This is a genomic window from Mycoplasmopsis arginini, assembly GCF_900660725.1.
Classification (GTDB): domain Bacteria; phylum Bacillota_I; class Bacilli_A; order Mycoplasmatales; family Metamycoplasmataceae; genus Metamycoplasma; species Metamycoplasma arginini.
The window spans coordinates 115,343-173,013 of record NZ_LR215044.1 but is presented as its reverse complement, the minus strand read 5'-3'; the positions used below and the strand labels follow the sequence as shown (position 1 = coordinate 173,013).

The window sequence follows — 57,671 nt, the reverse complement described above, 5'->3', positions numbered from 1 at the left end:
CGCTGTAAATTACATTTTTACTTAATTCTTGAGAAAATGCTTCTGCTTCTTTCTTTAAGTCTAAATATTTATTAATCAAAAGTAAATAATGTTCTCAAATTGCTTCTTCTTTAATTACTTCACTTCTCAGGGAATCGATTTTTTGTTTTCTTTCTTTTGATGTTAGTAAAGAAAATGATTTTTTATTTTGTGGTTGAAAATTATTATTAATTATTCTTTTAACTAGACCTTTAAAATATGAATAGTATTTTGTATCGCCAATAGCATTATCCAATTTATTTGCTCTTAAAGCTAATTCGTCAAATTCAGATAAACTTATATCTTTTTCTTGTTTTTTTGCTTGATCAATTGCTTTATTTAATTTTTCAGTTGCCAGTTCGTAATCTTCTTTTGAACTATTTTCGTTGATATTTTTTGTTGCATCAACAATAGCTTTGTCTAATTTATCTTTAACAGTCTTATATTTATCGTCTGTTAATTTAGATGCTAAATCTTCTGCGGATTTTTTAGCTTCTTCATATTCTTTTTTTGATTTATCTAAAGAACCATCATTAATGTCAATTTGTTGTTTATCTTTTTTAACTTCTTCAATAGCTTTGCTTAAATTTTCTATTTGTTTATCATAATCTTCTGCATTGCTATCTTTAGTTATATTTTTATTTGTTTCATCTAGTGCATCTTGTAAGTTTTTTCTAATATCTTTATATTTAGGATCTAATAGTTTATCTAATAGTTCCTTAGACTCATTTACTTTTTCCCCGAATTTCTTTTTTGAAAGTTCTAACTTATTTTCTGGGGGTAAATTTTGGTTTTTCAAAATTCCAACAACTGTAGTAGCTAACGCTGCTGTAGCTGCTGCTGTTAAGAATGTTAAACCAATTACTAATTTTCTTGATTTTTTCAATTTTACCTCTCAAATTATGTGTTTGTTTGTTGTATTTTGCAAAATATATTTTTTTCAAAAATATTGCCAAATAATTTTAACTAATAAAATTAAAAAAAAAAAAAAAAGAACTTTTATTGAGGAGTTTTGGCAAAAGTGCAAAAAATGTCTTTTTTTTAACTTAAAATAGGACGTTTTTTGGATAAAAAATGAAAATTGAAACTTTTTTTAATAAAAAAAACCACAAAGCGTGGTGATAGTATATGAACCCAAAAAGTTGGACCAAATAATTTGGAAAAACTTTGAGGTTCATTATAAAAAAGTTAACATCTTTTTTTGATGTTAACCTTAAATAATTATTATTTTTCAAATTCTTTTTCAACATATGAAGAATTAAATAAATACAATAAACTTCCTCAATCTAAATCAAACTTAACAATATCACCAGCCTTATAATCGATTTTACTATTCTGAGAATTAATTATTAAATGATCTGATGAACCACCCAAAATTTTAAGATCTTTATCATAAGGAATCATTGCATCAAACATAGTATCCAATTTTCCAACACCTAAAATTAATCTTTTAATATCTCCAATATCTTCAAAATATGGAACATGACCAAAGGCATCGATACCGCATGCTCCTATCGGTAATGAAGATTTGTAATCAACTTCAATAACTTCAGCTTCACATCTAAATGCATCACGATACATTCCTTTAATAGTTTCACGGTACATATCTTCGGTTCCAAATATCATTGCAAAACCCATTCTTAAGAAATTAATTTCACTTGGCATACGGTTTTCTCAAACCATATGTAAACTTAAAGAATTACCACCTGACATATGTGTTAATTTGATGTTTAGAGCATCTTCGATTTCGTGTTGTAATTTTACAAATTGTGCCATTGATTGATCAGATGGGATTCTAGCCCCATAGCAACCAAAATTACATCCTAAACCAATTAACTTAACACCTTTTAGTTCATTAATTTGTTTAGCAATTTCTAATGTATCTTCTGGTAAATATCCTTCTCTTCTATCACCTAAATCAACCATTAAAACAATTTCATGTGGTTTTAAATTATTTTCAACTACATATTCACTAATTTTTTTAATAACATTAATATCACCATTTAAAGATGAATCACATAATTCTAACATTCTTGGTATTTCAGAAATCATTGGAATTCTTAATAGTTGTTTGTGACCCGGAATATCTTTGTATACTTCAAAGTTATCAAGTCTTGAATCACCAAAATTAGTAATTCCTGCTTCATGATATATCTCCGCCATTCTTCTATTACCACAAAAACCTTTTGTAACAGCTAAAACTTCAATATTTTTCTCTTTACAAATTTCAATTGCTATTCTTACGTTATTTTTAAATTTTGTTTCGTTAATAACAATTTTAGGAAAACTCACTTTTTTACTCCTTTATACTATCTTTGTTTACTAAAATGTAAAAATCTTTTTTACCCTTTTTAAGGATTGCATACTTATTATTATATTTTTTAAATTCAATATTTTTACTTTCTTCTTCAATTACTTCATTATCAACTAAAAATGATTTTTTAGATAAAAATTCTCTTGTTTCTCGATTTGAAGCAGTTATATTATTATTTTTAACAACATCAATAAACTTTTCATTATTTGAAACTAAAAAAGTTGGCAATGAATCTTTAACCATTTCAATATCTCTAATTGTTAGATTTAATTTGCCTTTTGAAAATAATATATCACTAATTTTTCTTGCTTGATTTGCATATCTTAATCCATGAATATTTTTTACAACTTCGAAAGCTAAAGTTTTTTGCGCTAAACGCTTAAACTTTTCATTGTTATGAATGTTCATAATTTCATTAATTTCTTCTAAATTTAAGAAGGTTAGAGTTTTAAGATACTCATCTACTTTACTATCTGCTTGATTTAATAAAAACTGGTATAAAGCATAAGGTGAAGTCATTTTCTTATCTAATCATAATGATCCGCCACCTGTTGATTTACCAAATTTATTACCATTTTCATCGGTTATTAAATTAATCGTTAAGGCTACCGCATTGGCATTTTCGCCATGTATTTTTCTAATAAATTCTAGGCCGGTTGTAATATTACCTCATTGGTCTGATCCACCTGCTTGAATTTTTACATTATATTTCTCATATAAATTTTTAAAATCTCAGCCTTGAATCAATTGGTAACTAAATTCAGTAAATGTTAATCCATTATTTAATCTTGTAGCAATGCTTTCTTTTTCAAGTAAATAATTAACATTTATTAATTTTCCAACTTGTGAAAGAAAATCTACTAACGTCATATTTTTATAAAATTCAATATTATCAATAACCTCCAATCCAAATTTTTGAAGTTGTTTTTTAATTGATAATTTATTTTGTTTTAATGTTTTATTATCTAAAAATTTTCTTTCACTATTTCTAAAACTTGGATCTCCGATCATTCCAGTGATTCCGCCTAAAATAGCATAAACTTTATAACCTTGCTTTTTAAATCTTAGTAATGTCGCAATTTGTAAATAATTACCTAAATGCAAACTTTTAGCTGTAGGATCAAAACCAATATAAACACCTGAATCTTTTGGAATTTGTAAAAACTTTTCCTCATTAGATAAGTTATTTAAAATTTTTCTTGCTCTAAGCTCATCGATAAAATTTTGTGACATAAATTTCCTTTCTTTTCAATGTATAAAGACAACTTATTATTAAATTTTAACTAAAAATAAATATTTTTATTGTTGAAATATATTAAATTTGACTTTGCTTATAATTTTATTTGTTTACTATTTTTTTAATAATGTTTGTTAAATAATTAAATTAAGTAAAATGTGATTTTTAAAATAATATCTATATAATTTTTGTATTCAATTATTGAAAACAATATTTAGGAGAAAATATGAAAATTAAAATTATTGTTGACTCTTCATCGGGTTTAACTGAAAAACAAGCCAATGACCTAGGATGAGGTTTCATTCCATTACAATGTGACATTGAAGGAAAAACTTACCAAATTGGTAAAGATATTTTTATTGAAGATTTTGCTAAAATGTGAAGAGAAAATAAAAAAATTAACGCGACAACATCCGCTTCATCGCCAGCAATAAACGAAATTGAAATTAATAAATATATTAATGATTATGATTTAATTCTTATTTATTCAATTTCACAATTTTTATCTTCACAAAAATCTTTTTTAAAGACTCAATTTCAAGACAATAAAAAAGTATTTATCGTGGATTCAAAAAGAATTTCTTACTTAATTTTAAAAGATTTATTTGTTTTTGAAGAAAAAATAAAAGCTGGAATTTCTTTTGAAGAAGCAATAAAACACTTTGAGATAAATAATGAAAAATTAATTTTAATTCCTCAATTTAATGATGCTTTAGTTAAAGGTGGCAGATTATCAAAAGCCGCTGCAGCCGTAGCAAAATTATTAAAAATCGTTCCTCTAATTGCATTCGACAACGGGGTATTAGAGAAAGAATCAATCGGACGTATTTTTACTAAATCATTAGAAAAAACTGTAGCAGATATGTGAAACAATAATAAAGATAATTTTGAAAACAAGATTTTAGTTGTAGCACATGCTGATAGTGATTTGCTAGATAGTTTAATTTCAAGTTTTAAACAAATTACAGAAAACAAAATTCCTGTTTATGCATTTAAATTACCTGTTGATGTTTCAATTCATACTGGAATTGGCGCAGTAGCAATTTCTATACTATCTTGTGACGAAAATACAAAACAAAAAATATTAGCTTTTAGTAAAGAGTATTAAAAATTAAATAAAAAATCAAATAAGTTCAAGACTAAATTTGTTTTAGTTTGAACTTTTTATTATTTTGACTTAAAATAAAAACAAAACAGTTATTTTAGGCTTAAAAATTTAATAATTAATTAAAAATTATAAAAATTAAAAATATGGCGCCAGATTATTTACGTATACTGGAACGCCAATGTTTTAAATTTTAACAAAAATAATTTTTAAAAACTTACATTTTTTTTCAACAAATCCTGATAAAATATATGTTCGATCCTTTTTAAATTAGTACACCATCTAATTTTGAACATCGCCAAAAATTTATTAGAATTATATAAAAAAGCGCACATTCAAAAAAAATAGTAAGCTCTCACTAAATTTAAAAAACATCAAATTAAAAATATAAGCGTTAGGAATTAAATGAAATTATCAATTTATAAAAAATTAAAATTAGGAAGTATTTTAATAATAGGAGCAGCTCCCCTATTAGCTTCTTTTCTTACTTCTTGCAAGATTGAATCTAGCAATCAAAATAAAGATAATAATTCTACAGATCAAAATACTGATCATATGAAGGATGATAATAAAGATCCAAAACCAAATAATACACCAGATCAAAATACTGATCATATGAAGGACGATAATAAAGATCCAAAACCAAATAATACACCTCCAGAGAAACCAAAAAAAGAATTGCAAAATAAGCATTTTATTTCCCTTGACCCACTTTTAAAAATGACTGTTAGAGATATTCATCAAAAAACAAAAAAATATATTGAAAAAAATAAGGAATTCAAAGAGTTCTTGAGAAATGAAAATATCAATTTTGCACTTGAGGACTCGATCCACTATAATAGAGAATTAGATAAAAAGTATTGATCATATGCTAAGGAATTAGGTGAATATGGGAATTATGGTAATAATTCATTTGAAAAAATTCAATACTATAATCCAATAATTCCACTAGGTCATTATCTGAAACCTCAATATCTTGAATCATTTAACGTTGATGAAGTTCAAGGCTTAGAAACACAAGAAATTAATCTTAATCATCTAATTAAAAACAATCCATTTGGATTTCTTCCTTCTAATTTAAGTCAACTATTATCTTATGCAACCTTAGATTCAATTACATCATTTTTAAAACTTAATAAGATTGATAAGATTAAAGCAAATGTAGATGACATCAATGGAATTTTTTATCTTCTAGTCTATTCAAATAATGGAAAACATTACTATAAGATAAGTAAAGAAGACAAATTTAATAATGCGCTAAAATCCAATGTCGATTTCTATTCTTACATAAATGATCGTACTATTGAGTTAAATGTCAATGTTAAGCAATGAGTTAATGATCAATTAAATGAAAAAAATCCCTATGAAGTAACAAAAAGATTGAATTTCGCAAGGTTTTTAGGGACTGCTTGAGTAATTGATCGAATTAAAAATGATGATAAAGAAAATTATGAGCTTCTTTTGGCTACGAATATGCACGTATTCAATCTAAGATCGACATTTGATAAAACATTTGCGTATGATAAATTTAATACGTTTACAAATCATGATTACTCTTGATATGCATTTCCTCCTGGTTTTTATGATGGAAAAGATACAAAAGAAACAGAAGATAATAGAAATAAGCAACCAAGACCATACTTTAAAATTAATCGAATTAAAGAAAATAAATTAGATCTTAATTTTGGAATATTTGAGCATATCAAAGACAAGTATGAACTAGATTTTTCAAGCTCAATTGAAACATTTGATGCATATGCATCATATCTAGATGCTCCATATTATGTGCCAAAATATAAAAATACACATACATATATTAAAGCTGAAAACAAAACTCCAAGTTTTTTAAAAAATAACTATAGTTACTTTGAAACAAATAACTCAGGCGCAGATTTTTTAACCTTGCGTTTCAAGGTTAAAAAAACAATGCTAAAAAATATTCTTCCTTCATTAGATAAAGTAATAAATACACCACAAGAAAAAGATTGATATGTCAACTTTGCAACTGAAAAATTCAGCCCACTTAAAACACAGTTCTATGCAGGATATTCAAGACATTGAAATCCATTTAGTAAGAAACATTCGCAATTTCGTGGAGTAAAATCTGAAGGTGGCATTATATCAACTAAGAGACGTATAATTGATGAATACTATATACGTGATTCATGGTTAAGATATAACAAAGATCTTAATAAAGAATATAATGCTGCGAATGATGAATGAAAAAAATATGAAACTTCATTTATTAAGAAAAATAACGAACCTGATGAAAACGAACATGGGATGCCACTAACAACAATCGATCAGTTTTCAATGTTATATACAAATATTCCTTTTGGAGACCTGAATCTAAAAGAAGGAGCTTCAGGATCGATGGTAATTGATTCATCCTTCAACGTGATTGGAATTCTTAATACAAGAATCGAATCTCCCGGTGGAGAATATAAAGTTATTCCATTTGGAAAAATAATTAATAATACAGATGGAATTATCGTTAGAGAGCAAACTAATGGAGTAATTCTTTTTAAGAGTTTGAGCGATGATTATTTAGAAAAAAATAACTCTCCTCATTTGATAGAGGGATTGAGAGAAAAACTTAAAAAAGATAAACTTGAGACAATTAAATTGAATTAATGTAATTAAAATTAAACAAAGAAAAATGCAGTGTTCGACTGCATTTTTTAATGCTATGTGAAAAATGAATTAAAGTCTTAGATTGTAAGTTTTTCTTTATTTCAAGATTTTGAGATATTTTCTAAATGCTTATTCATTTGCTTAGCACCCTTGAATATATTTTTAACATTTGCATTATCTTTTAATTTTCATTTACTCAAATCTTGATCAAAATTCTTTGCATATTCAAAAGCAGACTCAAAAGTAATAATATTTTTAGTATCTCAAAACTCCAGATTATCAATCTTTTTAGATTCTAAATTATAAAATGAGGCTAATAATGAAGTAATCTTAAGTGGTAAGTGCTTTGGTACCTTAGTTGTGTAATAAGGAATTAATGTAAGCGCAATGTTAGGTCCTGATTTATAGTATCCCAACTGAGTAACTATTATTTTTCTGGAATCTTTAAGTATATTTCTTCAGTTTCTTTCAACAACTTTTTTATCATTTAAATAATTATTAAATATTTTATCTTGCTCACCTTCGAAATAATATTTTGTCATAACTTCATTATCTAGCACTTTGCCTAACTTAACATCAAAGATTTGTGAACCCATTTGTAGACGAATAGTATTTTGTTTTCCGCCCTCTTTGTCTAATCGTAGATTTTTATTCTTTTCATTATGAGATGCTAGTGACAGATTATTAATACCTTTATCTTTTGCATAAACAGAAATTTGCTCTATAAAATCACCTTGTGTGTGGAATGAACCAAAAGCGTCCTCGTGTTCTTTAACTATTTGCTTAACAGTTTCAACGTCTTGCATATCTTTCTTTTCTTTTTCTTCTTTTTGCTTTCTATCAGCCTCTTCCTCTTGTGTTTTTCTTTCATCATTTTCAGATCTAATTTTTTCATGTGGCATGTCACTATTTTCACCGCCGTTTTTGCCACCATTTTCGCTTCCTGAATTAGAATCATTTGAACATCTAGCAGATAAAATTGAAACTGGAATTAATGTACTTGCCAACCCGCTTAAAACAACTAAAAGTTTTTTATTTTTTTTCATAATAAGTCCCCTTTTTCCTAATGGTTATTTAATTATAGATATATAATTATACACATAAAAAATATTTTAAAAAATAAAAGTTTTTTCTTTAAAAATGGCGTTCCAGTATACGTAAGTAATCTGGCGCCATATTTTTAATTTTTAAATTTACGTCTGCCATCCTTATTGCTCTTTTGAAAAAGGTTCTATTGAAAATTGTCATAAATTTATTAGACAATTTATACCAAAAGGGGGTTAATAGAAAATATGCTTTAATTGATGAATTTGTTTTAAAAATGCAAATCGAAATTAATTTTTTAAATCATAATTATAAAGACTTAAAAATTCAAACTTTCGCCTCAAAAATGTTTGAAGATCAAAATATATAATCTAAAAACCCTTAAAATTAGGGACTATTGATTAAAAGTTATTTATTTAATGGCCAAAATTTATTATAATACTATGCTATATATTAAAAAACATATATACATATATACACAAAAAAGGAAATATTTATGACACGTTTAAACAAAATTTTATTTATTTTAGGTGGATTAAGTGCGGCTGCATTACCAGTTACAGCAATTGCATGTAATGACACACAAAAACCAACCCCAACACCGCCTACTCCACCGACTCCTCAACCTCAATCACAACCTGAAAACCCAGGAGCTGGAACTGAAACTCCAGCACAACCTGAAACCCCAGCACAACCTGGAACTCCAGAAACACAACCTGAAACACAACCTGGAACTCCAGAAACACAACCTGAAACACAACCTGAAACACAACCTGGAACTCCAGAAACACAACCTGAAACACAACCTGGAACTCCAGAAACACAACCTGAAAACCCAGCACAACCTGAAAACCCAGGATCAGGAACTGAAACACCTGATACTCCAGCACCACAACCTGAAAAACCAGGAGCTGGAACTAAAGAGGGGGGCAATATAGCCTCATGGATAAGCGATTATAATGCAAAAGTTAAAGAAGCAGAAGAATTATTAACACAATTAAAAAAAGATTCTAGCAAATATTCCACTATCATTTCACATCTTGAAGAAGAACTTGCTGCTGCAAAAGCTGCTGTTTCATTACAAAATTCAGGAAAAGAAGAATATCAAATAGCAACTAAAGGACTAACCGAAGAAATTGCTAAAGCAACAGAAGTTAAAAAAGATATAGATTCAGGTCAGTAGATAGCTTAACAACTTTTGATTGACAAAGTTAATAAAAAAATTTTAACTAATCCAAAGGTTTATAGTGAACCCCAAAAGTTTTTCCAAATTACTTGGTCCAACTTTTGGGGTTCATTATAGTTCCAATATGTCAACATTGCAAAAAGAAAATAAATTCCGCTTCTGTTTTATCTATTGAATATTGAGCTTATAAAATAAAAGAAATTAGAGAAAAGCCACAAAAAACAATCAAAGAAATTACAAAAAATATATATAAACCTATGTTTGATTTTTTCAAAATTATAAAATTAAAAATATGGCGTTCCAGTATACGTAAGTAATCTGCCGCCATATTTTTTGTCCTTTGTATAATATATATAACAAAAAAATGATTACGAAAGGACACATTAATTATAATATGAACAGCAAAAAATAATTAATAATTCTAAAAAAGTTTTTTGTATAAATATATCAAAATTGCCTCAAAATAAGTATAAATTTTTACAAAAACGTTCAGTAGCAAATCTTATTAATGACTTTAGAAAATATGCTAAAGAAAATAATATTGAAATTGCAATACCGTCTTTACAAGCTATTTATTATTTAATAAATAGTCATAAACTTATTGACTTTAAAATTCTTCCAATTGAGAAAACAATTACAGGTTTAAAAAGAAAGAAAAGAATGACAAGACCTCAAGAATTACCTTTGCTAAAATTATTGAAGAAAGGCCGAAATATGTTAATAATAGAAGTGAATTTGGCCATTATGAAATTGATACTGTAATTCTTAATAAAAGATCAAAATATTGTTACTTAACCTTATTAGAAAGAAAAAGTCGAAAACTATTTATTAAAGTCATTCAAAGAAACTCCGATTCAATGGCAAATGGATTTAAAACCATTATTAAAGAAAACAAATTAAAAATTAAGAGTATAACAATGGACAATTGATCTGAAAACGTTAAATTAAATACTATTGATAACAAAATTGATATTTACGCCTGGCCATCCTTATTGCTCTTTTGAAAAAGGTTCTATTGAAAATTGTCATAAATTTATTAGACAATTTATACCAAAAGGGGTTAATAGAAAATATGCTTTAATTGATGAATTTGTTTTAAAAATGCAAATCGAAATTAATTTTTTAAATCATAATTATAAAGACTTAAAAATTCAAACTTTCGCCTCAAAAATGTTTGAAGATCAAAATATATAATTTAGAAACACTTAAGCTTTTACAAAGCTGTTTTCTACCATGTAATTTTTTATATAAAAACAGTTGATTAATTATTGAAATATATATTTTTACAAAAGCGGGAATAACTGGAACACCAATGTTTTAAATTTTATTAATTAAAAATTATTTTTTTATAACTCAACAAAAAACTCATATGTGTTAAAATTATTTTTAATTAATTAAGAATTAATTAATGAAATATAGAAAAAGGGGTGATAAAAATGGCTATTTTAAAAAGCAAAAAAAGAAAAATTGTTTCTTTAATTTTAGGTTCGACAATTGCTGGTGCCACTTTGTTTGGCGCTGTTTTATTTTCAACGAACCAAAAAAATGCAAACGGTGTCGATTATAATAATCAAAATGGGGCTAATCCGGAAATTTTTCATAAAGGAACACCAGATACAACAAATGCTAATGTGTCAATTACTGATCATAAATTAAAAGAAGTGCCAAAACCACCAGTTGTAGTTCCACCTAAACCAGAACCAACTCCGATTCCGCCTAAGCCAACACCAACTCCAGTTCCACCTAAACCAACGCCAGTGCCACCTAAACCAACTCCAATTCCGCCTAAGCCAACACCAACTCCACCTAAAAAGAATACCGAAAGAATTGTTATTGAAATTAATGGAGTTAAAGTTGTAGCTGAAGTAACCCCAGCTCCTTCTCGTCCTTTAGACCCAAGAGATATTGCAGCGGGAATTACAAATCCTAATCCATATATGAATGTTATTGTTGGAAACATAAAGAGTGTTGAAGTAACTCAAGAGTTAAGAGATGCAACCTTAAAAAATTTAATTCATCATGAAACAGCCGGATTAAAAAATTATTTCCCTGGTTATATTGATGATTTATTATTAGAACCAAACGATAAATATGATCCAGAACTTAATATTATTAATAACCGAGCAATCTGATTAAGATTAATGGATAAATTTAAACGCCTTTTAGATAGTCCTAATGTTGTTAAGTTCTTGTTACCTAATGCTGTAAATGAATATAACAAGCCAAAACAATTTAGAAGTCAAAATATTAAATATGCTTGATTAATCAAACATCTAGATTATTCTAAATTCACAAAATTAGGTAAGGGAGCTGAAAAATATCTAAAAGAAGGTTATACCGCATCTCCTGATAATGCTTATATCAATGAAAATGGTGAAATTGATTCATATGGTTATGATCCAGCGCCTGGTTATAATACCGTTACAACAAGAATGGAAAGAGATAACAAAGAAAGACGTGCTTTTGGTATTGAAGGTTACTATGGTAGAACTCCAGATGAAATAGCAAATGGAAACTATCGTGGTTGAACTAAGCAAGATGTAACTAGATCAGAAAAGTTTAAAGAATTTAACGTTGGAAATAATGATGGAATAGTTATTACTGAATTAACAAGAGAAAAACCTGAAGAAGGAAAACTAAATAAAGGTTATATTGTTGAAATTGATGCAGCTAATTTTGAAGGTTATGAAAAAACTAAGAATCTAATTGAACAATTAAAAGCTAAAGGAATTGAAATTACATCTTATCGTATTAAAAACATGGGTAAAAAAGATGTTAACCAAAAATTCAGAGAAATTCTTAGAGCATTACCAGATAGGTTACCTCAATTAGAATTATTTTTTGACCATCGCGCAACAAATACTTCTTCTTTAATTGAACTAGAAAATAAAAAAATCAAAGAATTATCCTTATTTACCTTAGGAAATTCTTTATTAGATGATTGATCATTAAATCCATGAGCATTACGTAATGTAGAATGAGTTAATACTATTGATTATAATGTTAGTTGAGAAAATAAACAAGGAGCAGATATTGCTTCAAGAATTACATTTAACACCATTGCATTTGAAGAAAGTGATATTCTAAAAAATACAGATAAACCTTTCGAAAGAATTAACAATGGTTTAAGAATGGTTTATTATGTAAGAAATAATGAAGGAATTTTCCAAGGAAGTTTTGGTCCTGGACTTAACCCAGATACAAATGAAGGCGGTAATAGTTATCCAACAAGACTTGATTTTTCAAGAGCTCCTTCGATCAAATCATTAAAAGGTTTAAAATTCTATGATTACATTAAAGCAAGTAATGCAAAACGTAAATTAAAGAATTTAAAACTATTTAATGATAAAGAATATTTTGAAATTGATGGTGATGAATTAGATAAATCACAATTTGATTCAGTAATGGCAATTAATGAACCCCCTTTTGCAATGCCAAAAACTAAAATTGAATTTAGTAACGGAAGTATAACAAGCGCAATTAGAATATTAGGTACTCAAACATTAAGTGGTAAAGCTTTATCAAATCTAAGTGTATTGCTAAATCTATCAAAAATTCATGCTCCATTACAAGTTTCTCAAGGTGCAGATGCACTTAAAAAACAATTAGAAGAAAATGGATATCGTGTTGAATATGCAAGTGACAACACATTTAATTAATAATTAGGATTATTTGAGGTATTAAGATGAATAAACAGAAAAAAAGAATTTTAATAACAAGTTTATTAGGCGGAACAATTACTTTATTGCCCACTTTTGGATTAATTTCTTGTGAAAATGAAATTTCAAAAGAAAAACGTTTAATTGAAGAAAGTATTGATAAATTAAATAAAGTAATTAACAAAATCAAAATTGAAAATAAAACTTCTTATAAAAGTAAAGCGTTTTTGGAATCAACAAAAATCATTAATGATTACAAAGAAAATATTGAAAGTAAAGAAACAGACTTAATTACTTTAAGAAAAACAAAAAATAACATTAAAGATTTAATCAATGAGTTGACAATAGAATTAAATAACTATAAAAAAATTAACGAAGAAAATAGTAATAATCCTAAAGTTGACCCAAAACTAGACTACCCTGATGCTAGATTTGAAAATGATTTTCGTGAATTAACTAACTCACAAAATATTGAAACTAATTTTGATCTAGATTTTAACAGTTTCTTTCCTCAACACGAAAAAGCACATATTTATCCAAGTGAACTTCAAAATCAAGCATCTTCATTAAAGGTAAAATCAAAAAATGAAGAGTTAAATAAGAAAATAGAATTTATTGTTAATAATATTATTTTAGAAAGCAATGCTAATATAACTGGACAAGCTCAAATAAATCTTGTGTTCAGAAATAAAGCCACAAATACTCAAAAGAACTTTATTTTTAAATTAGATGGATTAGGACATAATCCTCTTAATACTGATAACCAAGGAAATAAACCAAACGGAAGTGGATCAGAAAATAATGCTAATTTAAGCGAATTTGATAAATACGAAAAATTAGATCAGTTTGGAAGATTTAAAAAAGATAACGAAGAGTATTTAAAAGCTTTAAAACAAAGTTTAAGTTTCTCAAAGAATGTAAAAAGTTTATCTGATTTAAGACCTAACTTAATCATTGATGAAACTAAGAAAAGAGAATTTGATGCTAAGGCTGAAGAATTAAAATTAGATTCATATGATAATTCTGCTTATAAAGGTTTTAGTGTTCCTACATATCATAAAGACGGTTCATATGATGGTCTAGAAGTATATGCAGATGAAGTTGGAAAAGGCCCTAGTGCCATTGATTCATTAGGCAAAAAGAATATTTATCAAACAATTGGTCTTGCTCGAACTATTGTTAATGAACAATTTTTAAAAATAGCACACCAAACTTTTTCTTTAACATTAAATAATTACAACACTTTTGAGAAAGAAATTACCAATGCAGAAAATTCAATTAAATTTTGAGAAGATGCTAAAAATGAAACAACTTTTAAAAATCAAATTAATCAAAAATTAGAAGAATTGCGCACTAACAGAGTTCAAATTGAAAAAGAGTGAGATGAAAAAATTAAAAATAATAAAGACGTTCATTTAACTGATTCTTTAAATGAACAAAAAAGAAAAATTCTTGAAGATTATGATAAAACAATTAAACATTTTGAGACTCATACAAGAGAAAAAGAAATTGAAATTTTAAGAAAGCAAATTACTGAGTATAAAGAAAGAGCTAATACTAAAAGAGAATTACTTTCTGAATCAGGAACAATATGAGTTCTTGATTATCAACCAGTATCTAATGGAAAGTATCCAACAAAATGATATTTCGGAACAAATGCTCACGTTGCAAAAGCAATTACTAAAAATCTAAGTGGCTTTACAATAACTAAAATTAATAATGATATTAAAGTTGGAGCAAAATTAAGAATTTCAAGTATGGATGATAATATTACTTCGTTTTCAAATCAAGATCCAAGTGCAATTCAAACAGTTTTTACAGCAACAGATTATTTAAGTAAAAGTCCAAAAGAATTCTTATCAGATCGTCAAAAAGAAATTTATAAAGATGTTGAAGAATTTGCTGATTTTGCTGTTATAGAAATTGATTTTGAGAAAATGGCACAATCGTTTGTTGCTATTTCAAACGATAAAAATGTTACTCAAAATTTCACAAGTCAAAATAACTTTAATTTAGCTAAAGAAATTACTAATAATTATGCTAATAATCCTGATGTACATATTAAATTTAGAAACAAATCATATTTACATGATTATCAAGCAATAAATTATCCTTTAAGAGGGAAAATAAGCAAATCATTAGATAACTTATATGCTGTAGGTTGACCTGGTTCAAGAACAGACTTTTATTTAAAACCATATCAAGATGATGATCAAAAGGAAAGAGCTAAATGAGGAACCTCATATAGTTTATGAACTAATACTGAATCAGAATATTATGATGCAAAAATTACTAGTGGTGAAAATGGTCCTTCTTCATTTTCAGAAGAAACTCTAAATCGTGGAGATTTTTTATCATACCAAATTGGTTATCGTTCATTTGCTGACAAACCTGGTATTTTGGATTCATTTTTAACATCACCTTTAATAAGTGGGCAATTATATGAACACGAAGGTAAGAAGTATATGAGTATGGCATTAAAATATATGCCAAGAAGATGAGCACCAACTGGCGGATCTTCAGGATCTTCAGTAAGAAACCAAAACAATGAATTAGTAGCAGTACACCATGCAACTAATAACATTGCTAGAATGGGTCTTTCAGTTGCATTTAGATCAGAAGGCTTTAACTATAATGGCTTATTTGGAAATTACAATTTACCACAATATGACTTAATCTATGGTGGTGGTGAATTCCAAACTAAATCATATAGACAGGCTTTAAAACTGCTTTACCCACAATTAGAAAAAACAAACTTATTTTCAGAAGGTCTTAATGATGAAAATATTCCAGATAAATTTAAATTTACAAGAGGAGGTGAGAGATAATGGTTAATTCCCAGGTGAAAGAGAAGAAAATTTATGATGATTTTGAGTCGATGCTAAATAATAAAAAGAAAAACTCATTAGTAACAACTTTAAAATTAATTTTAATTAGCTTTTTTGTTGTGTTGTCAGGTTTGATTTTATTCTTTGCACCAACAACAATTTTTTCAAACAAACTGTTTTTTAAAAGTAATATTGAATACTTTTTAGAATTTTCTAGTTTAACAAATGAACGGATCAATTATTTAGCATTATTTAGATTGTTTTTATTAATCAGTATCTTTATATACACAATTACAAAAAACTTTTCGAATATATTTACTCACAAGGAATCAACTAAAAAATATATTCCATGATTCGTAATTTATCTATTGTTTTCAATTGTTTCAGTGATATTATTATTTACTTTTTTTAAACAAGGAACAATGCATTATTATGCTTTATCTTTTATATCAATCCCTTTATTATTAATTGACATTTCATATTCAATTTATACATATAAACTAAAAAGAAAAACAAATCCTTTAGTTTACAAAAATAAAAAAGCAATAGTAATTTCAATTTCTTCAAGAATTGCTTTAGTATTAACTTTTATCATCATCTTATCAATTTGAGTATTTTCAATTAAAGGTGATAAAGATGACTTTTTAAATAATAATATTGTTCATCAATTTTTTGTAAATATGTTTTCAAAGAAAGATACAAAGAATTTATTCTATATTATTATGTTTTTCCTAATAATAAGTTTACTTGTACTTGGAATAAATTTTGAGCGTATTATGTTAATTGCATCAAAACAAAATAAAAATACTGATACAAGAGAAAAATTATTATTATATATTGCTTTAACATTTACAAGCTTAATATGATTTATTAGAGCTTTATTTTATAAAAAAAGCTCAGATGTTATCATAGCTGATTCACCTTCAAAAAATTATTTATACTTAATTGGTTTATTTTTTATTGGTTTAATATTTTTATCTTATGTTTTAGTAAATTTTGTTAGAAAATTAATAATTAAAGGTGTATTATTAAACACTATTTTTACAGGTTTTATTCTTACATTAATTTGAATAGTAACTGCAATAGTAAGTTTAAAAAATCAAGAAATTATTGTAACTAACATCACTATTTTATTTGCTTCATTATTTAGTGTTATTAGTTTATTAATTTACAAATTTAAAACTACAAATGAGCCTATATATGTTTCTATTTTCTTGAAATTAATTGTTAGTTTAATTGTATCTACATTAATAATTAATGGTTTAAATGCCTTATTGTTAGCTAACAATAATCAAAGTTTCTATAATATTTCTTCATTATTATCATTAGATCAAATTTTTGTTATTTCAACATTAGTTTTACTATTTACCTTTAACATCGCAACAATTATTAATTTAATTTTAACTTTAAATGTTATTACAAGAAAAAATAAAGCTATGAAGGAGGCAATTAATGAAAATAAATAAAAAGGAATTAAATCTATTTAAAGAAACTACAAAAAAAATAGATTTATTAAATGCCTCTTTTGATGAAATAAAAAAACAGGATAAATTTATTTCTTTTGACAAACTTATTTCAACAGTTTTACTAAAAAGCACAACAAGTTTTAAAAATAAAGAAATAAACAAATTGCTAGATTTACTAAAAACTGCTTTTTTAAATAAACAAGAAATTATTTTTGATAAATTTATAATTTCTTTTAAATTAGATAAAGAGTTGAATAACTTTTATTTAGTTCCATATATAACTGATAAGCCTGCAACAAATTTTGAAGCTATCAATTTAAAAACAAATTCAAGCCTAATTAAAGAAAACATAACATTATATCTAAATGATGAAATTAATAACTTATTAGCAAATAATTTTTATATCGAAATATTTGAAAACATTATTATCAAAAGTGATAATCAAAACAATTTATTAAACATATTTTACAATGAGAAAAATATTTTAGGGTGATAGTATGCATTTAAAAAAATGAGAAGAAAAACTTCAAAATTTAGAAGGTATTTTAACAAAAGTAAATAACTCAAAAAATATTCTTCTAATTGATATTATGAAGCTAACTAGAAAGTTAAAATTTAATATTTCTAATGCTTTATTAAACATTAACTTAATTAAAGCTATAAAAGAAAAATATGCTATTAAAAATAAATTGATTAATGACTCACAAAAAGAAGGCAAACTTTCGCAAAAAATCAAGAATGTTTTCAAAAGAAAATCAGTTTTATGAATTTATTTAACTGAAAATCAAAAATATTCAACAGACTCATATAGTAGATATGAAAAGAAATTATTAGAAAATGTTAACCCTAAGAAGGATGATTTTATCGCTATTGGTCAAAGAGCAAATTAGTTTTGCAAGCAAAATAATTTCAACGTTATTAAATCATTTGGTGAAGAAGATAAGCAAACCAATAATATAGCTTGAATAATAAGTCAATTTGTTAAAATCTTACACATTGACAATAATTACAATAAAGTTAATTTTGTCCTTAATACAAACAAAAACTATAACAGTTATTTTACCATTCTTCCTATCGATCAGTTTGACGTAAATAAATTAGTTAGCGAAATGGATGAAGAAAAAACGTTATTTGATATTAGCGATTATAAGATTTATCCTGGTATTGAAGATTTTATTGAAAATGAGATTAATATATTTTTAGAAAATGCTATTTATTCATTATTAATTGAATCTTCGTTCTATAATGCTAAAAACGACTTAGTTACAACAAATAAAATTATTAACCAAATTGAAGAAGAAATTACCAAAATCAAAAAGAAAATAATTCGTACTAAACGTGAAAAAGAAATTGAAGAAATTGTTTTATTAACAAGATCTAACGAAGGTTTTGGAGGTAAAAAATAATGGCAACAAATAACACATTTAAAATTAATATTAATTTTATCGGCAATAAAAACCTTTTAATTAGAAATGGACAATTATTTATTAATGTAGATGACGAAGATGATTGAGCATTAGCTGATTTAAATTCAATAATGGCTTATGAAAATACAATTGTTAAAATTAGAGATTTAGATGATAACAAAGAATTCTTTTTATTCCTAATAAATACTAATATTATTGTTACTGATAATGAAATCAAAATTAATACTTTTAATAAAATGGAAATTTATAAACAAAATAAGAAAGCTAAATTTAATAAGGTTTTAATCAAAGAAGTGATGGATAAAATAAATTATTATGAATCATTACAAAAAATTGGTTTAAGTCTAGACCAATTTATGGAAGAAAAATTATTGAAGCAAAAACTATATATTTTAAAAATGGAACAAAACTTAAAAATAGTAAAAGAGATTAAATATGAAAATAAAAAATAAATTATTATCATTAGGATTAGTTAGTGCAATACCTTTTGCACCTTTTGCTTTACTATCAGCTTCATATAATAAAGTCTCTGAAGGTGAAGGTGGAAACACCACTCCTTCGAATCCATCAAATCCTTCAGCGCCTTCAACACCTGAAAAACCAAAATTAGATCCTAACTTTGACACTTTTGCAAACTTAGCAAAAGAAAAAGTAGAAAAAGATGTTGAAAGAGTTATAGACTTAACAATACAATTCCTTGATAATGAAAAAGGAAAATTATTAAAAGATTTAGATAAAGATTTTAAAAACAATATTGAAAAATTAATTTATATTCAAGTTTTAAAACAACATCTAGAAAAAAATAAGGAAAGTTTAAAAACCCAACATACTAATAACTTTGGTTTTGCCGTTGTTTTTCCTTATGTGATGTCAACTAACAAAAATTATCATATTTCAAAAGTTGATTACGATGGTGAAAAATTTGATGACATAAAAATTGGTAAAGATACAAAAACCGATTACTCAGAACAAATTAAACCGGATGGAAAAATTACCAAAGGAAAAGAAGAATTAAATGCTATAACTAAAGATAAACTTGAAAAATTAATTAAAGATTACTTTGGTGCTTTAACTAAAGAATTACCTCAAATGATGTATGATGCTGAAGATATTCCTAAAATTAATGAACACATAAACATTAAATTCGGAAGTTGAGCAGATAAAGAAAATACAATCAACGGTTTTAGCTTTACTCATCCAAAAGACTTTGCTTCATGAGAAGAATATATTCTCTCGAAACTTCATAAAAAGTTTGTTAAATTCGACTTAAATCAAAATAAAAACTTTACTTTAGAAGAAGAATCCGAAAAGAAAGAAGATGAACCGATTAATAAGCCTGATCTTGTTCCTGGCGATAAACCAAATAAAAAAGTAGACACCGAGGAACAAATTCAAGCTCTGCCAAGTTTAGTACCAAATGTTAACTTTGTTCATACTACCAAAACTGCTACTAATTTAAAAAGTTATTTTGACAGTGCTAGTGCTGAAATTAAAGCAAAAATGTTCTTCTTTAATAATGCAATTAACACAAGATACGAATACTCAGTTACTGCATTAGATAATAAAAACAATACAACTTTAGTGGCAACAGTTAAAATTACAGACCGTGTTGATACTAAAAAATCTCGTTCTTATAAAATAGAATTATCAATTGATAACTCAAAAGAACAAGAAGCCCTAAATTATGTATATGAAAAAATTATTAATTCAAATAAAAACTTATTTGGAAAAATATTTACTGCATTAGGTATTGACGATAAAATTAACTATAATGAATTAAGAAATGATATTTTAAGGGATGCGCTTTATAATTTAGTTGGAACTGGTGTTTTATTGACAAATAAATTATCTTATGTAGAAGAAGCAAATAAGATAATTACAAATGCAGCATTTTCATACTTAAAAAATCCAAATGATAATACAACTTTAAAATCAAATATTAGAAATTCGGATTATTTATTATTAACAAGTTTATTTTCATCAACAATTAATGGCGCAGATTATTTCTATAGTTTATCTAACTCATTAAAATTTGTTTTATTGAGATTTAAAGAAATTATTAAATTAAATGCCGAAATTGTTAAAAGAAATTTTGATGAGAACGGTTTTGATTTAAATATTGTAAATCATTATTATGACTTATTAAATAAACAAATTTCAAGATTAATAGCCTCGACTGGATCAAGAACTTTAAATATTTTTAATTGATATGATTACTACACAAAATCAGTTAAAGAAATTATGGACAATTTTGCAACACTGGCTTTATTAGTTGATAATAAAAAATTAACAGATAAGAAAGACCAAGATAATTTTAGCAAGGCATATTTCCAAGCTGATATTCAAATTAACAATAATAAAAATAATGGAAAAAGAGCATTGAACCAAGTTGGTTACGGATTACTAAGTATTTCTTTAATAGTAGCCTTAGCATCAATTATTTTTATAGCAGTAAAGAGCAAACAATTAAAATCATTAAAATTAAGTAAACTATCAATTTTAACAATTACTATTGTCTTAGTTGTGTTACTTCTATCAATAATTATGATCGCTTTATAATAATCAAAGAAAAGTCAGAAATTTATCTGGCTTTTTATTTTGTAAAAATTTAATTTAAAAAAATATGGCGACATTATACAAAAGTACAATTGGCCATATTTTAAATTTATAATAATTTAATTATTTTTCTTCAGATTTTTCTTGTGATTTAGCTTTTGCTACTGCAACAATAGCTTCTTCCGCTTTTTTGTTGTATGCTAAAACTTTTTCATTTTCTTTCTTGTATTCAGCAAAACTTTTTGCATCATTTAATTCTGCTAATTTTTCAAAAATTTTATTTGGTAATTCACCTTGTTCAAATTGTTTAAATGGCATAAATGTTTTAATTTGTTCTGGTTTTAATCCATATAAATTAGCTAACTGATTAATTTTTGCTTCATAATCTTCGGCTGAAACATGTAATTTTTCATCATCAACAATTTTTCCAAATACAAATGATTTAGTTAAATTTTTCTTAGCTTCTTCTTTGTATAGTTTTAAGATATCTTCTTTAGTAGTTTTTGCAAATTCAATATAATCTCTTTCACTAATACCTTTTTGTTTTAATTGTTGCATAAAACTTTTGTAGTATCTTTCTGCTTCTTCGTTAATTAAAATTTCTGATAATGTTACACTTGATTTTGAAATAATTTCATTAATTGCAGATTCAACAAACTCTGAACTATTTTTGTGTAACTTTTCTTTTAAGGCTGAAATTAAAACAAATTCATTAAAACTTTCTAAATTAGTTACAAGCGGATTAACCTTAACTTCACTTAAAAATTGATCATTAACTTCTGGATAATTTGCTGTTTTAATTGAGTTAATTGTAACTCTAAATACAACGTCTTTTCCTGCTAAATCTTTAGCGTGATATGTTTCAGGGAATTTTAAGTTAAGGTCTTTTGTTTCACCTTTTTTAAGACCTATCATTTGTGATTCAAATCCAGGAATAAATTGGTTTGATCCAATAACTAAATCAAATTTTTCAGCTTCTCCACCATCAAATTTTTCACCATCGATAAACCCAACAAAATCAAAGTTTACGCGGTCATTTAATTTAATAGGTTCTTCTGAATCAATCATAACAACATAATTTTCTAAAATTTTATTTTTTGCTGTTATTAGTTCTTCTTCTGTTACTTCAGAATCTGCTAATTTAGTTTCAATTTTCTTATAGTCACCTAATTTAATTTCAGGATATAGTGGGAAAATAAATTCATAAACTGCTTTTTTTAAATCAATTTCTTTAATGTTAAAAGCTGGTCTATAATTGTCAACTATTTTATCGTTATCTTCGATTTGGGTAATAATATGTTCTTTATAAACGTGTTCTAAATTGTCATTAATAGCTTTATCAAAAATTCTAACTGGATCAATCTTTTTTAAAGCTTCAAATAATGGAGCTTTTCCTTTTCTAAAACCAGGAACTGTTACAGTTTTTGCTAATTCTTTTTTAGCCTTATCATAAGCTTTTTCTCATGCTTCGCCTTCTAAAGAATAGTCAATAATTAGTTCAGTATTTTCTTTATTAAATTTTCTTGACATTTTTTTCTTTTCTCCTTGAATAAAAAATATTGTTAATATTATAACATTATTTATTTAAATAATGCATATAAGGTTTTTTCGTTTTCGCTTAAAGATTCTTCATCTTTTTCATTGAATAAAACTTTAGTTACATTTATAATTGCGTCATACTCATTTGAAGTTTTGTTTTTCAAGATATTAACTCAGTTTTTAAATAGATAAGCACTAAAAACTTGTCTTGCAATTTTACTTTTAGCAACATCTTCTTTAAAAAGTAATAAAATTTCTTTTTCTAATTTAGCAATTGATTCATTTTTTAAGAAAGAACCATCTTTCTTTGGATTAATTAATTCTTTTTGAACATTGTATTCATAATCAATTTCTTTTGTTTGTAAAAGGTCGTAAATTAACGTTTGAAATCCTGAATTATCAAATCCTTCTCCGTTAAAAAAGTATTGAAACTCTGAAGCAAACTCGTTTAAATCACGATTCTTTAATTCATTATATGTAATCATAAAAATATAGTCCATTTTCTTGTTTTTTAATGAATTAATTAAAGATAATGTATCCAAATTAGTTTTAACTTTTAAATTGTTTTTCTTAATTTGAAACAAAATAGTATTTCTGAAAGCATCAATCTCGTTTTGCATTGCACTAATTGGAAATTGTTTCTTTCCCTCATCTAAAAGATAAACTGCTTTTAAAGGGTCTTCGTATCTAATTTTGCTAATTTCGTCTATAAATGTATTAAATTCTTTTTCTAATAAATTACTCATAAATAGAATTTTACATTATTAAAAATATTAATCTTAATAATTCTTTATTTAATCTTTATTTAAATTTATAAATAATTTATAATTTATATTAGATTATTTTTTTATAAACAACATTAAACACAATTAAGGAGAGAATAATGTCTAAAATTAAAAAAATCTATGCTTATGAAGTTTTAGATAGTAGAGGTAATCCAACTGTTAAAGTTGAATTAACAACTAAGAAAGCATTTGCGGAGGCCTTAGTTCCTTCTGGAGCCTCAACAGGTTCAAAAGAAGCACTTGAATTAAGAGATAAAAACACTAAATACGAAAATAATTGATTTGGTGGCAAAGGAGTTCAAACTGCTTGTGATCATATTAATAATGAAATATCAAAACTATTAGTTGGTATTGATGTAAAAAAACAAGAAATCATTGATAACTTAATGATTCAGGCAGACGGAACTGAAACTAAATCAAAATTTGGTGCAAATGCGATTTTAGCAGTTTCTTTAGCATGCGCAAAAGCAGCTGCAATCGAAAACAAAAAACCATTATACGAATATTTAGCTTCTCTAAAAAATATTGACAATAATGTTTTTAGTTTACCTGTTCCGATGTTAAATGTAATTAATGGTGGAGAACACGCTTCAAATACTATTGATTTCCAAGAATTTATGATTATGCCAATTGGTGCTAAAACATTTAAAGAATCACTACAAATGGCAAACAAAGTTTTTCACACATTAGCTAAATTATTAAAGAAAGCAGGGCACGGAACTCAAGTCGGAGATGAAGGTGGTTTTGCTCCAAATCTACATACTCACGAGGAAGCTTTAGATTTTCTAGTAAATGCTATAAAAGAGGCTGGATTTAATCCTGCAACAAGCGGAGAGAAAGCTATTGGTATTTGTTTAGATGCTGCTTGTTCAGAGTTATATAACAATGAAACAAAAACTTACATTTTTAAAAAGTTTAAGAAAGCTTTATTAGAAAAAAGATCAGGTTTTGAAGCTTATGCTAAAAATAAATATGAATTTAGTTCTGAAGAATTAGTAGAATACTTTGGTCATTTAATTGAAAATTATCCTATTATTTCAATCGAAGACTCACACCATGAAGATGATTGAGATGGGTTTGTTTTAATGAGAAAGAAATTTGGCAAAAAGGTTCAATTAGTTGGTGATGATTTAATTGTAACAAACCCTAAATATATTCAAATGGCTATTGATAAAAAAGCAATTAATGCTTCATTAATTAAAATTAACCAAATTGGTTCATTAACAGAAACAATTAAAGCTATTCAAATGTCGCAACAAGCCAATTTAGTTCCAGTTATATCACATCGTTCAGGAGAAACTGAAGATACATTTATTGCTGATTTAGCAGTTGCCTTTAGTACTAATGAAATTAAAACTGGTTCAATGTCAAGAACAGATAGAATTGCTAAATATAATAGATTATTAAAAATCGAAGATGAACTAAAAGAAAAAGGTATATATTTAGGTTCAAAAGCTTTTTCAAACTTAAAATAATAATATAAAAACTCGGATTTTCCCGAGTTCCTAAATTGAAAATTCAAGTGCAACACATTTAAAGTAAAATTTAGATGTGGAACTTGAATTTTTTATATTAATTAAAAAAAAGAAAAAAGTTCCATTGGAACGGAGGGAACTCATATGAATTATACAATAAAAAAATATAACCATTTAACAGATTCTGAAAGAATAATTATTGAAAATTACTTAAAGTTAAATTATTCTCTTCGTATGATTTCAAGATTAATTAAACGAAGTGTATCAACCTTAAGTAGGGAAATAAAAAGGAATACAAATGAATTTGGAGTTTATGAATTTAAATATGCTAGTTTAAAAACAAAAGAAAGATTTAGACATAAGTATTATTTTAAATTTGTCGATAACAAAAAATTCAAAAATTTTTCTAAGGCTTTTTTACAAAAATATGACAAAAAGTTTTTTGGCATAAAGTCAACATATAATTATATAAAAACTAAAACAAAGCACTGTTGCCCTTCTTTGAGAACAGTGTTTAATTGAATAAATACTAATAATTGAGTTATAAAAAAGTATCAAAAATTAAGACTATATTATAAAAAAGGTGGTAAAAGAACTGCATCTGTAATAAATCGGCTTGTAAAATCAGCTGATTATGTTTTTCCAATATGAACCCGACCTAAATCTATAGATTTAAGACTTGAGTTTGGACACTGAGAAGCAGATTTGGTTTTAGGAAAAAGAGCAAATGGATATAATAATGTTTTAACTTTAACCGAAAGAAAAACAAGAATTGGGTTTGCAAGAATAATACAAAGCAAATCACCACATACAATTAATTCAGAACTAAAAAAGATTATAAAAGATAATAAATTACAAGTAAAAACAATAACAATAGACAACGGTATTGAATTTGAAAAAATAGGTATTTTAGCTAGATGAATGAATATAAAAATTTATAGAGCTGAGCCTTATGCATCTTTTCAAAGAGGATCAAATGAACATTGAAATGGAATTTTAAGAAGGGAATTTAAAAAAGGATTTAACTTTAATACTATAACGCAAGAAAAATTAGATTCGGTTGTTAACCAAATAAATAATATGACACGCGAAATACTAAATTGGAAAACACCGCTACAAATGTATTTAGAAAATACTAAATAATGATCATTATCAACAAATATCAGTAAAACAAAAATTTTTTATTTTCATTTGCAAAAATGAACTTTTTTTATTTATTTTTTTTGATTAAATAATTTAAAAAAATAAAAAATGTATAATAAAAAAAGCCCAAGGCATTTGTGTTGCACTTGAACTTTCTCTTTGGGAACTCGGATTTTCCCGAGTTTTTAATTAGTCGATTTTAACTTTAACAGATGCACCCATTGATGTTGAAACTACAATGTTTAAAACATATGTACCTTTAACTGTTTGAGGTTTTAATCTCTTAACTGTTTGGATTAAAGTTTCAGCATTTTGAACTAATAATTCAGTAGCCATTGATTTTTTACCAACTGAAGCATGGATAATTCCACCTTTATCAGCACGGTAATTAGCCTTACCTTTTTTAAGTTCTTCAACTGCTTTCGCAGGGTTTGTTGTAACTGTTCCAGTTTTTGGGTTAGGCATTAAACCTTTAGGTCCAAGTTTTTTACCATATTTACCTAAAACTAACATCATTTTAGGATCCGCAACGATAACATCAAAGTTATATTTATCTTGATTTAATACTTCAGGTAATTCAGAAGATGCATAAACAAAGTCTGCACCAGCATCTAAAGCAGCCTTTTGTGCTGAAACTTCATCGGTAGCAACTAAAACTCTAACGCTTTTACCTGTACCGTTTGGTAACACAACAGCTCCACGTAATTGTTGGTCTGATTTTCTAGTATCTAGGTTTAATTTGATAGCAATATCTAAAGATTCATCAAATTTTGCAAATGACGCTTTTTTTGCTAATTCAATAGCATCCGCTAATGAATAAACATCTTTTTTGTTAACTAATGTTTTTAAAACTTTAGCATTTTTTGTAACTCTTTTAGCCATTAGTTAGCACTTCCTTTTATTCATTCTTCGTAGCCATCAATTGTAATACCCATATTTTTTGCTGTACCAGCAACTTGACGCATTGCAGCTTCAACTATGTTAGCGTTCATATCTGGCATTTTGTATTCAGCAATTTCTTTTAATTGTTCTAATGAAATTGAACCAACTTTTTCTTTATTTGGAACTCCACTACCTTTTTTAGCTTTTGAAGCTTGAACTAATTTGAATGAAGTAGGTGAAGTAAATAATTTAAAATCAAATGATTTATCTTTGTATACGGTAATTAATACAGGAACTGGTTCAGCTCCTCTTTCTCTTGTTTGGTCATTAAATGCTTTTGTAAATTCAGGCATGTTAATACCAACACCAGCTAATGCAGGACCTGGTTTTGCTTGGCCGGCCATAAACTGTAATTTGGCTTTCTTTTGTATTTCTTTTGCCATTTTATAAAATCCTTTCGATAATTGTGGTTCTAACGAATTTATTGAAAATTCTTCCACTTTTTAGGCAATTTAACATTGCAATTGGAATTATACCAGAATAAGTTATTTTTTATAAAAATAAACAAATAAAAAAGATAAAAATAACAAAGTAGTTAAGTTTATCTTTTATCCTCTTTTTTTCTTCTTATTTTAAGCCTTAAAAACTAGTAGCTGCTGATTTTATTTCATCAATTTTAGCATCAACAATTTGCTCTGGTGTATATGTATTAAATGGTGCCACTTTTGTTCCATCTATTAATATTGTTTTTGTAACCTTAGCACCTAAAAAATTTCATACTCCTTCTAAATAAGACACATGACTTGCTCATAAATATCACCCATAAGGCGCACCTTGCGACGCAATAATTTGCACTTTTAAATGATCTAAAAGGCCAATTGAACTACCCTTTTTAGCATATTTATAAGAAAATGTTTTGTTAGCAACAGCAATACGGTCTATAAATGTTTTTAATACAGTTGGAACATTAAAATTGATCATTGGTGATGCAATAATTAATTTATCTGTATTTTTTAATATTTCAATATACTTATCGGATAATTCTTCATTAAAAAAAGAACTAAAATTATTAGAATTCATTCCTGATAATGACATTTCTAATTGATTTAAATCAAATTCTGTAATTTCATCTTCATTATTATTTTTTTTATATTCTTCAACAAATTTTTTTGTAACAGCATATGTAGCTGATTTTTCTTTTGTTATCGGAGAAGAATATAATACTAAAACCTTAGACATAATAAATCCTCCTAGATTATTAATATGTATTATCAATAATATATTATATATTATTAGATTGCTTTATTATTAATAATAAAAATTAAAATTTAAAATAAAAAAACTTGGAATTTACCAAGTCTTTTTAATATGGTGCGGATGAAGGGAATCGGACCCTCGTATTCAGATTGGCAACCTGATGTTCTACCATTGAACTACATCCGCAATAATGGTGCAAGTGATGGGAATCGAACCCACGTAGTTAGCTTGGAAGGCTAAAGTTCTACCATTAAACTACACTCGCAAATAGCGATATATATTATAAACCAAAAAAATACAATTTTTTAAAAATTAAAAAATATTTTATTTAAAATTTAAAACATTAGCGTTCCAGTTATTCCTGCTTTTGTAAAAATATATATTTCAATAATTAATCAACTGTTTTTATATAGAAAATTATATGCTAAAAAAACAGCTTTGTAAAAGCTTAAGTGTTTCTAAATTATATATTTTGATCTTCAAACATTTTCGAGGCGAAAGTTTGAATTTTTAAGTCTTTATAATTACTATTTAAAGAATTAATTTCGCTTTGCATTTTTAAAACAAATTCATCAATTAAAGCATATTTTCTATTAATAAAAATTAATAAAAAATAAAGCACTTTAAATTGTGCTTTAGATTTTAAATTATAAAGTTTAAATTATTATAAAAAGATTTTATTGTAAAAAAAGAATAAAAAAAATGGCGATCGTGGCAGGATTCGAACCTGCGACCACATGCTTAGAAGGCACGTACTCTATCCCCTGAGCTACACGACCGTTGCATATAATATTTTAGCACAAAATTTTTTTCGCGATCAATTTTATAAATATTTTTATTTAGAATTTTTTTATTTTTTATAATAATAAAAAATGTAAAATTTTTAAAGATAATAATCTAAAACGAAAGAAAAAAATATGAGAAAAAAATTTTTATTTTTAGCAAGTTCTTTATTAACTATTACACCATTAACAACAATTTCTTGTTTTAATTTTTTAAATAATGGAACTGATTTAGAAAAGCCAAATGTGGATCAACTTATTAAAAGTAATTTTAAAGTTAAAAAAACGGGATTTAAAAATCTAGCTAACTTAGACTATTTTATAAAATCAGATAATATTAATCTATATTTTAAAGATGGTGAAAATGCTCAACCATATGTAGATGTAGAAGAAATAATTAAAGACCTTGATGGCTTTTTTAATAATAGTTTAATAAAAAAGAGTAATGATAATAATAAATTAGTGCTATTTAATAAAAATCACAAAATGGAAATTGATGCCGAGAGTGATAACATTTTTGTTTCCAGTGGAAATTTCTTTAATCTTGTTAAATCAACAAGTTCTACTAATTATTCACGACATTTACTATTTTCCGGCTTTAAGATAGAAAATAAATATGAAATAAATCCATCTATTAGTTTTAATTTAAAAAAATATAATATTGATATTATCAGAAAAAATGAAAGAACTTATATTCCATTTAGTATTTTTAATACTTTATTCTGCAGTCAAAACTATTACAACTTATATTACAATGGAAGTAAGGTTTTTGGGCAATATTTTTCATTTAGCGAAGGTGATGACAATGCTAATCAATATCGTCAAGGAAAATTCAATAACTATAATGAAACCGAAAAAGATCGTAAATATAATTTGGATAATTTACTATTTAATTTAGATTATTTTTATGGATTAAAAAACTATAAGAATATTAACTCTTTTGAAAATTATGTCGATTCTTTAAAACATGAATTATTAAGCACTAATTCAGAAATATATAACAAAGCCTATGCGAAATTATTTTTTAGTAAAATAAATGAATTGCATACTAATTTTAATTTCTTAAATGCATTTAGCAACGCTTCTAAAAATGTTAGAGATTATGCTGTTGGCAATTATGGGTCTGAACGATTACAACATTACCAAATAAGTCAAAAATTAAAGAATCAAAGAATAGATTTAGAACAAAAAATTTATCAAGATAAATATATAGTTAAAGATAATTTTGCTTACATAATATTAAATAGTTTTCGAACTGCTTCAGATCAAGATGTGAATAATGGCCATTATTTAAATGATTCTTTTGAGTTTATGAAGAATACACTTGAAAAAATTAGTAAAAATAAGAAAATTAAGAATGTTGTTATTGATATTTCTCAAAATGGTGGAGGAAATATTGGCGCTATGTATCGTGTTTTAGGACTTTTAACTAACAATGATATAGTATCCCATAGCCACGAAATGCAAAGCAATGCAAAAACAACTGAAAATTATAAAATTGATGCCAATAAAGATGGAAATTATAATGATAATGATGCATTTGATAATTTTAACTATTATATATTAACAAGTAAAAACACATTTAGTGCCGCCAACTCTTTTTCAGCGATAGTAAAAGAAATGAATATTGGTAAAATAATTGGACAAAAAAGTGGAGGCGGAACATCATCAGTTTTACCTTTGGTGTTAAATGATGGTACTTCAATTTTAATCAGTTCCCCTTCAACAACATGATATAAGTTTGATGAAAAAGAAATTAATTCAGAATATGGTGTTAAACCTGATATTTTAATTAATTATGATGATTTTTATAATTTAGATTATTTAGCTAAAAACGTTATTGGAAAATAAAAATCCCAAAATTAAAACCTTAAAGGTACTAATTTGGGGTTTTTATAATTTAATTTTTTTAATTTCTTTTGCTATTTCTATTGACACATATTTACTTAATTCTTCAATATTGGCACTAATAATATTTTGGTAGGTGGCAAATTTTTCTAATAATTTTTCTTCGGTTTTTGGCCCTAATCCTTTTATATTTGTTAATAAACTCTCAAAAAGTTTTTTATTATGTCTTTTGTTATATGCTCTCTTTGCTTCCTTATCAATTTCAAATTGGATATTAGTTAAATAATTAATTGTATTTGAATTATTAATAATAATTTCAATATTTTTTTCATTAATTAATTTATCAAACAAGTGCTTATCATTTTTAATTAATCCAAATATAGGTAAATTAACATTTAATTTCTTTAAAGCTTGGTGCGCTGCAGAAATTTGAATAAAACTGCCATCAACAAAAATTAAATTAACTTCATTAGCTAGATTTGGATCGCTAAAGAACTTAGAAACATTTTGCAACATATAATTAAAGTCAGAATTATTGCTTTTATTTTTATTTAAAATAAAATTTCGGTTATATTTTTTTACTTTGATTCCATTATGGAAAACCATTGCCCGGCCAACAATTTCTTTTGTTTTAGCCTGAAATGAATTATCAAAAATAACAAACTTATTTGGATCAACTTCTAAAATATTTTTAAGGTCGTTAATTGCTAATTCAATATTAATATTATTATTAATTTTCTTAATCTTATTTGTAATATCATTTTTGGCATTTTGGGTAGCTAAACTTAATAACTTTTGAAAATTTAAACTATTATTCTTATTTATTTTATTTTTAATTTCATTTGTAAATATCAAATCCTTATATTGATCTTCAATAACAATAATTTCAGGGATTTCAGCTTTTTTGTAATAGTCTTCTATAAAATTTAAAATAAATTCATCTTTATAATTTGATAGTTCAAATTGAAAATCTTTTTTATTAATAAGACTTGAAAAGCGATAGTAAAGAATTGAAATAAATATCTTATCTTCTTGAATAAAAATTCCGAAAACATCAATCGATTTTTTTGTTTTTAGTTCGATATTCTGTGTCAAATTCTTGTTTTCAATTAATTCTAAGATTTCTTTTAATTCAGAGGCACGTTCAAAATCATAATTATTTGCTGCAAAATGAATTTTTTCAATAAGCTGAGATTTAAAATCTTTATTAAAGTTTAATATTTCCTTAGCTTTTTCAAAAGCTAAGTCTATTTCCAAAGGACTCATTTTTTTAAGAATAAAACCATCTTTTGTTTTTAATAAATGGGTTAAATACTTACTTAAAAGTTTATACTTTTTACTTTGTATTATTGGGCCATAATATAAACAGTTTTTCTCTTTCTTATATTTATTTCTTAATTCAATTTTTAAATCATTAGGTTTTTTATAAATGCAAATATAAGGAAAATTTGCCTGTGTAGGCAAAATTACATTATATTTGGGATTATATTTTTTTATACATTTTCTTTCAAAAATGCAAGCTTCATCTTCTGTATTAAAAACTGTAGTTTCAAAAGAAAAAATTTTTTCCAACATTGCAGGTGTCTTAAAGGAGTTTTGCATTTTAGGATCAAAATATTGTGACATACGTGATCTTAAATTTTTGGCTTTTCCTACGTAAATAATATTTCCGTCTTTATCTTTTCAAAAATAAACACCCGGGTTTGTTGAAATATTTTTTATAAGTTTTTTATCGATCATAAATTATTTAATGTTATCTTCAAGCGCTTTTAATATAATATCTAATCTTCTAAAAGGATCAATATCAAAGTCTTTCATAGTAATTTCATATGCTTTGTCTTCAAAAATACCAAATTTAGGTTCATCTATTTGAAAATCTCTTTTTAAATTGATATATTTGACTGGTTTTTTATTGTTTAAAAATTCAATATCAAAATTGTAAAGCGGTTTAAATTCACGGTTTATTTTAGCATTTTCCATTTTGTCTTCCATAGCGTGATAGTAAAAAATACTGTTTAAAGTGCTTTTTCTTCCAAATGAAATTAAAAGTGCATATTTTTTTTCATTTAGTTTAACTGCTAAAATAGCATAAGGTTCTACTAAATAATTTTTATTAACCTTATCATCTAAAACTAAAGCTAAATATGGGTGTGTTAAATGAATTATTTTTTCAAATTCATCATCATTTACTTCGTATAAAATAGCATTATCCACTAATGGAAATAGTTCTGTTTGTTTTTCAATTTCAATAAATGATTGTAGGTTTAATTCATTTTCATTAGGTGATTTTGAAAATCCCATTTCTTCTGTTGCTAAATAATATTTACCATATTCTAGTTTTGTGTAAACATAAACATTTTCAACAATTTCATTTGTATCAGTAGCAATAACATTGGCTTGAAATCTTTGATATTGTGGAAACATTTCTCATCTATCAATCATAAATAACTCTTCTTTAGTGATTTCAAAAAGTGTTCCTTTAACTTGATGTGCAATATCTTTCTTTAATAAAAAGTATTTTGTTTCATCAACACATTTAGCATAGCCATTTAAAATTGCGGGTCTTCTAACGCAATTTGGTGATAATAAATTTTTGTAAAATAACTCATCTTGAATAGTTCCATATGAAAATAAATATACTTTTTCTTCTTTTTCCATTATTTTCTCCTTAAAATAAAATAGTAATAATTAATATTGTTATATAAAATTATATTTAATATTTTCTTTTTTTAAATCTTAAAACTAAAAATAATAAAATTTATAAACAATAATTTATTTATTTTATTTAAAGTTATATAATAAATAGGATTTAAAATAAACTAAATAAAGTTTTAAAAAATAAGTGCGCCATTTTTGGTGCACTTTTTAATTTAAATCAAGGTCATATATTGCTTTTTCTAGATTAATAACTATTATTGTATGAATAAAATAATAAATATCAGAGTCTTTATGTAAAAAAGTTTCATTTGCTAATTTTAGTTTTGAAATAAAATTGTCATATAAGGCTATATTTGCGTTGACATCATCCTTAATATTTTGCTGTTCTAACAAGTATTTTAATTCTTCTTCAGTAACATAAGGGTCTGAAAAAACATAAAATGGTAAATATAAATTATCTCTATAATCAAAAACAATTAAAGTACCTTTTTCACCTTGTTTATGAATAATTTCCAATAAATTTTTCAATTGTTTTAATTTGAAATCATTTAAATTAGGTAAAGAGTTTATTTGTTTATTTAAGATACTTTCCTTGTTAAATTCTTTATAAAAAAGTTTGTAAGAACAAATAAAGTATGTGTTTTCCTCAAAGTAAAAATTATTCTCTTGATTATCGTTTTTCAAATACGTTTTTAAATCAATTGCATTATAAAAAAAATTATTTGAAACTTTTTTATAAATAACAAAATCACCTAAATCCAAAATAGGAAAAATATCATATTGATCTTGGTTTTTAATAGGACTTAACAGTTTTGTACAAATCATTATAAAACTTCCTTAAATAAAAACCACAAGACACTGCACTTCTCGATATGGCTGCTATATTTCTATCCTGACCAGTTTACAAGGTTGCTGTTCTCATGGCTTAATAATTATACTATATTTTACTAATAAAAATATATAAAAAAGTTTAAGCAATTATATTTGACCTAAACTTATTTAATATTTATAATATTATTTTTTAAAAATCTCCACCATCAGCAAAGTCACTAAACTGTTACTAGATCAATTGTTGCTTTGTCATCTTCAACTTTTTTATCTTGTTTAGCTTTCTTCTAAAGCTTGTTCAATTTCAGATTTTTTACTTTCATAAAATTCTTTTGTTATAGTTTCTTTGCTTGCAGAATCAACTTGGGCTTTTACTTCATTAATTTTAGTTTCTAAAGTTTGTTTTATTGTTTGATATTTGTTATCACTTGAAAGACCATTTGTTGCATATGTTCTTGCTTCGCTAACTTTTTCATCCTACTTAGTTTTTGCTGCTTGTCTTTCTGCTTCTTTTGCTACTGCAATTTCTTGGTCTTTTCTTTCTTTTTGTTGTTTTGTTCTATTAATTAATGAACTTATTTGTGATGATCTTGAACCATAATTTTCTTTTGTTGGTTGAAGTTATTCTTCAACTGATGCTTTAATAAGAGCTAATTCTCTTTCTAATTCGGCATGAGTTTCTTCGTATTGTGATTAACCACTTAAATCAATGTCAAGTTGTGCTGCTACAGCTACTTTAGCATTATAGTTTTGTTTGGCTTGTGCTAATTCTTCTTCTTTTCTCATTTAATTTTGCGAATTCTTGAGATTTTTTAGTTTCTAATTCATTTTTTAATTCTTGATATTTAGATTCACTAGCAATTTCTGAAATAAAAGAATTAAGTTCACCTATTTTTTTCTCATAATTTTTTTGCATATTTATTTTATTAATCTAATTTTTATATATTAATAATTTTTTAACACTCAATTTTTTAAGAGTATATAAAAAGTTCAATAAATTAACTTAAATTAAGGTATAAAAAAAATGTGCGCGAGGCACATTTTGTTTATTACCGTCTGTTGTAGTACTCAACGATTAATGATTCATCAATTTCTTTAGCAAATTCATTTCTTTCTGGTAATCTTGTATATGTTACTTTATTGTTTTCGCGTGTTAATCAAGCAGCTGTTGTCATAACTTCTAATGCGTCTTTAACGTTTGCATTATTTTCTAAAGAAGCTTTAATTTCAATAACTGAACCTGGTTTAATAATCATTGAAGGTATATTTGCTTTATGACCATCAACGATTACGTGGTTATGGTTAACAAATTGTCTTGCTTGTGCTCTTGTGCGTGCAAAACCTGCTCTAAATACTAAGTTATCTAATCTTGATTCAACTAATTGTAATAAGTTTGTACCAGTAACGCCATCTTTTTTAGCAGCAACATTAAATAAGTTTTTGAATTGTCTTTCATTTAGACCATACATAAATCTTACTTTTTGTTTTTCATACATATGTAATTGATAATCTGATGGTTTTGATCTTTTAGCACCATGTTGTCCTGGAGTTGTTGTTCTTTTCTTACCTTTTGTAAATTCTTTATTATTTTCTAAAAGTGATGTACCATATCTTCTTGATTTTTTAAAAATTGATCCTAAGAATCTTGACATATTTTTTCCTTTCAATATGCAAAGACAATTAATAATTCTTAATTTATATTTTTTTCTCTAATGATTTCGGCTTACAGCTTACTTACTTTCAAATTTAAAGCAAAGAAAAAACATTTAAATAATATTATTATGCTGTGTCAATGCTTAACAATTATAACTTATTTTAAAAAATAAGTATAATTATTTTTCTGAATTTATTTTTTTAAATTCGATTAATGGATTGTTATATTTCAAGGTGAATTTTGTCATAAAACGGTTTATTTTTTTAGCAACATTACCTTTTGTTTTTCTATTTTCTTGAATCACAAAAATCAATTGTTTATATTTAAAATTATATTTAATAGCCATTCATTCTCTTGGTTCAAAATTAAATTTAGCTACATACTTTTCATCAATGTTTTTAAAGTTTTCTTTAACATTTTCGATCGAACTTATTTTAATTTGAGCAATTGAAGTTTGCATATAAAGTTTTGTTTCAAAATTAATTAAATTCTCTTCAGCACAATCGAATGAAAAATAATTAATCAAAAGTTCATGACTTTTATCCAAATTTCTTTTACAAATATCTTCATATTTCATTTCTTGTGTTTCATAATAATTTAACATATCAATTAAAATATTTAAAAACATAAAACCATCATATTTAATATTCTTATTATTGTCTAAATAAATTTGATAATCCTCATCAAAAAATAAAAGATTAGATTTTGGGTATTTTTTTGAATCAAAATTCCAACTAAAATTTAAGTTTATTTTGTACCTTGAAGCAATATTAATAATATTTTCTTTTTTTGTAAGATGAGAACAAACGACGTTTTTTATTTCACTAAATTGATTATTAGTACTTTCGTAATTATTTATAAATGATAAATAGTTTGATACTAAATCTGTCATATCCACTAATTCATAGTAAAAGAAATATTTTTTATTTTTATTTCTTTTGTATAAATAAACTTTTTGATAATCGTAAGAAAATTTAAATATATATTCGATATTTTTTAAAAGTGAATAATTTAAAAGTGAATATTTAAGAAACTGTGGCTTATCCGTTTTAAAACTATTTTTTAAAATTGTGTAAGCAATATCATTTTTACCTAAAATCTTTTTTACAAAACTATTTTGTAGAGGAGAATTAATCACTCCTATTTTCAATAAATGATTCGCGTTGTTAGTAAAGTTTTTATTTAATAAAAAGTCAGTATATTTTTTTAAAATTTTTTGAAAATCAAGATTAGGATTTAAATTATTTTTATCTTTTATAATATCAATTGGTATGTTTTGATACTCTTTTAAAAATAACTTTACTAATTCAAAATTTAAAGGTTCAACATTTTTATTAAAGAAAGAAATTGCAAAATTATTTTTTTCATCGTACTTATGAACATAAATAATTATCGTAAAAGCTTCGGTTATACTGTTTGTAAATGCTAAAAAAGCTTTGCTAACTGGTTCATTTTTTTCATATGAATAAGTTAATATTTGTTCTTGATTTATTAAATTCAATAATTCTTTTTCAAAATATGAAAGATATTTATGACTTCCATCATTAGCAATTAAAATTTTAATAGGGCTTTTTGAATTATTAAGCAATACTTTATTAATTGAAAATGCTAATAATTTAATTGTAACTTCATTAAAGTTATTAAAACCTTCTTTTATTTGTCCGATAACGCTATTATTTCTTAAGTTAAACAAAGAGTTATTTTTGTTACTTATGTTATCTAGAAAATTTGCAAATAATTTAACTTTCATTTTATTGCCTTTACTTTATTAATTCTTCTAGTTTAACTAGAAAATCATTTACCGTTTGATCTAATGAAGCATTTTCTTTTGCTTTTGTTAATAAATAATTAGACACTAATATTTTAATATTTTCTCTTAATTTTGCACTTCTATCATCGACTAAATCGGTAAGGGGGACTAAATTATCATCGAATATGTTTTCCAAAAGTAATTGATTAGCTATGTTAGCTTCAAAAATTTTATTATTTTCTTTAACAAAATTTTCTGTTGGAAATACATAACTTAAAGCAAAGCTAAGATATTCAATTGGAGTTAAAATTGTTTTTTTATTATTAACAACTCATTCTAATTTATTTTCTGAATTATATAATCAATTTAAAAACAATTGAATTACTTCGTTTTTTTCTTTGATATCTGATTTAATTGCTGAAACAAATAAACCTTGCATAAAAAATGAGCCTTTTTCTTGTGTCTTATTTCTTCTAAGTGGGACATTTTTTATTAATAAATCATTTTTATTTTCAAGAAAATATTTGTAATTAAATTCATAAGCTCTTGAGGTTATGAAAGTAAATAATTGATTTTTGCTATTTTTAATATTAAGATTTTTATTTGCTTCAATATACAAGATATTATTTTTAAGTTTATTATAAAAAGAAGAAATCTCATTTTTAAATTCAATGTTTTCTTTTGAATCTTTCTTAAAAATATTGTCATAATTTATTTTTTGATTTTCATCATATTTTAAGAAAAAATTAGAAAAATTAGAATCAGATTTTTTAAAAAGATTTTCAAATAAATAATTTTCAATATGCTTAATGAATAAAATATCTAACTGTTTTTTATCAATCATTGATTTATTTAAAAGTTCGATAAAATAATTAAAATTATCGTCATAATTTAAAATATCTTCATCTAATTTTAAATTTCAAGCCTTTAATTGTTCTTTGTTAAATAAAATAATTTCGTTATTTTTATTTAAATTTGCATATTTTAAAATTAAATTAGCAAAAAATGGAGAATTTTTTAAATTGGAAATATATTTGTTATTAATATTTTCTTTCTTATTAAATTCATAAAGAGAATACAATACATAGGATAGTAACTTTTTATTTACAATGAAAATCTCTGAACTAATTCCAATTGGTAAACTATAAATTTTATTTTTATTATTAAAACCTAAACGGTTATTAAAATCTAAAATTTTTTCTTTAATTTTTGATTTCTTAGCAATCTCTGTTAAATCAAATAAACGATTATTATTATGAATCAAAGGAACAATTGAAGGATAAGAAATAACAAGCGAAGGTGTTCTACTATCTTTAATATTCATTTCTAAATTAACTTTATAGTTTATTTTCTTCTTATCAAAAACATTACGGATATTAATTTTATTATTTAAATATTTATTATCTAAGCTTCTATTAAATTTATCTACAAGAGTAGAAATAGCGTTAAAAGCTTTTTTTTCATGCGATTGAACAAATGGAATTATTAAGTTTACTTTTTCTATTTCTCTAGTTTCACAAGAAATACAAAAAGCCATAGTTAATGGCGATATAACTGAACTTAGTAAACCTAAAAAAACTTTTTTATTCATATTATTTTACGATCCGTGAAGAAATTGTTTTAGCAACAATTGTTCCGTCATTTGTTGCGGTAGTAATTTGTCTAATATCTTTTGCAATTACATCCCCAATAGCAAAGATATTTTTTTCTTTTGTTTCCATGTTTTTATCAACAATAATAAAACCACGTTCATTTAATAAACTTTTATCTGAAACAAATGAAGTTGCCGCTTTAAATCCAATGTAAGGAAAAACTCCTTTTATATTCATTTCTTTGATTTCACCATCAACATTAGCAACAATACTTTCAACTTTATCATCACCATTTAATTTTAAAATTTGTGAATTATAATGAATAAATATATTGCTATGCTTTTTTGCATCATTAATTATACGCGCTTCTGCTTTTACTTCGTCTCTAACAAAAATATGAACTTCAGAGGCAGTTGAAGCTAAATAGGAAGACTCTTCAAAGGCTGAATTTCCCCCACCAATTATTGCACAAGGTTGATTTTTAAATAATGCTCCATCGCAAATAGCGCAATAAGAAACACCTTTACCATTAAATTTTTCGATATTTTCAACACTTGTTGGCACTAAGTTAACCATTCCTGTTGCAATAACTATTGCGCTAGCGTAGTATTTATTTCCATTTTGTAAAGTAACTACTTTTTCAGTTTCACTTATACTTTCAATATCAGAAACCATACCGAAAATTTGTTTAGCACCATTATTTTTGGCTTGATTCAACATATTGATTGAAAGTTCAAAACCACTAATAAAATTAAAACCAGGGTAATTTTCAATTTTTGATTGTTGCACCATTTTACCACCAGGCGCATATCCTTCTATAAAAGCCACATTATAATCATTTCTAGCTAAATATAAAGCTGCGGTTAGTCCTGCAGGACCAGCACCAATAATTAAAACATCAAATCTATTATCCATAAAACCTCTCCTTAAAAAATTAAACATTAGCTTAAGCTAACGTTAATTTCTTTATTTAAATCATTTTGTTTAATAAAATTTTTTCTGAATAAACCTTTATTATTCTTTGGTTCATAAACGATAAAGTAGAAAAATTTATGTGTTCATTCTTTTTGATATTTGCATACTTTATAAACATTGTAATTTAGTTTTAAAGTAAATTCAAATAGAATAACTAAAATTGTTCCAACAATAATATATAGGGCAGAAATTACTTTATAAATTGTATAACTGTCTTGACGTAAAGGTTCCATTCCAAAACGTAATATTCCATAGAAAACAATGTATAAAGCTCCTGTTGTTCCAGGTCTTAATCAGTTTCAATTATTTAAAATTCAAACTAATAAAATATAAGCAAATAAGTTAGCAATTGATTCATATAAGAATAATGGTAAACGATAATGACCATTAATAAACATATGTTCTCTAATTAATTGTGGAAGCATCTTGAATGCGAATGAAGATTCAGACATAATTTGTCCATAAACCTCATGGTTTGCAAAGTTACCTCAACGACCAATTGCTTGACCTATAAATACGGCTGGTAAAATAATTGAAAACGCCTTTTTCAAGTCAATTTTCTTTGGGTTTTTTGAAAATACAATATACATAATACAACAAATTGTTGAAGTAATAACACCACCGTGAATTGATAGACCACCTTCTCAGATATAAAACATTTTGTATCAAGGCCCATTAGCTCACCCTTTGTGTTCGATTAATTGTTGAATAACAAAAACAAATCTAGCACCAATAATAGCAGTAGGTAAAGCAATAAATATTAAAATTGCTAATTGTTCAAAAGAATATTTTTCTCTTTTTCAAAAGTAAAAAACAGTTAAAATAGATGCAATCATTCCTAACATCATTGTTAGTGAATAAATGTGAAATGGTCCGATTTGTAAACTGATTCCTGCATAATCCTTCATATTTTCTCCTTTCTTTTTCGTTTATTTAATATGTAAATTATAATTAAAAATAATTTATTATTAAATTATATTTTAATTTTTGCTTATTAAGATAATTTTAATATTTTCTTTAAATATTGCCCCGTATATGAGTTAGTTATTTGTGCAACTTGTTCCGGAGTTCCAGAAGCAATAATATTCCCTCCATTTTTACCGCCGTCTGGTCCAAGATCTATAATGTAATCTGCGCATTTAATTACATCTAAATTATGTTCGATAACAATTAATGTATCACCATTATCAACAATTCGGTTTAGAACATTCAGTAAATTCTGAACATCATATGAATGCAATCCAGTTGTAGGTTCATCTAAAATATACAATGATTTTCCTGTAGGTTTTTTTTGTAAGTATGTTGCTAATTTAACACGCTGTGCTTCACCACCAGATAATGTTGTGGCATTTTGACCTAATTTTATATATCCTAACCCAACATCTAATAAAGTTTGCAATTGGTCTCTAATTTTTCCATTCTGAATAAAAAATGCATAAGCTTGTTCAACAGTCATATTTAAAATATCATTTATTGATTTACCACGATATTTAACTTCCAATGTTTCATAATTGTATCTTTGCCCATCGCAATGATCGCATGTAACATAGACATCTGGTAAAAAGTGCATTTCTATTTTTATTACCCCATCACCATCACATTTATCACATCTTCCCCCAGGAACATTAAATGAAAATCTTGATTTGGTAAAACCTCTAATTCTTGCTTCTTCAACATTGGCAAATATATCTCTTATATCGTCAAATACACCTGTATAAGTTGCTGGGTTAGAACGTGGTGTTCGACCGATTGCGCTTTGGTCTATTTTTATTAATTTATCAATATATAAATAGCCAGTAATCTTTTTATTATTATTGTCAGAATAACTTTTATTTTTTAAAAGCAAATCAAGTTCATTGATTAGTTCTTCGTTAATTAACGAAGATTTTCCGGATCCAGAAACACCTGTTACAGCAATAAATTTTCCTAATGGAAATTTAGCAGAAATATTTTTTAGATTATTTGCCTTAGCATTTTTAATTGTTAATACTTTACCATTACCTGAACGACGACTATTTGGAACTTTAATTTCTAATTTATTTGATAAATATTGTCCAGTAATACTTTCTTTTGCGTTGATAATTTCATCAATATTACCGCTAGCAACAATTTCGCCACCGTGTTCACCAGCTTTAGGACCAATATCCACAATAAAATCGGCTTGTCTTATTGTATCCTCATCATGTTCAACAACAATTAATGAGTTACCTAAATCAACCATTTTTCGTAATGAATTCAACAACTTTTCGTTGTCTTTTTGATGTAGACCAATTGAAGGTTCGTCTAAAACATATAAAACTCCAGTTAGATTTGCTCCTATTTGTGTTGCCAATCTAATTCGTTGTGCTTCACCACCCGATAATGTTTCAGATTTTCTATTTAAGGTCAAATATTGCAAACCAACGTTAATCAAGAAATCGATACGATGATTTATTTCAATTAGAATTAAGTTTGTTATTTCTTTTTCAATATCACTTAAATGAATTGTTTTTAGAAATTCTTTTAATTCTTCAATTGATTTATTACAGATTTCATATATATCTAAATTATTAATTTTAGTTGCCAAAGCATATTTATTCAATCTTTTTCCCTTACATAAATCACAAGGACTATCTGATAAATAACGTGAATAATACATTCTTATTTCATTAGAAGTAGTATCTAGATATTTTCTCTCGATTTTGTCACAAACACCTTCAATTTGACGAGATTTTTCATATTTAATCCCGTTTTCCGATGTAACAGTAAAAGCAATCTCCTCGGTTGAACCATATTTTAAAATTTCAATTTGTTCTTTAGTTAAATCATTTATTGGTCAAGTTTTATCAATATTGTAATAAGAAAGTAATTTGTCAAACTCTTGTCATTCTAAGTTTTTTGAATTAACTAAATTTTTAAAGAGCAAAATTGCACCTTGGTTAATAGATAATGTTTTATCCGGACAAATTAAATCTCATGAAGCTTTTTGTAAAAGCCCTAAACCCTTACATTTTTCACACATCCCATTTGGTGAGTTAAATGAAAAAATTCTAGGTTCAATTTTAGGCATATCAAAATCACCAAATTTACAACTGTGAGTTGTTGAATAAGTATTTGTTTCACCACCAATAACTTCAATTGTCACAAGACCTTTTGAATATTGCAAGGCAATTTCTATTGCTTCTGCTATTCTTGATTTTGTTTGAGCATCTTTAGTTAAAGTAAAGCGATCGATAATTAAATCAATATTCCATTTTTTATTTTTATCTAAAACTGGATTTTTTGCTAATTCTAAAATTTCTCCGTTTGCTTTCACACGTAAAAAGCCTTCTTTTTTTAATCTAGCTAGTGTTGTGGCGAATGAACCCTTTTGATTATTAACGACAGGCGATAAGATAAAAATTTTTGAATCTTCCTTTTGATTCAAAATATGATTGATGATATCTAAACTTTTTTGTGCGGTAATTTCATTTTTATGATTTGGACAAAAAGGTTTTCCAATACGTGCATATAATAATCTTAAATAATCATAAATTTCAGTAACAGTTCCTACAATACTTCTCGGGTTATTATGAACGGTTTTTTGTTCAATTGATATTGCAGGACTCAATCCTTCAATACTATCAACATCTGGTTTTTTTGTTCCTCCTAAAAACTGTTTAGCATAATTAGATAAACTATCAACATATCTTCTTCTACCTTCTTCATATATTGTATTAAAAGCTAAAGAACTTTTCCCTGACCCCGATAAACCTGTAAAAACTACAAATTTATTTCTGGGAATTTCTAAATTTATGTTTTTTAAATTATTTTCTCTTGCATTCTTTATTATTATTTTATCTTTCATATTAAATATAATTATATTTAAATAAAAAATTAGAAAATAAAAAAACACAAATTTACTTATTTGCGTTTTTAAAAAACTAGTTAAAATCTTCGTTATCTATTTTTTCTTTTTTAAAATTTTGCTTAGCTGGTTCACCATATTTTTTTTCATAATAAATGTCTAAAAGGTCTTGAATAAATTTTTCTCGATCTTGTAGGCTTAAATTAAATCCTGCCATGCCAGATAAAAAAGTTCCATCTTGAACTTGGTCAAGGAAATCTTCAAGCATTTTAACTATTTCATTTTCAGGAACATCAGTATTTAATAAAGAATTAACAAATGTTTCTAAGACAATTTTTCTTGCTTGTTCATGATTTGATTTTGCTCTTTCTTGTGAAGATGATGATTTTGAACCACTCATTTTATTAATTATTTCTTCTTGAGCTTGTTGTAATTTGTTAGGATCATTAATAATGCCTTGTAGTTCTTTAATTCTGGTTGGATCAGACATCATTTGTTCGATTGAAGCCAATTCGTCTCTATCTTCTTCATTTAAATCTTGATCATTGAATAATTTTTTAATTGAAGAAAAGGGGAAATCATCTTGTGCTACAAATTCAGAAGCAACATCATCTAAATAATTCTGATATATATCATCTCTTCACTCATAAATAGAAAATAAGTCTTTTGATATTGTAGATAAGTCTAATCTTAATAATAATTCATAATCATAGTAATTTAAAGATTCTTCATTACTTCATTCAAAAGTTGGATTTAATTGATTAAGAGAAAATGAAACAAAATCCGCCGCTAATAAAGTATCTGCAATTTCCTTACCATAATCTTTAGTTACAAAATAATTATCGATAATTTTATCAGTATCTATTTCAAAATTATGTTGTTTTAAATAGTTAACATTTTTCTCTTTATATTTAATATAACGTTTGCTAAGGTTTGAATCTTTATACTTTGGAGCTTTTGATATAGTAAATTTAAACGAAATTATTGAGTAGTCAGATAGAATAATTGTTAAATAATTTTCATAATTTTCATCATTTAAAAAATTAATATATTTATAAACTAAATACTCATTTTTAATAATCTTGTTGGTTGTGATTTTTTCTTCTAAATTTTTTGGTTGATCAAATAAACTATTAAATTTTTCTGATTCAAAAATTGGATAATAATTTTTTGTTTTATCTCCATAAAAACCTATTATTATTCCCGCTAATTCTTCAAAAGTTAAAGAATCGCTAAAAATAGTTTTTAATTCATTTTTTTCTTGAAAAAAATTAATTAATTCAACATTATCTTTTTTAAAAAACGGTGATAAGTAATTAATTGATTTTACTTTTAATAAATAGTTTTGACCTATTCTTGTTGCTTTCATATTTTATTCTCCTTCTAAAAATTCGTGTAGCATATGTTTTCTTGCAATATTTTTTAAACGATATAAATAATCTAAAATCGCTTCCCCTAAACCATTTTGACTCACATCGCTTGTAAAAAATCTCGCCATTGATAAAGGTTCCTTAGTAGCATTTGCCATTGCATATGAATAATTTGTTAATTTTAACATTGGTGTATCATTATTACTATCGCCAATTGTCATTACTTCATTTAATAATACATTTTCTTTATTATAAACGTTTTCCACCAATCATTTTATTGCTGTTCCCTTGTTTACTCCTAAATAATTTATTTCAACATTACAATGTGTAGGAATAATTTCAATTTTGTCTTTTAAATTTTTTATTTGTTTATAAATTTTTTGTGGATATGTTTGTGAATATGGTTCATCTAATGAATATAACTCAATTTTGATTGGATTAATCTCTTCGCCATTTCAAAGTTTAGGAATTGAGTTTAATTTATCTTGACTAATAAAATGATGTACTAAAACCTCTTTTGTAAGTTCTGGTATTTCTTTTAGATAAAAATAGCTTTTATCATCTCAAAAAATTACTTGTAAATTCATTTTATTAGCAACTTTGATTAGTTCTTTTAAAATTGAAAAATCAATATTTCAACTTTTAATCACTTGTGATTTTTCAACATCATAAATTTCTCCACCCGAAGAACAAAGCAAGTATTTTACTTTTAATTTTTGGGCTAAATCAAGCATTCTTTCTTGAACAGGATTACCTGTGCAGATATTAAAATCAGTGCCATTATTAACCGCAAATAAAACATCCTTTATAGTTTCTTCTTTTAAGTCAAAATTTTTGTAAAGTGTTCCATCAACATCAGAAAAAATAACAGGTTTTTTATTATTTGTGATCGCGTACATTTTATCCCCTTTGTTTATTTAATTTTCTATTTTTTCTTATTTTTAAAAGCTACTTTTTTTCGTTTAATTAATATTGCTATTATTATATATAAAAATAATCCTCCAATAGCAATAGATGGCACTGCATAACTTAGTATTTTTCAAATTTTATTTGAGTTTTTTTGTTGTTCATATTCTTCATTATAAAATCAATGACCATATAAAACGGTTTTGTTTTTTTCTAAATATTTTATTTCATTTATGTTTTTACTCTCATTTAAATATTTTTTTGTCGTTAATCAGCTTCAAACTAATATTGAGGCTTCTGGCATTGGTAATTTTTGGCTTCTAAAAACGACAATTAATTTTTCGTCTTCAGTTTTATTTAAATTATAGCTATTAAGTAAATTATTAAATTCTTCAGATAAATAATTATTTGAAGTTTCAAAATTATCAATTTTAATCGATTCTTTTGATTGCAAATCTTCAGTTTTACTATTTATTTCAATTTCATCTAAACTATGTAATTTTCCATTATTCTTTCATTCAAAAAATGATTCAAATGAAAAATTTTTATATGAGTTTTTTGTTTCGTCTATTGCCTTAGACAATAAAAAATCATTCCAATTTAAATTAATGTATTTGTTTTTTATTATTTCAAAACTTTTATCATTATCATTTTTTTTAATTTGATTCTTATCTTGACAAGAAATAACTACAACTGTAGTTGGTAAAATAGACAACGAACCCAAAGAAGTTAATAATATTTTTCTTATGCTTTTTTTCATATTTTTCATAATTAATTAAAATTTTATAATAAATTAGCTTATTATTTAAATATTAATAAAATAAGATAAATAAGTAGGAGGGATATATGAATAGTATTTTAGTAATTACATTGATAATTACATCAATTCTTTTATTATGCATCATTGGTTTGATTGTATTTTTAGTAATTGAAAGAAGAAATAAACAAAAAAACAATGATTCACTAAATAAACAGGATGAAATTAAATATAAAGAATATTTGCAATATTTTAAAGAAAGTAGTGAACATTTATTTACAAAATTTCAAGGTGACCAAAAGTTAGAAATTGAAAAACAAATTAATCAAAAATTTAATGAAATAAAGGATTTGTTAAATAATAAAAATCAAGAATTCAAAGAAAAATTATTTAATAATATCGATGAAAGATTTTTATCAATTAATAATTTTTTAAAAGATGAAAGTAAAAAACAAAGTCAAGAATTTAATAGTTTATCAAACAAATTAAATGAAAATATTGATAAAAAAATTGACGATATTACAAATGCTAATAAAAAATGATTCGAGGAAATCAAAACAAACATCGACAAACATTTTGAAGATAAACTCACTAAGCAAATCAACGAACATTTCGATAATATTAAAACATCAATGGATGAAATGAATAAAGGGATGACAGAATTTAGTACAATTCAAAAAAGTGTTACCGACCTTAATAAAGCTTTTTCAACTAATAAATACATCGGTAATTTTGGAGAGTTTTCTTTAAAACAAATTTTCGAAAATCATTTTCCAGATTTAAAAGATAAATTATGATTTGAACAATATAATATAAATTCAAAAAATAATGAAAGAGTTGACTTCGCTATTAAAATAAAACAGAAAACAATGGAAAATGAAGAGGTTGAGCAAATTATTCCTATTGATAGTAAATTACCTCTTGACTCATGAAATAAATATGTAAATGAAACAAATAAAGAATTAAAAGAAAAAAATCTTAAAGCTTTTAGAAATAGTATTAAAGAAATGGCAAAAAGCATTAGTGATAAGTACATTAATGTTAATAAAAAAACTACACCATATGCTTTAATGTTTGTTCCTTCTGAATTTATTTATTCTTCAATTCTTCAAGAGTATGATTTTACATCTAAAATTTGAAGAGATCATAGAGTATTTATTTTAGGTCCAACTTTAACAACGGCATTTATTTATAATTTATTTGTTCAAAACCAAAATTTCAAAGTAGCAAAAGATATTGATAAAATTCGAGGATTATTTGTTGAAATCCAAAATAATTACAAAAATATAAATAATAATATCATCGAAAGTTTAAAATCAGTTAATAGTGCTTCAGACAAAATTAAAATTGCTTATAAGAATTCAAGATTAGTTGTTGAAAAAATTAATAAAAACTCCGAAGACTTAAATATTCGAAAAATTGAAATCAAAAAAGACTTAGAAGAAAAATTATTACCCGAAGAAACTTTTGAAAATCAAGAAAAATAAAAAAAATATGCTGCCGGTATTAAGGCAACATATTTTTATTTTAAATTATTTTATAATTTTTGTTACAGTTCCAGCACCAACGGTTCTACCACCTTCACGGATTGAGAATCTTGTACCTTCTTCAACAGCGATAGGAGCGATTAAGGTAACTTTTAATTCAACTGTATCCCCTGGCATAACCATTTCACGTTGTCCGATAAATGCGATACCACCAGTAACGTCTGTTGTACGGAAGTAGAATTGTGGTTTATAGTTTTGGAAGAATGGTGTGTGACGTCCACCTTCTTCTTTTTTAAGAACGTAAACTGTAGCTTCAAATTCTGTGTGAGGAACGATTGTTTTAGGTTTTGCTAAAACTTGACCACGTTCGATTTCTGATCTATCAATACCACGTAGTAATAAACCAGCGTTATCCCCAGCTTGAGCTTCTTTTAAGTTCTTTCTGAACATTTCGATACCAGTAACAACTGTTTTCTTGGTTGGTTTTAGACCAACGATTTCAACTTCCTCGTTAAGAGTTAAAACACCACGTTCAACTCTACCTGTTGCAACTGTTCCACGACCTGTAATTGTGAAAACGTCTTCGATTGCCATTAAGAATGGTTTTTCTGTTTCACGTTTTGGTTCTTCGATGTATGAGTCAACAGCTTCCATTAATTCCATAATTTTATTTTCGTATTCTGCATCACCTTGTAATGCTTTTAGAGCTGAACCAGCGATAACTGGTGTGTTGTCTCCATCAAATCCATATTCGTTTAGTAATCCACGGATATCCATTTCAACTAAACCGATCATTTCTTCTCTTTCTTCCGGGTTGAACATATCAATCTTGTTTAAGAAAACAACAATCTTAGGAACACCAACTTGTTTAGCTAAAAGAATGTGTTCACGTGTTTGAGGCATAGGACCATCTGTAGCAGCAACTACTAAGATAGCACCATCCATTTGAGCAGCACCTGTAATCATGTTTTTAACGTAGTCAGCGTGGCCTGGACAGTCGACGTGAGCATAGTGACGTTTTTCTGTTTGATATTCGATGTGTGAAGTATTAATAGTAATACCACGTGCTTTTTCTTCAGGAGCATTATCGATAGAAGCATAATCTCTAGCTTCTGATAAACCTTTTTTAGATAAAACTGTAGCGATAGCAGCTGTTAATGTTGTTTTACCGTGGTCAACGTGACCGATTGTACCAACGTTAACGTGAGCTTTTGAACGGTCAAAATCTAATTTTGCCATTTTGATTCCTTTCTAATTAAATATTTTTATATATGTTTGATATTTTAATTTTATATAAGATTCAGAAAATCTTGATTAAACGCGTTTAACCACCTAAGCATAGCCTTTCATCTATGTCCTGTCCAAAATTCGTTTAATAATATAAAATTAACAATAAAAATAATTTTAACAAAAATAAAATTTTTATCCAAATAATTTTACCAAAAATAAGGTTTGTTTTTTGATTATATTTTTTGGTTATTCTTATGATAACACACTAAATTAATTAAGTTTATTTTTTGTTCTTAAATTTAGATAAAAAAACATCTTGAATTTTTTTCTCAATTTTAATTATAAATATTTAAATAAAAAACTCTAACTTAATTAGAGTCTTTTAAAATTCTTCCTAAAACAGATTGAAGATTTTCAATTGGAACTGCTTGTAAAACACCGTTTTCTGCTAAAGTGATTCCACCGTTTTCTTCACTAACGATTAATGTTGAAGCATCACACATTTCAGAAATTCCCATTCCAGCACGGTGTCTTGCTCCATATTTATTATCAATGGATTTTTTTGTAATTTTATAATATGTCGCAACATAATAAATTTTATTATTTCTTATAACAACAGCTCCATCATGAAGTGGACTATGCTTATTAAAAATTGAAATTAAAATAGATGAAGAAATATTTGCATCCAAAATAATTCCGTCAGTTCTTAAACCATCTAAATTATCGTTGTTTTCGATCGTTATAATTGCTCCGGTTTTTGTTTTAGACAACTTTTCCAAAGCTTCTTTTAATTGATAAATAATTCTTATTTTAGTTGAATTTCCTAATGTTTTTTTAATAGATTTACTTTTTTTTGTGGCGTTAACAGCAACAATAATATAATTTATAGAAATTATAAGTGCTATTAAGACAACGACGGCTAAAGTAATATATACAGCAGTATCCATTTTTTTACCCCCATTTATTTTTATCTAATTAAGAAGCCCTTTTTGTTAAATAAATAATTAAACCTAAAACAATGCTTTGAATTAAAATAACAAAAACTACAATTAATATTCTTTTTGTTTTACTAATTGGTTTTGCAGGAGAAGATAAAGGCGATTCCGATCAATTATCAAATTCAATATATGTTTGATATTTCATTTGTAATTGTGTTTGTCTTTTTTGCGTTTCTTTAATTAAATCTTTATTTTTTTCATCCATTATGTTCATAAATCTAATTTTTTGAAAAAAATTAAAAATTTCCATTTCGGAATATTCTTTATAAAACTTCGCATTTTTTTTATAAGCTTGAAACTCAGTTATGATTCTTGAAATGCTATCGCTTTCAGGATCATAATTTAGTGTTCTTGTATCTTTTTGCTTTTGTGCCATATTTTTTCTCCTTTATAACATTATAAATTTTAGATAAATTACTTTTTCATCTATTATTTATGTATTATTTATGAATTAAAATAATTTTATTATAATTATCTATATCGTTAAAAATTTTATATTAAATTAGGAGATAAAATGAAAAAAACAATAAAGGATATTGATTTAAAAGGAAAAAAAGTAATTTTAAGAGTTGATTTTAATGTTCCGATTGCAAACGGAATTGTTATGGACACTAAAAGAATTGATGCAGCCATCCCTACAATTAAATATATTTTAGACAATGGCGCTTCTTTAATTATGATTTCGCACTTAGGAAGAATTAAAAGCGAAGAAGATAAGGCAAACAAATCTTTAAAAGTTGTTGTTGAAAAATTCTCACAAATTCTAGGAAAAGAAGTTCAATTTGTACCATTCACTAGAGGAAAAGAAGTTGAAGAAGCAGCTGAAAATTTAAAACCAGGAGAGGTTATTTTCTTAGAAAATACCCGTTTTGAAGATTTAAACGATAAAGCGGAATCAGGAAATAATGAAGAATTAGCAAAATACTGAGCAAGTTTAGGTGATGTTTATGTAAACGATGCTTTTGGCGCCTCACATAGATCACATGCTTCAACAGCAGGAATTGCTAAATTTGTTAAAGAATCAGCATTAGGATTTTTAATGAATGATGAAGTGTCACATTTAGAAAAAATTCTAGATGGTTTTGAAAGACCTTTTGTCGCAATCGTTGGTGGTGCTAAGGTTAGTGATAAAATTAAAGTGTTAGAAAAATTATTCCATATTGCTGATAAGGTTTTAGTAGTTGGTGGTATGGCATATACTTTTCAAAAAGCCTTAGGGCATAAAATTGGAACATCAATTTGTGAAGATGATAGAGTTGAAATGGCAAAACAATATTTAGTTGAATATAAAGATAAAATTGTTTTACCTATTGATAATGCATATACAGATGAATTTGCTGATAAAGTTCCTGCATTTACCACAAAAGATAATATCGACATTCCTGATGGATATATGGGACTTGATATTGGTCCACAATCAGTAGAATTATTTAATGAAGTTATTTCAACAGCAAAAACCATTTTCTGAAATGGTCCTGCTGGTGTAACTGAATTTAAAAACTTCGAAAACGGAACTAAGGGAATTGCAATTGCAATTGCTAACAACCAAGATGCATACTCAGTTGTTGGTGGTGGAGATTCAGTTACTGCAATTAACAAATTAGGTTACCAAAATAAATTTAGTTTTATATCAACAGGTGGTGGTGCTTCTATTGAATTTATCCAAGGTAATAAAATGCCAGGATTTGAAGTAATTCAAGACAAATAATAATTAATTATTAAAAATATAATTTTAAAAATTTTTTTCAAATTTGAAGGCTTTCAATATTTTTGTTGAGAGTAAAAATTAAAAATATGGCGTTCCAGTATACGTAAGTAATCTGGCGCCATATTTTTAATTTTTAGTTTACCTTATTTTTAATAATTTTAATTTAAAGTTTTGCTAAAATTTTAACTATGAAAAATTCTAAATTATCTTTGAAAGAAACACAATTTGCTATTGAAAAATTAAAGGATATTTTTTCACGAAAACTAAGAAAATCTTTAAATTTAACCAGAGTTTCAGCGCCATTATTTTTAAGAAGTTCTAGCGGGCTTAATGATGGGCTTTCCGGTGAACTTCCGGTTATTTTTAAACCTAAAAATATTAACGAAAATATCGAAATTATTCATTCATTAGCAAAATGAAAAAGAGACGCTTTAGCCCGATATAATTTTGGTTTATATGAAGGCATTTATACTGATATGAATGCAATAAGACAACAAGAAGATATAGATTTAACTCATTCATTTTATGTTGATCAATGAGACTGAGAATTGGTTATTAATTCCAATGATCGTAATTTAACATTTCTAAAATCAATTGTTAAAAAAATTTACAAGAGTTTAAAACTTACCGAAAAAACAATTAATAAATTTTATCCATCATTAGACAAAAAATTACCTAAGAACATAACGTTCATTGATTCTGAAGAGCTTTTTAATTTATATCCAAATTTAAGTCCGGAAGAAAGAGAATATGAAGCAGTAAAAAAACATAAAGCAATTTTTATATATAAAATTGGTAATTTACTACCTGATAAAAAGCCTCATTCAAAAAGAGCTAAAGATTATGATGATTGAAATTTAAATGGTGATTTAATTGTATATGACGGTATTAATGACATTGCTTTAGAACTAAGCAGTATGGGAATTAGAGTTAATAAATTATCATTAATTAAACAATATAATTTATTAGAAGAAGAAATTATGCAGATAAGTCCTTACCATAAAAATATAATTGAAGAAAAATTACCACTAACAATCGGTGGAGGAATTGGACAGTCAAGAATTGCTATGTTTTTATTAGAAAAAAATCATATTGGAGAAGTTCAAGTAAGTGTCTGGGATGAAGAAACAAAAAAAGAGGCACTTAAGAATAATATAAATTTATTATAATATCTAAATTTTTCATTTTAAAGATTTAACTATGAATAAAACACGGCTTTTATAAAAAACTTAAAGCTGTGTTTTATTTTGCAATTTTGAAATAGCAAACATCTCCGTCTTTCATTAAATAATTTCTTCCTTCAAGTGACATTTTACCATTTTCTTTAGCGCCTTTTTCGCCATTATATAATATATAATCATCATATTTGATGATTTCAGCCTTAACAAATTTCTTTTCAAAATCTGTATGAATAATTCCGGCACATTCTGCAGCATTCATTCCATTTTTAAAAACTCATGCTCTAGCTTCTATTTCTCCGGCTGTAAAATATGTTGCTTGATTTAAAATGTAAAAACTTTTTGAAATAATTTCATCTAAACCTGATTTTTCAATATTATATTCGCTTAAAAACATTTGTTTTTCTTCTTTTGAAAATGAAGATAATTCATGTTCAATTTTTACCGAGATGGGTATTATAACCTCATTATTTTTTTCAATTTCATTTTTTAATTTTAAAAAGTGTTGAGATTCATTAATATTTTTATAGGTATTAGTATCTAAGTTAGCGACATAAATTGTTGGTTTTATTGATAAAAATTGATAGTTTTTGATTAATAAAAATTCTTCCTCATCAAAAGCAATATTCTTAAGCATTTTTTCTTCAAGTAAATAATCTTTAATTTTTAACAAAATATTATATTCTTTTTTTAGTTCTTCATCTTTAGAATTTAATGCTTTTTTTCCTATTCTATTTAACACATTTTCAACTAGTTGTAAATCAGCTAAAATAAGTTCTAAATTAATAATTTGCAAATCATGAATCGGATCAATTTTATTGTTAACATGAACAATATCATCATTTTCAAAACATCTTATAACATGGACAATAGCATCAACTTCGCGAATATTAGCTAAAAATTTATTTCCTAGACCTTCTCCTTTTGAAGCGCCCTCAACCAAACCGGCAATATCAACAAATTGAAATGTTGCAGGAACAACTTTTTTGGTATTTACAATTTTTGCTAGTTTATATAATCTTTCATCTTCTAAATTTACAATAGCAACATTAGGTTCAATTGTAGTAAAAGCATAATTAGCAGATTCAGCTTCATTTAATGTTAATGCTGAAAATAATGTACTTTTCCCTACATTTGGTAATCCAACAATCCCTGCTTTTAATGACATAAATTAACCTCCATATTTATTAAAATAAATATTAAATATTAATAATTTTAAGCAATTAATAAATCTTTTTTTAACTTTTTTTAAAAAAGCATTTTTGCTTAAAAAATATTTTTTATATAAATTAAGAAAATATTGTTATAATTGTTTCGTAATTAAAAATACATATAGAGTTGTTTAGCTTGACAGCAGTGAAACATGCCAACCTGTTTTTAAAAAAATAAGGTGGATAGTCAGAGATTTAAAATCTAACATGTATCATTAAATGTTTATGTTAATTAAAGCAACTTATTATGTTTAGATAAGTTGCTTTTAATATTTTTAATTATTAATTATAAAAAGGAATAAAAAAAGATGAAAAGATTATTAACTAGTGAATCAGTAGGGGCAGGTCACCCTGATAAAATTTGTGACCAAATTTCTGATGCAATTTTAGATGCAGCCTTAAGCCAAGATAAATATTCCAGAGTTGCTTGTGATGTTATTGCTAATGATAACTTAATTTATGTTGGCGGGCAAGTAACAACAAAAGCAAAAATCAATGTAGAAAAAGAGGCATGAAAAATTTTGGAAAATTTAGGTTATAAAAGAGAGGATTTTAAGATTATTAATGGTATTACAAAACAAAGTGCTGATATCGCTAAAGGTGTCGATAAAGATAATGATAAGGAATTAGGCGCTGGTGACCAAGGAATTTTATTTGGTTATGCAACTGATGAAAATGACTATTTTATGCCTTGACCATTAATCTTGTCTCATGAATTAGTAAAAAGAGCTGAAGGCCTAAGAAGAGAAAATAAATTTCCTTTTGCTAAATCTGATATGAAAAGCCAAGTAACGCTTGAATACGATGATGAATTAAATAAATTTAAAATAAAGAAAGTTTTAATGTCAATTCAACATGAAGAAAATTGTGATTATAAAATATTTAAAGAATTTATTAAAACCAATATTATTAATTTTGTTTTAAAAAAACACGGTTTTAATTTAGATTATGAATTGTTAATTAATCCAACTGGAAGATTTGTAATTGGCGGTCCTATTGGTGATACCGGACTAACCGGAAGAAAAATAATAGTCGATACATATGGTGGCTTTGCTAGACATGGTGGTGGAGCATTTTCGGGAAAAGATGCAACAAAGATTGATCGATCTGCTGCTTATATGGCAAGATATATTGCGAAAAATCTAGTAGCTGCCAACATAGCTAAAAAAGTAGAAATTCAATTATCATATGCAATAGGTCTACCAAGACCACAATCAATTTTTGTTGAAACATTTAGCTCATCAAAATATAGCGAAGAACAGATTATAAAAGCTATTTATAAAATTTTTGATTTAAGCGTTGAAGGAATTATAAAAACTTTAGATTTATTAAAACCAATTTACTTGCAAACATCTACTTTTGGACATTTTGGAAGAAATGATTTAGAACTATCTTGAGAAAAACTTGATAAAATAGAAGAAATTAAAAACTTTTTTGAAAATATATAAACTTAATTATAATTTATATAATTTTCATAGGAGATTAGTTTAATGGTAGAACAATGGACTCCAAACCCATTTGTGCGGGTTCAATTCCTGTATCTCCTGCCATATCAAAGATAATTTGAAATAAAAAACAAGCAGTAAGATTATTAAAAACTTATTTGCTTGTTTTTATTTTTAACTAAGAATTATCGATTGTATTTTTTTCATTATTAGCAATTTTCATTGCTTCTTCCAAATCGAGTCTAGCAGAGTGTATTTAGACATTAAATCATAGATATGATATTCGTAGACATTATCGAAAATGAAATTAATATAATTTGAGCGAGCTTTTTCATAAATACTTTTACTTCAATCAATTTTTTCTCTTAACTCTTCTTTAATTTCAAAATATTTGTTTTCATTTAGTGTGAAAATAAACTCTATAGTGAACCCCAAAAATTGAACTAAAAAAATTAATTCGAATTGCTTTTTATGGAATGATACCTATACTTCTTAGGTGTCATTCTTTTAATTTTGTTTTAAAAAATATTAAAATTATTTTTTAGTAAATAACTATTTATAATATAAAATAATAATTAAATTTAATTTTAAAAAATAATAAAAGAGGCTTAAATGTATAAAAATTTTTCAAAAGGAATGATTGAAATAATAACAGGACCTATGTTTAGTGGTAAGAGTGAAGAGTTATTAAGAAGACTAAGAACTTTATCGTATGCAAAGTTTAATAGTTTAATTATCAAACCGGAATATGATAACCGTTTCTCGGAAAACGAAATAGTAAGCCGTTGCGGTTTAAAACATAAAACATTTTCAATTAAAAAAATTGAAGAAATTTATAATCTATTAAATAAACAAAAATATCAAGCGGTTTTAATTGATGAAGCTCATTTTTTTGGTTTAGATTTAATTAATA

At 25.5% G+C, this 57,671-nt stretch carries 48 protein-coding genes, 4 tRNA genes, 1 other RNA gene and 1 pseudogene (2 of these 54 running past the window's edge); 23 read left to right on the top strand and 31 right to left on the bottom strand.

Features of this window, described 5'->3' with window-relative positions:
* The 3 genes from EXC38_RS00770 to tyrS all read right to left on the bottom strand — a co-directional run.
* Positions 1–904, bottom strand: partial view of a coiled-coil domain-containing protein gene (locus tag EXC38_RS00770; RefSeq protein WP_223213790.1) — the start only. 1,778 nt of this gene lie to the left of the window's left edge; the window shows 904 of its 2,682 coding nt (coding positions 1–904); it begins with the start codon at positions 902–904; its stop codon lies beyond the left edge, outside the window.
* 338 nt (positions 905–1,242) lie between these two features.
* Positions 1,243–2,310 carry an alanine/ornithine racemase family PLP-dependent enzyme gene (locus EXC38_RS00765; protein WP_129694477.1) on the bottom strand — a complete coding sequence of 356 codons (1,068 nt, stop codon included), beginning with the start codon at positions 2,308–2,310 and terminating at the stop codon, positions 1,243–1,245.
* A gap of 4 nt (positions 2,311–2,314) precedes the next feature.
* Complete coding sequence (tyrS, locus tag EXC38_RS00760; RefSeq protein WP_060823506.1) at positions 2,315–3,565, bottom strand: tyrosine--tRNA ligase; 1,251 nt, start codon at positions 3,563–3,565, stop codon at positions 2,315–2,317.
* A 230-nt stretch (positions 3,566–3,795) separates the two neighbouring features.
* Between tyrS and EXC38_RS00755 the strand changes: the two genes are divergently transcribed.
* Together EXC38_RS00755 and EXC38_RS00750 are read left to right on the top strand one after the other, a co-directional pair.
* The gene (locus EXC38_RS00755; RefSeq protein ID WP_129694476.1) at positions 3,796–4,677 is read left to right on the top strand and encodes a DegV family protein; all 882 of its coding nucleotides are present in this window, start codon (positions 3,796–3,798) and stop codon (positions 4,675–4,677) included.
* A 402-nt stretch (positions 4,678–5,079) separates the two neighbouring features.
* Positions 5,080–7,308 (top strand): MAG2960 family serine endopeptidase lipoprotein, encoded by a 2,229-nt coding sequence (locus EXC38_RS00750; protein WP_129694475.1) that lies wholly within the window; start codon positions 5,080–5,082, stop codon positions 7,306–7,308.
* A 77-nt stretch (positions 7,309–7,385) separates the two neighbouring features.
* Here the strand turns inward: EXC38_RS00750 and EXC38_RS00745 are convergent, their stop codons facing one another.
* Entirely contained in the window at positions 7,386–8,354 is a 969-nt protein-coding gene (locus EXC38_RS00745; RefSeq protein ID WP_129694474.1) for a BspA family leucine-rich repeat surface protein, read from the bottom strand.
* Between the two features lie 188 nt (positions 8,355–8,542).
* Here EXC38_RS00745 and EXC38_RS00740 point away from each other — a divergent pair, with 188 nt between their 5' ends.
* From EXC38_RS00740 to EXC38_RS00690, 11 genes and pseudogenes are all read left to right on the top strand, one after another.
* Positions 8,543–8,722, top strand: a complete 180-nt coding sequence (locus EXC38_RS00740) for a hypothetical protein (RefSeq protein ID WP_057247532.1) — start codon at positions 8,543–8,545, stop codon at positions 8,720–8,722.
* Positions 8,723–8,848: 126 nt separating this feature from the next.
* Positions 8,849–9,535: a hypothetical protein gene (locus EXC38_RS00735; RefSeq protein ID WP_057247533.1), complete on the top strand. Its 687-nt coding sequence runs from the start codon at positions 8,849–8,851 to the stop codon at positions 9,533–9,535.
* Between the two features lie 456 nt (positions 9,536–9,991).
* Positions 9,992–10,300 (top strand): hypothetical protein, encoded by a 309-nt coding sequence (locus EXC38_RS00730; protein WP_057236129.1) that lies wholly within the window; start codon positions 9,992–9,994, stop codon positions 10,298–10,300.
* 204 nt (positions 10,301–10,504) lie between these two features.
* Complete coding sequence (locus tag EXC38_RS00725; RefSeq protein ID WP_057247534.1) at positions 10,505–10,732, top strand: hypothetical protein; 228 nt, start codon at positions 10,505–10,507, stop codon at positions 10,730–10,732.
* 242 nt (positions 10,733–10,974) lie between these two features.
* Complete coding sequence (locus EXC38_RS00720) at positions 10,975–13,197, top strand: putative immunoglobulin-blocking virulence protein (RefSeq protein ID WP_129694473.1); 2,223 nt, start codon at positions 10,975–10,977, stop codon at positions 13,195–13,197.
* A gap of 26 nt (positions 13,198–13,223) precedes the next feature.
* Positions 13,224–16,025, top strand: coding sequence for an Ig-specific serine endopeptidase MIP (gene mip, locus EXC38_RS00715; protein ID WP_129694472.1), 2,802 nt, complete (start codon positions 13,224–13,226; stop codon positions 16,023–16,025).
* Entirely contained in the window at positions 16,025–17,491 is a 1,467-nt protein-coding gene (locus EXC38_RS00710; protein WP_129694471.1) for an MSC_0624 family F1-like ATPase-associated membrane protein, read from the top strand. Before mip ends, EXC38_RS00710 begins: the two co-directional genes overlap by 1 nt.
* Positions 17,478–17,987 (top strand): MSC_0623 family F1-like ATPase-associated protein, encoded by a 510-nt coding sequence (locus tag EXC38_RS00705; RefSeq protein WP_004415316.1) that lies wholly within the window; start codon positions 17,478–17,480, stop codon positions 17,985–17,987. Before EXC38_RS00710 ends, EXC38_RS00705 begins: the two co-directional genes overlap by 14 nt.
* Before the next feature lies 1 nt (position 17,988).
* A pseudogene (locus tag EXC38_RS03665) lies at positions 17,989–18,897 on the top strand (MSC_0622 family F1-like ATPase gamma subunit).
* Positions 18,897–19,370, top strand: a complete 474-nt coding sequence (locus EXC38_RS00695) for an MSC_0621 family F1-like ATPase epsilon subunit (RefSeq protein ID WP_129694470.1) — start codon at positions 18,897–18,899, stop codon at positions 19,368–19,370. Before EXC38_RS03665 ends, EXC38_RS00695 begins: the two are co-directional and overlap by 1 nt.
* Positions 19,354–21,477 (top strand): MSC_0620 family F1-like ATPase-associated subunit, encoded by a 2,124-nt coding sequence (locus EXC38_RS00690; protein WP_129694469.1) that lies wholly within the window; start codon positions 19,354–19,356, stop codon positions 21,475–21,477. Before EXC38_RS00695 ends, EXC38_RS00690 begins: the two co-directional genes overlap by 17 nt.
* Before the next feature lie 120 nt (positions 21,478–21,597).
* Here the strand turns inward: EXC38_RS00690 and tig are convergent, their stop codons facing one another.
* Together tig and EXC38_RS00680 are read right to left on the bottom strand one after the other, a co-directional pair.
* Positions 21,598–23,004 carry a trigger factor gene (tig, locus tag EXC38_RS00685; protein ID WP_129694468.1) on the bottom strand — a complete coding sequence of 469 codons (1,407 nt, stop codon included), beginning with the start codon at positions 23,002–23,004 and terminating at the stop codon, positions 21,598–21,600.
* A gap of 50 nt (positions 23,005–23,054) precedes the next feature.
* Positions 23,055–23,759 (bottom strand): hypothetical protein, encoded by a 705-nt coding sequence (locus EXC38_RS00680; RefSeq protein ID WP_109247027.1) that lies wholly within the window; start codon positions 23,757–23,759, stop codon positions 23,055–23,057.
* 137 nt (positions 23,760–23,896) lie between these two features.
* Between EXC38_RS00680 and eno the strand changes: the two genes are divergently transcribed.
* Complete coding sequence (gene eno / locus EXC38_RS00675) at positions 23,897–25,273, top strand: phosphopyruvate hydratase (protein ID WP_129694467.1); 1,377 nt, start codon at positions 23,897–23,899, stop codon at positions 25,271–25,273.
* 144 nt (positions 25,274–25,417) lie between these two features.
* A complete protein-coding gene (locus EXC38_RS00670) occupies positions 25,418–26,416 on the top strand; it encodes an IS30 family transposase (protein ID WP_129694466.1) in 999 nt (332 codons plus the stop codon).
* Positions 26,417–26,605: 189 nt separating this feature from the next.
* Here the strand turns inward: EXC38_RS00670 and rplA are convergent, their stop codons facing one another.
* From rplA to EXC38_RS00640, 7 genes are all read right to left on the bottom strand, one after another.
* Positions 26,606–27,298 carry a 50S ribosomal protein L1 gene (gene rplA / locus EXC38_RS00665; RefSeq protein ID WP_129694465.1) on the bottom strand — a complete coding sequence of 231 codons (693 nt, stop codon included), beginning with the start codon at positions 27,296–27,298 and terminating at the stop codon, positions 26,606–26,608.
* Positions 27,298–27,741, bottom strand: a complete 444-nt coding sequence (gene rplK / locus EXC38_RS00660) for a 50S ribosomal protein L11 (RefSeq protein WP_129694464.1) — start codon at positions 27,739–27,741, stop codon at positions 27,298–27,300. Before rplK ends, rplA begins: the two co-directional genes overlap by 1 nt.
* Positions 27,742–27,937: 196 nt before the next feature.
* Complete coding sequence (locus EXC38_RS00655) at positions 27,938–28,537, bottom strand: FMN-dependent NADH-azoreductase (protein ID WP_129694463.1); 600 nt, start codon at positions 28,535–28,537, stop codon at positions 27,938–27,940.
* Positions 28,538–28,667: 130 nt separating this feature from the next.
* A tRNA-Gly gene (locus tag EXC38_RS00650) sits at positions 28,668–28,741 on the bottom strand.
* A 5-nt stretch (positions 28,742–28,746) separates the two neighbouring features.
* Positions 28,747–28,820: transfer RNA gene (locus EXC38_RS00645), tRNA-Gly, on the bottom strand.
* 198 nt (positions 28,821–29,018) lie between these two features.
* Positions 29,019–29,177: a hypothetical protein gene (locus tag EXC38_RS03465; RefSeq protein ID WP_165056844.1), complete on the bottom strand. Its 159-nt coding sequence runs from the start codon at positions 29,175–29,177 to the stop codon at positions 29,019–29,021.
* A gap of 81 nt (positions 29,178–29,258) precedes the next feature.
* Positions 29,259–29,334 (bottom strand) — tRNA-Arg (locus EXC38_RS00640).
* A 138-nt stretch (positions 29,335–29,472) separates the two neighbouring features.
* Here EXC38_RS00640 and EXC38_RS00635 point away from each other — a divergent pair.
* Positions 29,473–31,188 carry a S41 family peptidase gene (locus tag EXC38_RS00635; protein WP_129694462.1) on the top strand — a complete coding sequence of 572 codons (1,716 nt, stop codon included), beginning with the start codon at positions 29,473–29,475 and terminating at the stop codon, positions 31,186–31,188.
* A gap of 42 nt (positions 31,189–31,230) precedes the next feature.
* On the opposite strand, the gene EXC38_RS00630 is transcribed toward EXC38_RS00635, so the two are convergent.
* The 4 genes from EXC38_RS00630 to ffs all read right to left on the bottom strand — a co-directional run bounded on the left by EXC38_RS00630 (position 31,231) and on the right by ffs (position 34,773).
* Entirely contained in the window at positions 31,231–32,925 is a 1,695-nt protein-coding gene (locus EXC38_RS00630) for a GIY-YIG nuclease family protein (RefSeq protein WP_129694461.1), read from the bottom strand.
* A gap of 3 nt (positions 32,926–32,928) precedes the next feature.
* The gene (locus EXC38_RS00625; protein ID WP_129694460.1) at positions 32,929–33,843 is read right to left on the bottom strand and encodes a gamma-glutamylcyclotransferase family protein; all 915 of its coding nucleotides are present in this window, start codon (positions 33,841–33,843) and stop codon (positions 32,929–32,931) included.
* 207 nt (positions 33,844–34,050) lie between these two features.
* Positions 34,051–34,668 (bottom strand): hypothetical protein, encoded by a 618-nt coding sequence (locus EXC38_RS00620; RefSeq protein ID WP_129694459.1) that lies wholly within the window; start codon positions 34,666–34,668, stop codon positions 34,051–34,053.
* Between the two features lie 14 nt (positions 34,669–34,682).
* An RNA gene (gene ffs, locus EXC38_RS00615) (signal recognition particle sRNA small type) lies at positions 34,683–34,773 on the bottom strand.
* Positions 34,774–35,017: 244 nt separating this feature from the next.
* Here ffs and EXC38_RS00610 point away from each other — a divergent pair.
* A complete protein-coding gene (locus EXC38_RS00610; protein ID WP_129694458.1) occupies positions 35,018–35,272 on the top strand; it encodes a hypothetical protein in 255 nt (84 codons plus the stop codon).
* A 141-nt stretch (positions 35,273–35,413) separates the two neighbouring features.
* On the opposite strand, the gene EXC38_RS03460 is transcribed toward EXC38_RS00610, so the two are convergent.
* The 10 genes from EXC38_RS03460 to EXC38_RS00565 all read right to left on the bottom strand — a co-directional run bounded on the left by EXC38_RS03460 (position 35,414) and on the right by EXC38_RS00565 (position 47,504).
* Positions 35,414–35,587, bottom strand: coding sequence for a hypothetical protein (locus EXC38_RS03460; protein ID WP_165056843.1), 174 nt, complete (start codon positions 35,585–35,587; stop codon positions 35,414–35,416).
* A 133-nt stretch (positions 35,588–35,720) separates the two neighbouring features.
* The gene (gene rpsD, locus EXC38_RS00605; protein WP_129694457.1) at positions 35,721–36,323 is read right to left on the bottom strand and encodes a 30S ribosomal protein S4; all 603 of its coding nucleotides are present in this window, start codon (positions 36,321–36,323) and stop codon (positions 35,721–35,723) included.
* Positions 36,324–36,503: 180 nt separating this feature from the next.
* Positions 36,504–38,075 (bottom strand): hypothetical protein, encoded by a 1,572-nt coding sequence (locus EXC38_RS00600; RefSeq protein ID WP_129694456.1) that lies wholly within the window; start codon positions 38,073–38,075, stop codon positions 36,504–36,506.
* A 10-nt stretch (positions 38,076–38,085) separates the two neighbouring features.
* A complete protein-coding gene (locus EXC38_RS00595; RefSeq protein ID WP_129694455.1) occupies positions 38,086–39,666 on the bottom strand; it encodes an extracellular solute-binding protein in 1,581 nt (526 codons plus the stop codon).
* 1 nt (position 39,667) lies between these two features.
* Entirely contained in the window at positions 39,668–40,582 is a 915-nt protein-coding gene (locus tag EXC38_RS00590; RefSeq protein WP_129694454.1) for an NAD(P)/FAD-dependent oxidoreductase, read from the bottom strand.
* 26 nt (positions 40,583–40,608) lie between these two features.
* A complete protein-coding gene (gene lgt, locus EXC38_RS00585; protein WP_129694453.1) occupies positions 40,609–41,550 on the bottom strand; it encodes a prolipoprotein diacylglyceryl transferase in 942 nt (313 codons plus the stop codon).
* An 86-nt stretch (positions 41,551–41,636) separates the two neighbouring features.
* The gene (gene uvrA, locus EXC38_RS00580) at positions 41,637–44,468 is read right to left on the bottom strand and encodes an excinuclease ABC subunit UvrA (RefSeq protein WP_129694452.1); all 2,832 of its coding nucleotides are present in this window, start codon (positions 44,466–44,468) and stop codon (positions 41,637–41,639) included.
* 76 nt (positions 44,469–44,544) lie between these two features.
* Positions 44,545–45,837, bottom strand: a complete 1,293-nt coding sequence (locus tag EXC38_RS00575; RefSeq protein WP_129694451.1) for a hypothetical protein — start codon at positions 45,835–45,837, stop codon at positions 44,545–44,547.
* A gap of 3 nt (positions 45,838–45,840) precedes the next feature.
* Positions 45,841–46,737 carry an HAD-IIB family hydrolase gene (locus EXC38_RS00570; protein WP_129694450.1) on the bottom strand — a complete coding sequence of 299 codons (897 nt, stop codon included), beginning with the start codon at positions 46,735–46,737 and terminating at the stop codon, positions 45,841–45,843.
* Between the two features lie 26 nt (positions 46,738–46,763).
* Positions 46,764–47,504 (bottom strand): hypothetical protein, encoded by a 741-nt coding sequence (locus tag EXC38_RS00565; protein ID WP_109246993.1) that lies wholly within the window; start codon positions 47,502–47,504, stop codon positions 46,764–46,766.
* Between the two features lie 86 nt (positions 47,505–47,590).
* On the opposite strand from EXC38_RS00565, the gene rmuC reads away from it, so the two are divergent.
* Positions 47,591–48,988, top strand: a complete 1,398-nt coding sequence (gene rmuC, locus EXC38_RS00560) for a DNA recombination protein RmuC (protein WP_129694449.1) — start codon at positions 47,591–47,593, stop codon at positions 48,986–48,988.
* Between the two features lie 45 nt (positions 48,989–49,033).
* Here the strand turns inward: rmuC and tuf are convergent, their stop codons facing one another.
* From tuf to EXC38_RS00545, 3 genes are all read right to left on the bottom strand, one after another.
* Positions 49,034–50,227: an elongation factor Tu gene (gene tuf / locus EXC38_RS00555; RefSeq protein ID WP_129694448.1), complete on the bottom strand. Its 1,194-nt coding sequence runs from the start codon at positions 50,225–50,227 to the stop codon at positions 49,034–49,036.
* 359 nt (positions 50,228–50,586) lie between these two features.
* Entirely contained in the window at positions 50,587–51,165 is a 579-nt protein-coding gene (locus tag EXC38_RS00550) for a diadenylate cyclase (RefSeq protein ID WP_109246991.1), read from the bottom strand.
* A gap of 28 nt (positions 51,166–51,193) precedes the next feature.
* The gene (locus tag EXC38_RS00545) at positions 51,194–51,592 is read right to left on the bottom strand and encodes a hypothetical protein (protein WP_129694447.1); all 399 of its coding nucleotides are present in this window, start codon (positions 51,590–51,592) and stop codon (positions 51,194–51,196) included.
* 138 nt (positions 51,593–51,730) lie between these two features.
* Here EXC38_RS00545 and EXC38_RS00540 point away from each other — a divergent pair, with 138 nt between their 5' ends.
* Complete coding sequence (locus EXC38_RS00540) at positions 51,731–52,924, top strand: phosphoglycerate kinase (RefSeq protein ID WP_109246989.1); 1,194 nt, start codon at positions 51,731–51,733, stop codon at positions 52,922–52,924.
* A 188-nt stretch (positions 52,925–53,112) separates the two neighbouring features.
* Positions 53,113–54,093, top strand: coding sequence for an aspartate--ammonia ligase (gene asnA / locus EXC38_RS00535; RefSeq protein WP_129694446.1), 981 nt, complete (start codon positions 53,113–53,115; stop codon positions 54,091–54,093).
* A 73-nt stretch (positions 54,094–54,166) separates the two neighbouring features.
* Here the strand turns inward: asnA and ychF are convergent, their stop codons facing one another.
* Positions 54,167–55,270, bottom strand: a complete 1,104-nt coding sequence (ychF, locus tag EXC38_RS00530) for a redox-regulated ATPase YchF (protein WP_129694445.1) — start codon at positions 55,268–55,270, stop codon at positions 54,167–54,169.
* 351 nt (positions 55,271–55,621) lie between these two features.
* On the opposite strand from ychF, the gene metK reads away from it, so the two are divergent.
* The 3 genes from metK to EXC38_RS00515 all read left to right on the top strand — a co-directional run.
* Positions 55,622–56,761, top strand: a complete 1,140-nt coding sequence (gene metK, locus EXC38_RS00525) for a methionine adenosyltransferase (RefSeq protein WP_129694444.1) — start codon at positions 55,622–55,624, stop codon at positions 56,759–56,761.
* Between the two features lie 28 nt (positions 56,762–56,789).
* Positions 56,790–56,863: transfer RNA gene (locus EXC38_RS00520), tRNA-Trp, on the top strand.
* 507 nt (positions 56,864–57,370) lie between these two features.
* Positions 57,371–57,671, top strand: the 5' portion of a protein-coding gene (locus EXC38_RS00515) for a thymidine kinase (RefSeq protein WP_004415410.1). 272 nt of this gene lie beyond the right edge of the window; only the first 301 of its 573 coding nucleotides appear in the window; it begins with the start codon at positions 57,371–57,373; its stop codon lies beyond the right edge, outside the window.